Below are 54498 nucleotides of genomic sequence, written 5' to 3' on the forward strand. Positions count from 1 at the left end.
GCGGGATGGAGCAGCCCGGTAGCTCGTCAGGCTCATAACCTGAAGGTCGTAGGTTCAAATCCTACTCCCGCACCCAACTTCGTAGTATTTTCGCCGTCTTGGTTCACCAGGGCGGCGATTTTGCCTTGTACGGTCAAGCCAAACTTTCCGCGCTCTTCCAACGGCGTGACCACGACGGTTCCAATCAACTTGCGCACCAAGTCCCGTGCTTCAGTCGCTGCCTCGCTGTTGCTGCGAGCCAAGGTGCGCTCCAGCGAGCCCACGACGGTCCGGTAATGCTCGGCCACGCGAGGATGCAGGGCGACGACCGACGCCGCCGGTGCTTGGGCCAGTTCTGATTCAATCTGGCTTCGCCGCGCTTCCAGCGCGTCCAGACGATCCTTGACTGCAGCGCCCGTAAGGACGCCATCGGCGATCTGGTCGACCAAGCGTTCGGCGCGGCGCTTCACCTCTGCAAGCTCACTGTCGAGTTTTGATCGAGCTTGGGTGATCCTACGCGCGTCATTCTCTGCTGCGAGCCTCGCCTCTTCCACGGCGAGCGCCACGCGTTCCGGCGCTAGAAGTCTGTTCTTGATCGCGGCGAGAACGCGCGCCTCGATCTCGGCGCTCTTGATCCCGCGGCCGTTCATGCATGCCGATTTTCCTCGTTCTCGTCGCCATGAGCACATAAAGCGTTGGTCGGCGCCGCTTCGGATCATCGGGCCGCCACAAACTCCGCAAGTCAGTTTTCCGCTCAGTAAGTGCCGGGGCCGAACGGCTACGCGCGGGGAGGGCCCCCGTGACGATAAGGTGTTCTCCGCGTAGCGATGCTGAACTTTCGCCCATAGTTCTTCGGAGATGATTCGAAGATGCGGCACCTCGGTCCGAATAATTTCTTCAGGATCCGCCGTTCGCGCCTGGCGCTTTCCTGTGCGCCTGTCCTTCACCCAGGTTTGACGACCAAAAACCAGGACGCCGCGATACAACTCATTATGGATGACCCCATTGCCGCGCTCGGCATTGCCGTTGATCGTCGACGCGTTCCAGCTTCCGCCTCGCGGGCCGGGTATGCTGCGCCGATTCAAGTCGCTTACGATCGCCCGAGGCGATTGGCCGGCGGCGTAGCGCCGAAAGATCTCTCTGACGACTTCTGCTTCACCAGGATCGATATCGCGAAGGCCCCGGATCGGTTCGCCGATGGCGTCGACTTCTCGCCTAATTTTGTAGCCGTAGACACGGCCCCCAGTATGACGACCGGAGCGGACGACACCTTGAAGGCCGCGCCTTGTCTTTCGGCCTGTCTCGCGCAGTTGGAGGGCGTTCATGGTGCCCATCAGCCCAATCTGAAGCTCAGATATGTCGCCTTCGGAGATCGTGCGGATTTTGACGCCGTGAAACCGCAGATCCTCGAAGAGGGCCGCGACATCGGCTTGGGACCGAGAAAGGCGATCTAACGCTTCACAAAGCACGACGTCGAACTCGCCGTTCTTTGCGCCGTGCATCAGGCTGTGCAATCCGGGCCGGTTTGCTGCGGACCCTCCCGAGATGGCTGCGTCCTCAAACGTCGCGACGATCTTGGTCGCGTCCTTCGCTGCAAAGGATCGGCACGTCGCAAACTGATCCGCGATCGAAGCGACGTTTTGAAGGTCGGTCGAGTAACGGGCATATAGGGCTGCACGCATCAGCTCAGGCTCCGGGCGATGGAAGATCGCAACGGTGCATATCGAGCGTCATACGCGCAAGGATGCGGGCCAAGTCGTCGAGAAGGGACTCGGCGACTGCAACACGGCTGCTCGGCGAAATTCCATCGCACACGCTAATCGCGCGAGCGGTGTTGAGTATGACCTCAGTGGATTCGACTGCACAATCCTGCGAAGGGGGTAAGGCCGTAGCCTCGTCGCAGGATTGGCGATGACTTGTTGCTGGAGCGGTCGGGGTAAACCCCTCCAAACGGATACTGTTGGCTTCTGTTGAAACCTCTGGGGAATAACCCATATCCAAACCTTTCGATTAAAGTAAACGATGGTTTTGGATCGGTCTTACGGCTCGGTCAGAGTGCTAAGGCGTCGGTTAAGGGAGAGTTAACGCGGCGACGTGGGCGGGTTGAACAACTCGGACGGTCCACAGCCGAGGCCGACAGCCAAGGCGTAGACAGCTTTAATACCGACGTTACGTTCGCCGCGCTCAATGCCGCCGATATAGTTTCGGTGGAGCCCGGCTCTGTCGGCCAGTTCCTCTTGGCTTAGGCCAAGCGCAATCCGCCGCGACCTGACGGCGCGGCCAAAACTCACCAGTTCAGCGTCAACTTCCACGCAACCGCACTTGCGGCTGCCGCCCGATCTTCACTACACACTATCAGTGTGATTTGTGCGAGGGGTGTGATGGCTGATTTTGTCGATATTTCCGAGATGAGTTCCGAACTGCAGCTCATGATCGGAACAGGGTCGCATCTGGACCCAGCAGAGCTCGACCCGTTGATCATGCTTGCATCGCTTAGGGTTCTGCAGAACGCCGCCCGGGAAGGCTTAAACGACGACGCACTCACGATCCTTTCGCTAGTGCTGATGGTTTGGGTTAGACAGCTACGGGACAATCCCGACAATGGGGGGTTGGTGAAGACGACCGCCGAGGATCTGGCCGACCTTTCAGGCTGGCGGTTCGAAAGGGTGCTAACATCCCTACAGACGCTGGCGCCGCATATCCTGATCGATGACCTCGCCCTGTTTGCTGAAGGGGATCTAGAGATTGGCTTGGCGCCTCTGCTTCATCATGACGACGCTGGCTGCGGCGATCTATTGGTCCGGTATTGGACGGCTCACTATGTGATGAGAATGGCCCCCAAGCTCGAGGCTGCCGAGGAGGTCGTCGCGGAGGGGTTGGCACGAGCGAACGACCTTGTCGGTTCCGGCGAGCGCGTGGCGAAGCTGAAGGCTCGTTGGGATGCCTATCGAGCCCAGCGAGGAGGCCTCGCTCACTACACGGTGTACGGGGCCGGCGCGGACCTGGCCTCTTTCGTGGATGACGTCTCGACGCTAGAGGGATTGCACGACGCCGTGGTTGGTCTGATCGACCCCGCCAATCATGGGCCGCTGACCTTTGCTCAGGAATGCGGCCTTCTTGCGTGTACCAAGCTTCAGGCTCTCGCGATCAGTGCGGCTGAGCTGCAGCTGAACCCCGTCGAGACGAAGGGCGTTCGACACTGAAAAGCAGGCATTCGGACGTGTGCTCTGGTCGCCGTGCCGCCGCACAGCTTCGGTCACACGACATACTGCCGTGTACGAGAGCCACAGACTTTGTTGGGAGACGCCTGATGATGGACGTTCTTATATTCATGGCCGGTGGGTTCACCGCTGTGTTCATAGCCTGGTTGGTCAAGCCCATTTTTGGAGGGCTCATAGAAGGCATGAATGGCGGGACGAGCCGGCGTAAAAACAAGTCAGAGTAGCAGCTGGCTTCGCGTGTCGGTCGATGTATCGGCCGCGCGTTCCTCCGGCCCGGAGGATGTGCACGCCTTGTCGCGGTAGCCCTGCGCCTACTGGACGAGCGCAGCCGGATCAACGCGAGAAATTTAGGTCAAGATTGCGTGCTTGACTCGTCATGATCGCCGGCTCGGGCCTTTCGATCACACAGCGCTCGCGCCATTTTGGAGATCACCGTCTTGATGGCGAGGACCGCCACAATGGTGAACGAGAACACCAAAGCCATCTGCACAAAGTTCATCTGAAAGGCTTGCAGCTCAGCGTCGCTCACCGTCGTTCTCCTAGCTGGTTGTGCAGCCAAATCTTCCATCTCAAGCGCCATCCTAATCACAGCCTAGGGGGCGATAGCCCGTGCTCTAAACGACGGAACCAGACGACAAAAAACGTCTAACCCCAGTTGGGGGCCATTAGGAATATCATCCTGTGGAGGATGATGCACACATTACGCACACCTGCGGTAGTATTAGGTGATTGTAAAACAACAAGAAAACTCGGGCGCAAAATAGGTTACAGGTGACCCAAGAATCTGTAGGGCTGATTTACCTAGATAAAACAGAAGGTTATATGGGTTGCGCGTAACCCATTTGAAGACACACATCTGTACGTCAGCTCAGCTTCACCCTCATCCTCATCATGGGGGCATGGGTCCTGATCATGAAATGGCGATTTCACGATGGGGATTCTGACCCGTCCTGCGGTCGCTCCTGGCGACTATCGGAAATCGCGCGCCTTCGGCTTGATCGTGTCGAGATGTAGATCGGGAATGTAGATGTCCCGGACCTTGATCGCGCGAGGCGGCGAGTCGCGCGCATCCGGCGACCCGCCGCGATGGAATTCGTCGCCGCGCCCGTGGGGCAGGGGGAAGACCTCGCCCCGGTTGCCGACCGAGGCGAGCAGGGCCGATGCGTCATGAAGTCTGGTCGCGACGATGTGGACGACGTCGCCCTCACGCTGGACCTTGCCGTCGACGACGAGCATGGAGGCCGACAGCACGATGCGGCGCTGCCGTTCGTAGAGGCTCGGCCAGATTACCAGATTGGCCACGCCGGTCTCGTCCTCGATGGTGATAAACATGACCCCCTTGGCGCTGCCGGGCTTCTGACGGACCAGCACGAGGCCTGCCACGCGCGTCAGCCGGCCGTCGCGCATGGCGGTCCCGTCGGCGCAGGTCATGACGTGGCGTGACTGCAGATCGCCGCGCAGGAAGCTCAGCGGATGGTCGCGCAGGGTCAGGCCGATGTGGCTGTAGTCCTCGACCACTTCGCGCCCGGGCGTCATCGGTTTGAGGCCCGGATCGGGCTCCGAGATTTCCGGCGTCTGGTCGTGGGCGTCGGCGGCGGCGAACAGGGGGAGGGGATCGTTTCTTAGCCCCTTGATGGCCCACAGCGCGTCGCGGCGGTCCAGATCCAGATCCGGCCTGAAGGCGTCCGCCTCCGCCAGCCGGACGAGGCTGGCGACCTGGGCGCCGGCGCGTCGCCACAGGTCATCGACCGAGCGGAAGGCGCCGTCCGTCCGCGCCGCCAGGAGGCGGGCGGCGTCGCTGTTCACCAGGCCGCGCACCATGCGAAGGCCGAGGCGGACAGAAAGCCGGCCATCCTCGCCCGCAGTCTCCAAGGTGCAGTCCCAGCGGCTGGCGTTGACGCAGACGGGCCGGATCTCGACGCCGTGCTGCTGGGCGTCACGGACGATCTGCGCCGGCGCATAGAAGCCCATGGGCTGGGCGTTTAGCAGCGCGGCGCAGAAGACATCCGGGTGATGGCATTTAAGCCAGGAGGAGGCGTAGGCGATCAGGGCGAAGGAGGCCGCATGGCTTTCCGGAAAGCCGTAGGAGCCGAACCCTTCCAGCTGGCTGAAGGTCTTCTCGGCGAAGGCGGCGTCATAGCCGCGCTCGACCATGCCGCTGATCAGCTTGTCCTTGAAATGGCTGACCCCGCCGGTGAATTTGAACGTCGCCATGGCGCGGCGGAGCTGATCGGCTTCCGAAGCGGTGAAGCCGGCGCATTCAATCGCGACCCGCATGGCCTGTTCCTGGAACAGGGGCACGCCCAGCGTCTTGCCCAGCACCTTTTCCAGCTCGGGCTTGGGATAGACGACGTCCTCCTTGCCCTCTCTGCGGCGCAGATAGGGATGGACCATGTCGCCCTGGATCGGCCCGGGACGGACGATGGCGACCTCGATGACCAGATCGTAGAAGGTGCGCGGCTTGATCCGCGGGAGCATGGCCATCTGCGCCCGGCTCTCGATCTGGAAGACCCCGAGCGTGTCGGCCTTCCGGATCATCGCATAGGTCCGGGGATCCTCGGCCGGGATGCTGGCGAGGTCGAGCGCAATCCCCTTGTGCTCGGCCAAGAGGTCGAAGCCGCGCTTCATGCAGCTGAGCATGCCGAGCGCCAGCACATCGACCTTCATGAACTTGAGGACGTCGATGTCGTCCTTGTCCCATTCGATGACCTGGCGATCCTTCATCGCCGCCGGCTCGATCGGGACCAGGTCGTCCAGTCGATCCCGGGTCAGGACGAAGCCGCCGGGGTGCTGGCTGAGATGGCGCGGGGCGCCGATCAGCTGGCGCGACAGCTCCAGCGCCAGGCGGAGCCGCCGGTCCTCCAGATTGAGGTTCAGGTCCGCGACATGTTTGTCCTCGACGCCCTCGCTGGAATAGCTCCAGACTTGCGACGACAGCGTCTTGATCAGGTCTTCGCTCAGACCCAGCGCCTTGCCGACGTCGCGCAGGGCGCCGCGCGAGCGATAGCGGGTGACGACGGAGCAGAGGGCGGCGTGGTTGCGGCCGTAGGTCTCGAAGATCCACTGCATGACGACCTCGCGCCGCTCGTGCTCGAAATCGACATCGATGTCCGGGGGCTCACGGCGCTCCTGGCTGACGAAGCGCTCGAACAGCAGATCATTGCGGCCCGGGTCGATCGAGGTGATGCCCAGCACATAGCAGACGGCGGAGTTGGCGGCCGAGCCGCGGCCCTGGCACAGGATGTCCTGGCTGCGGGCGAAGCGCACGATCGAATGGACCGTGAGGAAATAGGGCGCATAGTCCAGCGTGCCGATCAGATCGAGCTCGTGACGCAGGGTCTTGCGCACACTGTCCGGCAGACCCTCCGGATACCGATCCGCCGCTCCGGCCCAGGTCAGCTGTTCGAGGGTCTGCTGCGGCGTCATGCCCGGCGTCGAGACCTCGTCGGGATATTGATAGGCCAGTTCGTCGAGTGAGAAGCGGCACCGGCCGGCGATCTCGACCGAGCGGGCCAGGGCCTCGGGATAGCCCTTGAACAGGCGGTGCATCTCGTGGGGCGGCTTCAGATAGCGATCCGCATGGCGTTCGCGCCGGAAGCCCAGTTCGTCGATGGTGCAGCCGTGCCGGACGCAGGTGACGACGTCCTGCAGCAGTCTCTGGTCGGGATGATGGAAGAGGACGTCATTGGTCACGACGGTCGGCACGCCGGCCTGGACGGCGAGGGTCGACAGGTCGTGCAGCCGCAAGGCATCGCGGGGGCGTCGCCGCAGCGTCAGGGCGAGATAGGCGCCCGCGGGAAAGGTCGCCTTCAGCCGTCGCAGATTGGCGGCGCAGCCCTCGTCCGCCTCGTCCGGTACCAGGATGGCGATAAGGCCCTCCGACCAATCTTTCAGATCCGACCAGTCGAGGTGGCATTTGGCCTTGCCGGCGCGGCGCTTGCCCAGGGAGAGCAGGCGCGTGAGTCGGGAATAGGCCGGCCGATCGGTCGGATAGACGAGCACCCCCGTCCCATCGATCAGATCAAGCCGGCAGCCCACGATCAGCCGTACGCCGGAGGCCTTGGCCGCCTCGTGGGCGCGGACGATTCCGGCCAGCGAGTTGCGATCTACGATGGCGAGGGCCTCAAGCCCGCACAGCCGCGCCTGTTCGAACAGCAGCTCGCAACTGCTGGCGCCGCGCAGGAAGGAGAAGTGCGAAGTGGCTTGGAGCTCGACGTAGGACATAGGGATCAGGCGGCTGTTTGATCTCCCCGACAGCACTCCGGCGAACAGAATGGCAAGCGTCGCCTTGGACAAATGTTTTCTTTTTGTTCTCGTCTTGATATGCAGGCTGCATGTCCGGCGTCGCCACCCGCAAGATCGTCCACGTGGACATGGACGCCTTCTTCGCCTCCGTGGAACAGAGGGATGATCCCGCCCTGCGCGGTCGGCCCGTGGCGGTCGGTCATGCGGCGGCGCGCGGCGTGGTCGCCGCCGCCAGCTATGAGGCGCGGCGGTTCGGGGTGCGTTCGGCCATGCCCTCGACAACCGCCCAGCGGAAGTGTCCAAACCTCGTCTTCGTCCCGCCGCGCTTCGAGGTCTATCGCGCGGCGTCGGCGCAGATCCATGCGATCTTTTCGGACTACACCAATCTGATCGAACCTCTGTCTCTAGACGAGGCCTATCTCGATGTGACGGCCGATCGGCGAGGCCTGGGGACCGCCTCGGCGACGGCGCAGGAAATCCGGCGGCGGATCTTTGAAGAGACCGGCCTGACCGCCTCGGCGGGCGTTTCCTACAACAAGTTTCTGGCCAAGCTGGCGTCGGACCAGAACAAGCCGAACGGCCAGTTCGTCGTGGCGCCCGGGCGCGGCGAGGCCTTCGTGGAAGACTTGCCGGTCCGGCGGTTCTACGGCGTGGGGCCGGTGACCGCCGCCAAGATGGAAGGGCTAGGAATCCGCACCGGCGCGGATCTGCGCCGCCAGTCCCTGGCCTTTCTCCAGCATCATTTTGGCAAGTCCGGGCCCTGGTATTACGCCATCGCGCGCGGGCAGGACGACCGGGCGGTCAATCCGGACCGGACGCGCAAATCGAGCGGGTCGGAAACTACCTTCGCCTCCGACCTGACTGATCCGGACGCGATAGAGGCCGGGGTGGGGGCCATGGCCGACGATGTCTGGGCCTGGTGCGAGCAGACCGGCAGTCGCGGACGGACGGTCACCGTCAAGGTCAAATGGGCGGACTTCCAGCAGTCGACGCGAAGCCGGTCCCAGTCCGAGCCCGTGGCCTCCCGCCAGACCCTGCACGAGGTCAGTCGGGTGCTGGTTCGGTCCCTCTACCCGCTAAGCCGGGGCGTGCGCCTGGTTGGTGTGAGCCTGTCCAATCTGGAGACGACCGGCGCCGCGGTGAACCAACTGGTCCTGGCGTGACCGAACTATCGCAAATCGACCTGTTCGACGATGCACCCGCGCGCACGCCCGTGGTGGCGGGCTTTGACTATTGGGCCGGCGTCCTGTCGGCGCCTGAACAGGCCGCGCTTGTCGCCGCGCTCCAGACTCTGGCGTTCAAACCCTATGAACATCTGGGCTACCTGGGTCATCGCCGGATCGCCGCCTTCGACCGCGGGGGTGATGGCGCGGGTTGGCCGGCGTTTCTCTCGACCTTAATGGCGCGCTTGGCGGGCCGCCTCGATCTGAACGGCGCGGCCTTTGTGCAGGTTCTGGTCAATGAATATGCGCCGGGCGCCGGCATCGGCTGGCATCGCGACCGCCCCGTCTATGGGGAAATCCTGGGCGTGTCCTTACTTGCGCCCTGCGTGATGCGGCTGCGCCGTCGCCAGGGGGCGGGCTTTCTGCGTCGAAAGGCGGCGCTGGCGAGCGGCTCGGTCTATCGCCTGTCAGGAGAGGCGCGCGCTGCCTGGGAGCATTCTATCACACCTATGACAGCCTTGCGCTATTCCATCACCTTCCGGACCCTGACGGCTTGACGATTGTTGGGTCGACTGACGTCCAGCGGTCCGGATCGGCTGGGTCAGGCAAGCTCGATCCAGACCGGCGCGTGGTCGCTCGCGCCCTCGGCGCCGCGCACCGCGCGATCAACGCCGGCGTCGGTCAGCCGTTCGGCCGCGAGACCGTTGAGCAGCACATGGTCGATCCGCAGACCGGCGTCGCGGCACCAGGCCTCGCGGAAATAGGACCAGAAGGTCCAGGGCGGCGGATCGTGCGGGAAACGCTCGCGCAGGGCGTCGGTCCAGCCCTGGTCCAGCAGGCGCTTGAAGGCCGCGCGGCTCTCGGGCTGAAGCAGGGCGTCGGCCTTCCACGAACTGGTGTTGTAGATGTCGGCGTTGGTCGGCACGACATTGTAGTCGCCGGCGAGCACGACCGGCGCTGCAGTGGCGTAGAGGGTCCCCGCATGGGCGATCAGCCGGTCGGCCCAGGCAAGCTTGTAGTCGAACTTGGGCCCGGGCCTGGGATTGCCGTTGGGCAAATAGAGGCAGCCGATCAACACGCCATTGACTGCCGCCTCTATATAACGGGCCTGGGGATCAGTGGCGTTGCCGGGCAGCCGGCGTCGGGTCACGACCGGCTCGCCGATGCGGCTTAGGATTGCGACGCCGTTCCAGCGCTGTTCGCCAACCCAGGCCGCATCGTAGCCGGCCGCCTTGATCTCGGCATTCGGAAATTGGCTGTCGGTCGCCTTCAGCTCCTGAAGGCAGACCTCGTCCGGCTGGGCCTGTTCAAGCCAGGCGAGGAGATTGGGCAGGCGACGATTGACGCGGTTGATGTTGAAGGTGGCCAGCCGCATCCCGTCACGGCGTCCGCAGGGCCGCCAGGGCGGATCGCACATGGGGTGCAAGGGTGTCGGCCATCTTGCCCACGCCGGCGGCGTTGGGATGGATCCGGTCCGGCAAGACATAGGCCGGCTGCAACGCTACACCCTCCATCAGGAAGGGCATCAGGGGCACGCTCGCTGCGCGAGCGACCTCGGGGTAGACCGCGTCGAACGTGCAGGCGTAGGCGCCAAACCAGGGCGGCGCCCGCATGCCGCTCAGCAAAACGGGGATGTTGCGCTGTTGGAGTTTGTCGATGATCGACAGAAGATTATCCCTGACGTAATCGGCCGGGACCAACTGCATCATGTCGTTGGCGCCCAAGGCGACGACGCAAAGATTCGTTTGCGCCGGCACGTCCCGATCGAGCCGTCGCAAGCCATCCCTTGTCGTATCGCCGGACACGCCCGCGCCGATGACGCGAACCGGAGGCGTTCCGCTCGCCAATCGCGCCGCCAGTTGGCGCGGCAAGCTTTCGGCCGGCCTGAGGCCATAGCCGGCGGTGAGCGAGTCGCCGAGAAGCGTTACGACCTGCTCAGCGTCGATCACGAAAATGCTCTTCCGTCGCGGGATGATGAGGTGGGCAGGCCGAGACCGGATTCTAAGCGATCGGCGAGCAGCGGGTGTAGCGTCATGGCCTACCCAAAGGCTCGCTGAACCCGTCCTGTTCCTGCCAGGCCTCGTGAAACAATCACGGACTTCGCTATGGTGCGATCGGATGTCTGGCTGTCCATCGTGTCATGGCGGTAGGGCTCGAACGACGGCCGTCGATCAGCCGTGCGGCTTCAGCACCACCTTCGTCCATTCGTTCGGATTGTCGTGGAAGTTCTTGTAAGCCTCTGGCGCCTGCTCAAGCGGCAGGCGATGGCTGATCAGATCCGTCGTGTCGATCTTGCCGTCCATGACCAGCTCAAGGAGCTGCGGCAGGTATTTCTGCACATGGGTCTGGCCGGTCTTGATCGTCAGACCCTTCTGCATGAGGGCGCCGATCGGCAGCTTGTCGCCAATCCCGCCATACACGCCGGGGATTGAAACGCGTCCTCCCTTGCGACACGCCATGATCGTCTCGCGCAGGACATGTTGGCGATCCGTTCCCAGCTTCGTTTCTTGCTTCACCGCATCGATGATGTTGTCGGGCGAAAAGCCATGCGCCTCCATGCCGACGGCGTCGATGCAGGCATCCGGCCCGATGCCGGCGGTCATCTCCATCAGGGCTTCGCGAACCTTGACCTCATGATAGTTGAGGACTTCCGCGCCATTCGCCTTGGCGAGCTCCAGTCGGCGTGGATGATGATCGATGGCGATGATGCGGCCGGCGCCCATCAATCTGGCGCTCTTGATGGCGAACAGACCGACGGGCCCGCAGCCCCAGATCGCCACCGTGTCGCCGGGCTCGATCTCCGCGTTTTCGGCCGCCATCCAACCCGTGGGGAAGATGTCGGACAGGAACAGGACCCGCTCATCCTCGATCCCGTCCGGCACCACGATCGGGCCGACGTCGGAATAGGGGACGCGGACATATTCCGCCTGGCCGCCCGCATAGCCGCCGGTCAGATGCGAATAGCCGAACAGCCCGGCAGCCGGGTAACCGTAGGCGATCTCGGATGCGTCGGACTTGTCGGCGGGATTGGAGTTGTCGCAGGCCGAGAACTGCTGCTTGCCGCAATGGAAGCAGGAGCCGCAGGCGATCACGAAGGGGACGACGACCTTTTGGCCGACCTGAAGGCTCGTGTTGCCACGGCCGATCTCGACGACCTCACCCATGAACTCGTGGCCGAGGATGTCGCCATTGGACATGCCGGGGATCACGCTATCGTAGAGGTGCAGGTCTGATCCGCAGATGGCGGTCGCCGTAATCTTGATGATCGCATCGCGGGGATTGACGATCTGGGGATCGGGGACCGTGTCCACCTGAACGTTGTGTTTGCCGTGCCAAGTCAGGGCGCGCATGGGAATTCCTTCCTGGATCAGAAATGACGGTCGGCGCGCGGCGCCGCGTCGGGAGCCTTGGACGTCGAGATTTCGCCCGTCTCCATCAGCTGTTTGAAACGTCGCAGCTCGCGCCGGGCCTGGACCCGGGGCTCGCGCTGCATCACCTTGGCGACCAGTTTGCCGACGGCGCCCGCCGGCGGATCGTAGCTGATCAGAACACGGACCTCGGTGCCTCGGCCGAAGGCGTTGTCGCGAAACGTGATCCAGCCCTCGTGATCGACATCGCTGTCCTCGGTCGACCGCCAGGCGATGTATTCGCCGGGACGATCTTCAATGATCTCGCTGACAAGTTCGATCTCCGCACCGGCGGGGCCCGCGACGGTCCAGCTGGATCGGACATCGTCCAGAACATCGACGGACTTCACGTTCTCCATGAAGCGGGGCAGGTTTCGAAAGTCGCGCCAATACTCATACAGCGCCTGACGCGGCCGATTGATCATGACGGCGCGGACGCTGGTGGCGTCATAGGCGCCCTCCACATAATCGTCGTCATGGAAGGCTGGGGATTGGACGTCGGCGTCGGTTGAGAGGGGGGCGGACATCGTCGATGCCTCCTTGATGTTAAACAGTCGGGATCAGGCGGCTCGAGACTGGGGCGCGCCAGCGTAGCGTTCGAACTCTTCGGCGTAACGCGAGGCCAGACGGCTCTGGTGGTGACCCTTGGCCTTCAGCGTCAGGAACCAATCGCTCTCTTCCTCGAACATATGGGTGAGAACGGCGCCTTCGATGTGCGCCCACTTGTCCAGCCAGGCGGGCTTCGAGGGCGCGATGTTTTCAAGCTCCGCCATCTGAGCCTTCGTGGTCGTCTGCTCGAGATAGGCGTGGGCCGCGTGCATCTTTTCGCCGGCCTGGCCGAGGGCGGGATAGAGGACCAGCTCCTCGGCCAGCGCATGGCCGTTGAGCACGACCGCGAGCGCATCGCGAGCGGCGTTTCTTTCTGCGGCGGTCCTGGCAGTCCGGCCGCAGGCGAAGGCGGCGCGGATGGCGTCGTGATGATCGAGCACCAGCGAAAGCCAATCTCCCGCCTGGGAGGCGGCGCGGGCCTTTTCCGTCGCCGCCTTGCGCGTCTCGTCGTCAGGCTGCGGGGTGACGGCGGCGAGCGCCTTGTCGATGAGGGACATCAAACCTCCCGTGAAAGAGGGTTCAAGAGCCGTTGGGAGTTGTCCGTTCCGCCTGTCCAATAACGGGCACAACAGGTGTCCAGCTCGACAGTAAAACGATCCAAGGTCCGAAAACCGACCTTTGGAACAGCACTCGGAATGGCCCGGTTAGCTCGGCTTCAACCAAGGAGCCAACCATGTTCATGCATAACAAGCGCCTGATGTATACGGTCAGGGTAGCCGAACCGAACCCGGGTCTCGCCACCCTGATGCTTGAGCAATTCGGAGGGCCGCAGGGCGAGCTCGCCGCCGCCATGCGCTACTTCACACAGGCTTTGGCGGATGAAGATCCGGGCCGCAAAGACATGCTGCTCGACATCGCCACGGAAGAGTTAAGCCACCTCGAAGTCATCGGCTCGATCGTGTCCATGCTGAACCGGGGCGTGAAAGGCCAGATGGCTGAAGCCGCGATGGAGGAGGCGGATCTGTACGCCTCGCTGAACAGCGGCGGTGAAAGTCATACGACGTCCATTCTCTATGGCGGCGCGCCGGCCCTCATCAACTCCGCCGGTGTCCCGTGGACCGCCGCCTACATCGACTCGATCGGCGATCCCGCCTGCGACCTACGCTCCAACATCGCCGCCGAGTCCCGAGCCAAGATCGTCTATGAACGCCTGATCAACTGCACGGACGATCCCGGCGTGAAGGACGCCTTGAACTTCCTGATGACGCGCGAAGTTGCGCATCAGAAGTCCTTCGAAAAGGCCCTCTACGCCATGGAGCCCCACTTCCCGGCGGGGAAGCTGGTCGGCCTGCCCGCCTTCGCTGACAAATACTACGACATGTCTCAAGGAGAGGGCGATGCCCGCGGTCCCTGGAATGAGGGTGAGCAGTGGGAGTTCATCGACGACCGTGAACAGCAGGGCGCCGTGGACGGCGGCGACGGCTCCGCCAGCGTCTCACTGGGCGAACTGGACGCCGCCGCTGTCCAAGCCTTCGCGGCCCGGACAGCCTCTGACCCCCAACGCAATCCTGTGACCGGCGCTGATCTAGGGGCGGGACCTGGGGCAGGGACCACGACCGAGCTGATCGAGGACGAGGGCGTCAGTTAACCCATGTAAGTGCGCGAGGCCCGGAAAGTCGCAGGATGCGGCTATGCTCGATCCTGCGACACCGTCCGGCGAGACCTCGCCATGTCTAGAGCCGCGCGAGGAAATTCTTTCGTTGTGGCGGGCGTTCGATACGCTCTCCTTCGAAAGTCGCAGTCGTGCGCTACGCCTTGGAGAGATCATCCCCGTCGTGTCGGGCGGACCCTATCGTCCGGATGGCGAGATCGCTGTCGTTCTCGAGGGTTGTATTCTTCTCGATGACGGGAAACGAGGAACCCATTGCGGCGTCGCTGCGGCGGGCGATCTGATCGACATCGCAGGGGGAAGCCAAGGGCTTTGGCTGTCGAACGGCTTGGTGTACCGGGCGCCCGTGGCGGCCTTCTGCCGGGAAGCGGGTGAGGAAGGCGTTCATTTTCTGCTTGCAGGCGGCCTCAAGCGACTGAAGTCGATGGAGGCGCGGTTGAGGTGCGCCATGTCGCATGGGGCGGTCTCTCGCGTCGCCAGCTTTCTTCTGGATATTCATCGCGCTACCGGTGGCTTTGAGATCGCGCTGTCACAATCGAATATCGGAGCGTTGCTGAGCCTGCGCCGATCCAGCATCAATCAGGCGTGTCAGAGCCTTCGCGCCGCCGGCGCCCTACGCACCGTGCGGGGACGAATTCTTTTGAAGGATGAGGCCGTTCTCGCGAGCCTGGCCTGCTGTCACTATCGTCCACGGTCTCCAGCGTTCGCCGAAGCCATCGCGGCCGAGGCGGCCTAGATCAGGCCGTCACCGGTCTCGGACCGGTGCGCCGAATACATAGATGCCGGCATGGACGAGCTTTGCGATCAAGTCGGGCGAGAGGAGCGACGGGGCTGAATCGACGTCGGCGATCCACCGACCATCGCACCACAGGGCGACAGCCTGACCCATCGCTTTTGCGCGCTGAGACGCCTGGACCATGGCGTCAGCCATGTCGTTTGAGATGAGGGTCTCAGGCTCTCCGCCATCACGGTAGCGGATCTGATAGCGCAGAACGGGAGGATGGACGGTCATGCCACCCAGGCCTCCAGCACCTCTCGGCATTCGGCAGTTTCGACCTGTAGACTGAAGCGGTCGCTGTAGAGCGCCAAAAGGTGGTCGTGAGGCTGATCAGCCGAACTGCAGACCCCGTCGCTGACCACCACGATACGATAGCCCAGATCGATGGCTCCGAGCACGGTCGAGAGAACGCAAACGTCAGTTTCCGCGCCCGTTACGACGAGCGTATCGACACCCTGATCTTTGAACGCCTTGTGGAGGTGTGTGCCTGACCAGGCGGAATAGACCATTTTGTCAATGATCTGCGCAGGCGGCGCGAACCGCTGAAGCGGAAGCGCCAGATCCAACATCGCCGGATCGAGAGCGTTCTTCGTCATGGTCGACCAACGCCGCCAATAGTCGCGCCAGGCGCCCCCCGCCTCATCGGGCGTTGCGGGGGGGATGAATCGGGTGAACCACAGCCTTTCAGGCCTTGCAGAACATAGCGCCTCGATGGCCGGAAGGGTTTTGGCTGCCCAAGGCGTATGCCATTCGGTCCCTTCCACGAACATGCGTTGCATGTCGATGCAAAGGTGCGCCGTTGTTTCCGGAATGCGCGTCTTCAGGCCGTGTGTCACGGCCTGAGCCCCGGCGTCTCTTCACCGCAGTGGTGTTCGCTCTCGCCCAGCTCGACTTCGGTGCGGGAGAAGACCTCCTCCTGTCCCGCGTCGAGTATTTCGTCCTCGGGGCCGCCTAGACCGCCCTGCGCCAAGCCGCGCGTATCATCAATCTTGTCCCTGTGTGGCGTATGTCGGGTCATGTCGCCTTCTCGCCGGATCAAAAGACAACCAATCCTGGTGTGTCCGCTGAGTTTCATAGGTCCGATTTTGGACAGGCTTCTAGCCTGTCGAGAGTACCCCCCGACGGCGCGTCGGACAGCCCTTTACATGGGTTAGTGCAGGCATGCCGGGTTTGGGGGAACGCGGGGCATGGATGAGGACCTGCCGCCCCCAATCGATTCGCCATCCGATGCGCCGGGCCGGCTGGGAGAATTCGTCGCGCTGTCGTCTCGCGAGCGTTCGGCGCTGGCCGGGCTTCTCGAGCCGGTCCAGCATTGGCCTCGCCACCATGTGTTGCGTCATGAGGCGGCTGAACCTTCGCATCTCTATCTGCTGACTCAGGGCTGGGTCGCATCGTCCATCGCGCTTGCATCGGGCAAGCAACAGATTGTGAAGGTCCATCTTCCTGGCGATCTCCTGGGAGCGCCGAGCTTGTGCCTGACGACAACGGTCGACTGCCTGACCGCCATGACGCCCATCGCTGTGCACGCGATATCGAGGTCCAGGCTGATAGCGACATTTGAGGCCTATCCGCGGATTGCGCTTTCGCTCTTTCTGAGCGCGCAGAAAGAGCGTGTCGCGTTGATGGAAAGTCTGGCCGTGGTTGGTCAGGCACCCGCACACGTTCGCATCGCCGCCACGCTGACCAATCTGTTCGATCGATTGTCCGAACGCGGCGATGCGCCGGGCGGCATGTTCCATATGCCTTTGACCCAGCGCGATCTCGGCGACCTGATCGGGATCACGCCGGTGCATGTGAACAGAACCCTTCGCGAAATGGATCGCCTGAATCTGATCAAACGGTCCGACCAGACGATTTCCCTGCTCGATGTTGATCGGCTTCGCCGTATCGCTGGGCTGCCCGTCAGGCGCTATGTGTCCGGTCCCAACCGGATCGCGAGCGCCTGACGGCGCAGGCGCGGAGATGGAGGCGCAGCGGCCGCGCGCTAATGAGCTTCGGATAGATTTAGGCCGTCCGCCGTCTCGCGATCGGCGCGCCGCTTGAGGACCTCGACAGCTTCAGATCGAGATAGGAGGCGTCGAAGGCGACGCGCTCGGTCAGCGCCGTCCAGTCGTCGATCCACACCTGACCATTCCGCCATCGCACCAGGCCCGTGTCGCGAAGGACCTTGAGCGAGCGGTTCACGTGGACGCTCGACATCCCCAGCATGTCCGCTAGGTCCGATTGGGTCAGAGGGCATTCGAAGGTGTGGTCTTGGGCGAGGGCTACGGCTTCCAGACGGAGGTAGAGTTCACAGATCAACTGGCCCAGTCTTGTCCCTGCGTCTCTGCGTCCCAGCGCCACCAGCCACTGCCGGTGGATGGCCGCATCTATCAGCGTTTCAAGCCAAAGCGCTCGCGCAAGGCGAGGGGCGTGTTCCGTCACGCGCCTCAGATCGGCGTGCTGGACAACCGCAACAGTGACGTCAGACAAGGCTACAAGGCTGTGGTCCATCGTTTTCAGAAGAAAGCCATGCAGATCGATGAAGTCCCCGGGAATGCTAATCGCTGTGATCTGACGACCGCCGTCCGCCAGGGTCGAGACTCGGCCGACAAATCCCGAGAGCAGCAGCGTACTGAACGTGGGTCGATTGCCCTCTTCCACCAAGGCTTCGCCGGCTGCTGCGCGACGGCGCCCACTTAGGAGGTCTCCAAGCCGTCCGCGATCGTCGTTCGAGAGGTCGCCGAGGCGATGAAGCTTGGCATCGATGAGCGATTCCACGGACGTCATCCTTGAGAACAGAGGCGTCGGGACGCTGCGGCCCTTGTCACAGGATCAACGCGACGTAGCCGAGGACCGGCTCGCATGAGGGTCATCCGTCCTTGGCGCCAAATTCGACGAATGCGGCGCGTATCGTCTGTTCCTCGTCATCGGTTTCTGCAGACACGACGACTTTGACACGGCCGGCGATCGGCACGTCCGACCGAGAGTCGACGCTGGGGCTGTCGGCTTCGACGTCTCCGCTCGAAGGCCTGTCTCCAACCGTGTTCGCCTCGCCTCCAGGGGCGACCTGAATGGCGTCTCGTTCCATGCCATGGGTTTGAACGAGCCGTTCGACCACAAGCTCGGCGTCTCGACGTGTTGCGAATGTGGAGGCGAAAAGGTTGGTCATGGTTGGGTCCTTTTAGCTAGTCCAGAGAACGCGCCGAGTAGTTTATCGCTCCGGGGCTGGCCGCTTTCAGCGGCGCTCGCGCGTTTTCATTGGGTCATCCCAAACAAAATACGCCGGTTTCTGCTGGCTCAAAGAAGCCCGAACGCCTCCGATCGGCTTGAGACCGCTATCGCACACAGGAACGAATAGCCGCGGCATAGCTTTGACCTTCAGGCGTTACGCCATGGACCGATCCGAGGGGGATCGGGTTGTCGATCACGGCGGTATGGATGCGCATCGGCGTCATCGCACATCTCAAATATCCGATCGCAGAACCCTTCGCCGGCGGGCTGGAGATGCATACCCATCTGCTCTGTCGCCAACTGCGGCTAAACGGCCACGACGTCACTCTGTTTGCAGCGACCCTGTCGGACCCCGCGCTCGGTCTGGAGGCGATCTGCGAGCAGACGGAAATCGCCAAGGTCGGGACGGCGGAAGCGGGCGACGTCGCCTTCTTCCGAGAGCATCACGCCTATCTGTCGTTGATGAGTCGGCTTCGACGCAGTTCGTTCGACATCATCCACAACAACAGCCTGCACTATCTGCCGGTCTCAATGGCGGAGACCTTGCCCATGCCGATGGTCACCACGCTCCACACGCCGCCATTTTGCTGGCTGGAAAGCGGTATTCGCGAAGCGAGCGCGCCGTTCGCGCGTTTTGTCGGCGTTTCCGAGGCGATGCGTGAACAATGGAGCCCGGTGCGGCCGATCGATCAGGTTATTCTGAACGGGATCGATCTCGAGCACTTTCCGTGGCGTGCGCGTCACGACGAACCTGGGCATTTGATCTGGTATGGGCGGATCGTGCCCGAGAAGGGTCTGCATCTGGCGCTGGATGCGGCGGCATTGGCGAGTATCGCCCTGCGGTTCGCGGGCCCAATCCTGGATCAAGCCTATTTCGATGCCGAGATCGCTCCGAGGTTGACGCGCGAAATCACCTATCTCGGCCACCTCGACCACGAAACGCTATCGAAGGAGATCGGACAGGCGGCAGCCTTCGTCTGCACGCCGCGCTGGGACGAACCCTACGGGTTGGTGGTGGCCGAAGCGCTGGCGTGCGGCACGCCCGTTGCCGCCTTCGCGCGAGGCGCCATTCCCGAGATTCTGACACCCGACTGCGGCGCACTGGCGCGCCCGGACGATGTGCAGGATCTGGCGCGCGCAATCGCCCGGGCGGTCGGCCTGTCTCGATCGGCCTGCCGCGCCCGCGCCGAGGCGGCCTGCGATGTGCGCCGGATGATCACCGCCTATGAGGAACTCTATGACGAGATGATCCAGGCGGCTGCGGCGGGGCAGATGCAGGCCAATGACGCGCTGGAAGATCGGCTGATCGCATGACGGGCGGACCGGCCTTCTGCGTTTGCGTGCCCGTGCGGAATGAGGAACGGCGGCTTCCCGTGCTTCTGGCCGCCCTGGCCGCGCAGGATCTTCCAGGCAGGATTTCGGTCGCGCTCTGCATCAACAACTCCACGGACGGTTCGCTCCCTCAGGCGCAGGCCGCGGCCGATCGGTGGATGGATCGACTGGACATCGTCGTCGATCTGCAGACCTTCCCAGAGCATCGCGCGCATGCCGGCGCGGCGCGCCGTGCGGCCATGTCCGCCGGTCTCGAGCGTCTCGCAGATCAACCCAATGGCGTTCTGATCTCGACGGACGCCGACACGCGGCCGCCGTTGAACTGGCTGTCCGCCAATCTCACCGCCATCGCGGATGGAGCCGATCTGGTGGGCGGACGGCTGGTACTGGATGAAGCGGAATCGATCTCGGCGGATGTCGCGGCTCTGCGTCGACTATGGGACGCCTACTGGCGTGAAGTTCGCGCGATCGAGGACGAGATCGACCCTGCGCGGCATGACCCGGCGCCTCGGCATGGCGATCACACCGGGGCCAGCCTCGCCATCACGACGGCGGCTTATCGATCAGCCGGCGGCGTGCCGGAGCAGCCGACGGGCGAGGATCAGGCGCTTGTGATCGCCGCTCAAGCGCAGGGGGCCAGGCTTGTGCATCCCTTGGCGGTGTGGACCCGCGTCTCCGCACGGACTACGGGCCGCGCCGCCGGGGGAATGGCGGAGGATATGACCCGCTTGTTGGATCAGGCGCGGAACGGTGGTCCGATCATGGCGCCTGATTTTTCGCATTGGCGGCAGCGGGCGAAGTGGCGTCGGGCTCAGCGTCACGACGCGGCGAGCGCTAGGCGGCTGTCCGCACTGGAAACCCAGTTGCCGCCCATGCCGCTCGACATGGATTTACGAGAATGGGCCGACGGCGTTGAGAGAGCCGCAGCGTGAGGGCTTCGATCGGATACTATGTCCATCACCAGGGCGACGGCCACCGCCAGCGCGCACTGGAAATCGCCGCCGCTGCGCCCGAGCGATTTGTCTTGCTTGGAACGGGACTGAAAGGGCGAACCGGAGACATCGCCTGCGTGGATATGGAGGATGACAGGCCCCACGAGGAAGACCGCTTCTCCGGCCGTGACGAGGCGCCTGTCCGGCCCGAGGCGCTGCATTACGCCCCCTATCACCATGCAGGCGTCCGGGCGCGGACCGCCCGGTTCGCCCAGTGGATCAGGGACGCAAGGCCGGCCTTGATGGTGATCGATGTTTCGATCGAGATGGCGATGCTTGCCCGGCTGTGTGCGACGCCCGTGGTTTATGTCCGCCTCGCGGGCGATCGATCGGATCCGGCGCATCTGGACGCCTTCCGCGGCGCAGAAGCCTTGCTTGCGCCGTTTCATGAGCAGCTGGATGGAATGGGGGACAGCGAGGTGCGGGACAAGACGCACTACTTCGCCCCCCGGCGCAATTCAGGATTGAAGCGTGGATCAGGTGTCCTGGTCGTTCATGGGCGGGGTGGCGATCCGCTGGATGGCGCCAAGCTGGCGGCGGCTGCGGAGGCAACGCCCGAGAAAATGTGGAACGGTGTTGGGCCGATCGAGCCTCCGCTGGTTATGCCGCCGAACCTGAAGCTGGCGGGCTGGATCGACGCCATCGGCGACGAGATCGAGAAGGCGGAGATCATCGTCGGAGGCGCGGGAGACGGCCTGCTGAATGCGGTGATTTCGGCCGACAAACCCTTTGTCTGTCTTCCCGAGCCTCGCGCCTATAGCGAGCAGATCGCGAAGGCCGAACGGCTAGCGGTGCTTGGCGCCTCGATCGTCCTGGCGCAGTGGCCGCAGGCGCAGCACTGGCCGGGCATCCTCAGGTCAGCACTCTCACTGTCGCCCGTTGATCGGCAGCAGATCAGCGGACAGGGACTCGGCGCCGCCGGACCCTGGCTTGTCGATCTCGCATCAGAGCTTGGGGCACGCCGATGACAGTTATGGAAACACGGCCTACTGCGTCATCGCCTCTCGAACTTGAGGTTAGATTGGCGGCGCTAGGTGCGCGTTACGACGCTGCGCCGCGATATCCCGCCGACAGTCTGACGCTGCTCGCCTCGGAGGGTTGGGGTCGGCGGTTCGCTCCGGTCCAAAGCGGCGGAACGGCCTATGACGATCCAATCCAGAAGGCCTTGGCCTTGATGGACGCCCTACGCAGTGTGGGACGGTCGGATCTCAGCGTCGGCCGACTGTTCGAAGGGCACGTCAACGCCCTGGCGTTGTTCGACTGGTACGCGGATCCGGCCCAGAAGGCTTGGCTCGGCAAGGTCCTGGCGCAGGGCGGCTGGTTCGGCGTCTGGGCGACGGAGCCGCCGCCCGGCGTTCGTCTGGTCGGCGACCGGCTGCAGGGCGCCAAGATGTTCGCGACCGGCGCAGGCGGTCTGGAATATGCGATCATCACCGCCCAGCCGGAACAGGGCGAACGCGAGTTGATCGTCGTGCCGGCGAACGCGCCCGAGAGGGCCGATCTGAGCGGCTGGCGCGTCCGCGGCATGCGCGCGACGACCAGCGGGCGCTATGAGGTGACCGGGTTGACGGTCGACGCCGATCAGCGGCTCGGAAGACCCGGAGACTATGATCGCGAACCGCGCTTCACGGCGGGGGCCTGGCGGTTCACGGCGGTGCAGTTGGGCGGCGTCGAGGGCCTGGTCATGGCGATGCGCGACGCGCTGTCCGACGCCGCCCGCGCCGATCCCATCCAGCGCGCGCGCTTCGCCGATGCGGTCGTTGCGACGCGGACGGCCTGGCTCTGGGTCCGCGAAGCCGCGATCCGCGCGGCGTCCGAAGCGCCGGACGCCGGGGATTTCGCCCGCGCCACGCGCGGCGTCGTCGAACGCAGCGCCCTTGACGTCATGGAGTTGGCGGCGCGGTCGGTCGGGACGCGTAGCGCCTTCGACGGCGAGCGCATCGACAAGATCACCCGTGATCTCAGTCTCTATCTTCGGCAGGCCGGTCCCGACTATGCGAAGGACCAGGCGGCCAAGACCTGGCTGGATCGCGATCTCTGGGGCGAGGGCGACGCCCTATGGTGAGCGAGAAAACCGGCCGGCTGGCGACCCTGGCGCTGGAGCGTTCGCCCTGGCGATCCGCGCAATGGCTGGTCATTGCTCCGCATGCCGACGACGAGACGCTGGGCGCCGGCGCCTTGATCCATCAGGCGGCCGAGGCTAGGCGGTTGGCGGGCATCGTGATCCTCACCGACGGCGCGGGTTCGCACGATCATTCGGACGCGGCCTCCCGTGCGAGGCTTATCCGGACCCGACGGCTGGAGGCAGGGCGCGCCGTTCGACGGTTGGCGGGGCCCGCAGCGGCGCCGCCGGTGTTTCTGGATTGGCCCGACGCCCAGCCCGCTTCTCCCGGCAGTCTGATGTTCGAAGCGACAGCGCGCTGTGTCGCGGCTTTGTGCCGTGATCGGCGGGTGGATGCGATCGCCGTCACTGGACCAGAAGATCCCCATTGCGATCATCAGGCGGCGGCCCAGCTTGCGCGCCGCGCGGCCGGTATAGCCCGTCGGCCGGTGGCCGTGTTCGATTATGTCGTGTGGGGGGCGCCTCCGTCCGGATCGAAGCTGCGGATCACGACGCGACCTCTAAGGGCCGGCCTTAGGGCCTATGCCTTGTCGGCCCATCAGAGCCAGTTGACGCCGATGTTCGGCCAAGGGTTCCGGCTCCAGAAGGAGAGGGGGCTGCGAGCCGCCTCGGACACCCTGTATCGGCGCGACGCCTATGGCTGAACGATCGCTTCCCGCCGCCTATTTCGAAGGCATCTTCGCCGGGGACGCCGATCCGTGGGATCTGGCCTCCAGCCCCTATGAGGCCGCCAAGTTCGATCGCACCATCGCCGCCCTGTCGACGCGGCGAGCGGCTTTTGCGCTCGAGGTCGGTTGTGCGGGCGGCGTCCTGACCGAGCGGCTGAGCGCAGTCTGCGATCGTCTGTTGGCGATCGACGTCAGCCCGACCGCCCTGGAGCGGGCGCGTCAGCGTCTGTCGGGGCGGCGGAACATCCGGTTCGCGGCCGCGGCCTTCCCTCGGGACTGTCCGGTTCAGGACGGGCTGGATCTCGTCGTCCTGTCCGAAGTCGCCTATTACTGGAGCGACGCCGATCTGGACCTTGCGGCCCAACGCATCGCCGATGGCTTGGTCGAGGGCGGACGCGTTCTTCTGGTGCACTGGACCGGCGAGACCGACTATCCCCAGACCGCCGACGACGCCGTCGAGCGCCTCTGGCTCGGATTATCGGACCTCATGCAAGTAGATCTCGCCGAACGGCATCCGAACTATCGGCTGGATTTGTGGAGCCGGCGATGACCTCACTGTCCGCTCTCACGATGGTTCGCAACCGGCAGGCGCATCTGGACCGATTGGTCGAGGGATTGACCCTCAGCGCCTCGCCGCCCGACGAACTGATCGTCGTCGACATGAGCGATGCGCCCGCGAGGCTGCCGCCGGTGGGTTTTCCGGTCCGCGTCGAACGTCTGGCAGGCGACGCCCTGCCTCTGGCCGCCGCCCGAAATCTGGCGGCCGCCTTGGCGTCGGGCGATATTCTGCTGTTTCTGGATGTGGATTGCATCGTGTCGTCGGCAGTTTGCGACCGGATGCAGGCGGTGCTCGCCGAGCATGACGCCGTCATCTGTCCAGAGGTGCTCTATCTTCCTGCCGGAGCCGTCCGGCCGGGACCCCTGTCGGAAGTTGATCTGAGCGCCGCCGGGCGACCCCATCCCGTGCGCCCCTTTCCACGGGAAGGCGAAAGCCCGGAGGGCAATCCGGGCCTGTTCTGGTCTCTAGCTTTCGCGCTCCGTCGCTCGACCTTCCATCGGCTTGGCGGGTTCGACGAGACCTACGTCGGCTACGGCGCCGAAGACACGGATCTGGGGTTTCGCATTGCGCGAGAGGGCCTGCCGCTGCTCTTCGCCGGCGGTGTGCCCGTCTTCCACCAACATCATGACGGCTATGATCCGCCCCTGCAGCATTTCCGCGCCCTGATCGCCAACGCCAAACGCTTCCACGCCGCCTGGTCGATCTGGCCGATGGACGGTTGGCTGCGAGCGATGGCGGATCTCGGACTGGTCGACTGGTCGTCGGATGAACTGACCATTTGCCGGGACCCAACGCCGGCAGAAATCGCCGCTGCACAAAAAGATCCTGCAAATCCCTTTTAGGACTACGGTCTTTCAGAGCGCAGGCCCGCCGTACGAATGGAACTCAACAAGCCGACGCAGTTCAGTGTCCGTCTTCTCTAGTGAGGAAGCGATCTTGATCAGGCGACCCACGCATCGGACCGTTACTGCGAAGTTGGCTGGGTCGCTGAGCTCGTGGCTTTGACCGAAACGTGCGCTTCAACGCCGTCAGTCTTGCCGCTCAAACCCGGTACCTCATCGAGCTGGCGAAGGCTGGTGAAACGACCTCTTTCCTCCCGATAGCGAACGATTTCGAACCCGTGGCCGCGCAACATCTCAATCCCGTCCAAAGTATCGGCGCTGGCGATGTTCAGGTCGATCATCTCTCGTCTCCCTCAGGTCTGCCCGCCGGCAGGTGTCCGAGGGCGAAGTCGATGGCTTCGATATCGACCTTCAGCTTCACCAGATCACGGATGCGCTCGTGGTCGCCGGACGCCGCGGCGGCTCCGGCGGTTGACCACACTTCGGTTGTCAGCTGCTCGCGGATGGCCAGCAGCTGTGCGGCGACGGCATCATTATCCCGAATCGCCGACACTATTTAAGGTCGGCGATCGCCTCGCCGGCCTCTTCTTCCTCGAGCAGAGCGGCGTTGTCGGCGTTTGCAGATAGGCGCACCTGATTGCCCTCGACCTCGGCGATAAGGCCGCCAGAAAGGTAATGATGGTGATCGCTGTGCGATCCGCTGTCGGCCTTGGTGAGCTTGATGCGATCGCCTTCAACCTTATCGACGGTGCCGAGATGGACGCCGTCGGCGCCAATCACTTCCATATGCTCTTTGATGTTCGAGAGGTCGATCATGGCGGGTCTCCGTTTGCCTATGCCATCAACGAGGCGCGACGCGCGGCGTTCCAGAGACGAAAGCAGCGGGCTGCGTACGTGCGTCTGGGCTGGGCGTTGGCGACAGGCTTACCGATAAGACCGGCGGCTAGCCCGCACCATTTCCTCAACCCAGCTGATCAGCAGAGTGGCGTAAAGCCGCTGATGGGCGGGATCGCGCATCGCGTGGGTCGCTTCGGCGATGATCCTGTGGCTGAACGAGTTCGCGTCCTTGAAGGCTGCCTGATATGAGGCGATGACTTCGGGCGGAATGCGATCGTCCTTGCCCGACTGCACTATGAGGACGTCGCCCTTGAACGCGGCGCAGGCCGAGAGCGCTTTGTCTTCCTGCGGCGTTCGCAGCTGTTGTCGATAGGCGCGCACCGCGTCCTTATCGAGCTTGGCCTTGGGGACCTCCCAGTGCTCGTCCGGATAGAGGGCCGGGACACGCAGCGCCAACCAGCGCACGTCACGGATGCTCGTCAGCAGAGCCGACAAATAGCCTCCGTAGCTCGTGCCGATCACGCCGATCGCACCGGGATCGATCAGCGGCTGGGACGCCAAATAGTCATAAGCCGCGGTCACGTCGTCCAACCCATTCTGCCGAGTGACCTCGTCTCGGCTCGCATCGCTTTCGGCATGGCCTCGAAGGTCGAAGGTGAAACAGACGCAGCCCAGTCGAGCGAGATCCTCTGCCAGGCCCAGGTCTTCTTCCTGATCGCCGCCCCAGCCGTGCACAAACAGAAATCCCGGCACAGGCGCTTCCGGAGTCAGAAGGGTACCGGTCAGCTTCTGTCCGTCGATAGTCAGTCGAACCCGGCCCTCGTCGATCTCTTCAGGCGCGATCACGCTGTCCTCGTGACGTATTTCGTCATCGGCCCGACCTTGGGGTCCTCACCCCGGAAATAGACGACATCCTCCGGTCCGACATCGGCGAGGCCGTACACCTCGACCGTGGCGGTTTCGACGGAAGTCAGCGCCGGCGACGCCGCGAAGGCCTCTAGGGCGGCGATTTCCGCGCCCGTCGCGCCGCCGACCCGCCACGACTGCTCCAGAACGCCTACTCGCCTTCGCCCTCGCGCATCCTTGCCGGCGAGGACATCGTAGTTCCGGCGGGTCAGAACCAAGTCCGGATAGGCGCGCTGGGCGGCGTCGTCGAACACGGCGGCGCAACGTACCGCTTCCACCGCCTCGGGGGTCAGTCCGAGGTGAGTCAATCGATCGAGATCGCCCCTGACGCACCTCAGTCGTGAACCGCCGTACACCTCGCGTCCCTTGTGATCCGTCGTTTCCCGCTGATCGCCGACATAGCTGATGCGTAGTCCGCCGACCGACAGGGTTCCAACGCTGTAGGTTTCCACGCCGAGCAGGTTTTCCTCAAGGACGACGCCGAAGGCGGCGATTTGCGCTTGGTCCTGATAGGCGATGACGGCGACGAGCGCCTCAGGCGTTTCGACGACCGTCTGGCCCAGCCCTGCCTTGGCCAGGACATCCTTTACGCGGACAGGCCCGGTTTCCAGGAGGCGTCGACCGGCTTCGATCGCGTCGGCAACGCAGAAGGCGGTGTAGCCGTCCAGAGCCGCATCGCCCAGACGGTCGGCCATGGTGTTGGACCAGCCGGGCGGGCAGGTCGCGGACCGATCGATCAGGCCGTGGGTGATCGCTTTGGTCGCGATGAAGCGGTGGGGCACGCGGCCGCCTAACAGATTGCCCGCGGTGAAGACCGTGCGCGAGGTCATGTCTTCACCGATCAGGGTGTCGCGAGGCACCAGCAAGACGTCGGGTCCGACGTCTTCCGCATCTTCAACGACATCAATGACCGGGAGGCGCAGAAGGCGCGCCAGGCGAGAAACCAGCATCTCTCTGGACGCCTGATCGTGCAGATTGCCCGGATTGTGCCCGTCCGGATCGAACAGCGCGATGCCGGCAAGGGCGGCCGCATTGGTAAACGAAGGCATCGGGGCGACGCCCAATGGATTGACGATGGTCATGGCGGTCAGCGCTCCCTGCCGAGGGTCAACCCCAAGACGGGTCAACGGTTCAGCAACCCGGTCCTTCTTTTTTGCGAGAGCTGAGACGTCGTCGTTGAGAGGACAGGCCGGCGCCGCGACGGGGGCAGAAATCGGGATTGGAAACGTCCTATCCCCGCGCGGCTTCGCCACTGTAGAGGTGCGTTTTCGCACACAGGAACGGTGACCCAAGGGGCGCCGTTGCCCCTCCATGAGCGACCTGACAGCCAACATTGTGGGTACAGCGGCGGCGGTCTGCTCGATCACGAGCTTTGCGCCCCAAGCCCTCAAAATCTGGAAAGAGCGCGACGCGTCTTCGGTCAGCCTCAAGACCTATTCGCTCACCGTCACCTGTTTCATCCTCTGGGTGGTCTATGGCGTCATGACCCGAGCCTGGCCGGTGGCTGTGTCGAACAGTTTTGCCCTGGTCATGGCGGCCTGCGTCCTGATCATGAAGTGGCGGTTTCGCGATGGCGATCCTGACGGGCATTAGGTTGCATCTACCGGCTACCGCGTATCCCTCGCCTTGCCCGTGCCTGTCAGACGTGGCCCGGTACAACCGGTATTGCTGGGGAGGGCCATGCAGACATGCTATTTGTCCGATCAACAAGCGGCAGCCAAGGCCGACGGTCAGCAATTCCGAGACAGCGCGGACCACTCGAGATTGACATTGACCCCGGTCGAAAGGTGTCAGCCGAAAAGCCCGTGGAGCCACCAGCTGAGATCGCCGGTCTGAGACTGTTCGCCATCGCCGCGTCGAAAGACCCAGAAGCGCGCGCCAGCTTCGTCCTCCAGCTGAAAATAGTCGCGCACCGCATCGCGTTCGCCGTCACGCCGCCACCATTCGCCGAAGATCCGCTCAGGACCGTCAGCGCGCCTGACGCGATGACGAACGCCGCGCCAGCTAAAGGCGACCGGCGGCTGATCGGGCATAAGCGCGACGGCCTCGATGGCTTCGGGTTGGGCGAGCAACCGGGAAGGGCGCGGCCAGCGTCGCGTCCAGGTTTCCGGCACCGGCGGCGCGGTCGGCGGCAGTTTGCGGATCGAGCGTTCCGGCACGTCGCTCTGCGCGGGGGCCAGTCGATACAGGTTCTGCGGGCCGAGACGATTGGCGAGCAGATCGACGAGATCGCCGATGTCCGGCGTCGCCGGGCCGCCCAGATCGCCGGAACTCGGCGACCAGTCCAGCGGTAGGACGACCGGTGCGGCCAGAACCATGGCCTCCACGCCGAGACCAGGATCGACGGTTTCGATCTTGTCGCACAGCAGGCGTGTGAGCCGCGCGACATCGCGCACGGGGCGCGCCAGGCCGACGCGGACGGCCTCGGTCCGGTTGTCGATCCGTTCAAACCGCAGGTCGAGCCGCGACGCGCCAAGCCCCTGAGCCTCGAGCGCCTCGCTCAGGGCTTCGACCAGTTTCAGCGTGTAGCGTGTCAGGGTCTCGGGCGCGCCGATCGGCTCGGCGAAGACCCGCCGGACCTGGATCAGTTCCGGAGCGTCGATCGGGGTGATCGGCTCCTGGGCGCGACCGTAGGCCTGATCCAGTCGGCGGATCAGTTCCGGCCCGAAGCGCAGGGCCAGAGGCGCGCGGGGCTTGGCCTCCAGTTCGCCTATGGCGTCGATCCCCAGACGTCCCAAGCCATCGACCATGTCGGCGGGCAGGCGCAAGGCGCGCAAGGGCAGGCGACGGATGGCAGGCCCCCCGCGCGCGACGACAATGGTTGGTTCGGCGAGGTTGCGGGCCAAGGCATGGGCGGCGCCCCACGTGTCGGCGAGGGCGGCGTGGGCGCCCAGGCCGACAGCGGCGGTCTGGGCGATCAGATCCTCGAGCAGGCCCTCATCGCCGCCATAGCGGTGACCGGCCCCGGTGACGTCGAGCACCAGGCCGTCCGGCGGGTCGGCGGCCACGATCGGCGCATAGCGGCGCAGCGCCCAGAGGGCGAGTTGGTCCAGGGCGGCCGCGTCGCCTGCCGGATCGAAGGGATGGACGACAAGATCGGTGACCAGGGCCCGGGCTTGGGTCGCGGCCATGCCGGGATGCAGGCGATGGGCGCGGGCGGCGGGGTCGGCGGCCAACACCACGCGTCTGCGGCCTTGGCGCCCGACCAGGACCAAGGGCGTCTCAGGCGACGGCGCGTCGGGTCCAAGCCAGCGTCGCAGCCGATCGGTCGGCCAGGTGGGGAGGTAGAGCGAGACGACCCGTCTCATCGCAGGCTTCCAGTTCGAAATCCGCGCAGGCTCCGGCGCGGCAGCGGATCAGTTCGACGAACCAGCGCGGGCGGCCGACGCCGGGCACGGGCAGGGGGGCGGAGGGCAGGGCGGTGACCCGCCAGCGGGTGGCGGCGGCGGTCGGCTGGCCGAAGTCCGCCGCATCGGCCTGACGACGCCATCGTCGCACGGCCAGACCAAGAGAGCCGGTGTCCTCGGCGACCAACTGCAGCCGCCGGGACGCCGTCATGGACAGGCGGGCCACTTCGCCGACGACCGCGCCGAAGCCGCCGTGACGCAGGCCGTCCTCGAAGGCGGCCAGCAATCCGGCCTCGTCCTCGGCCTCCACATAGATGACTCGGTTCGAAGACAGCCCCGCCTGCTCCAGCGCCGGCGCGAACAGGTCCGGGCGGGTCACACACCAGAGCACCGGCCCCTGGGTGCGCGCTGCCACACCGGCCGCAAACAAGGCGGCAACGGCCCCGTCGATGGCCCCGTCGCCGCCGCCAGCCACCTCATGCAGCGCGCCGAGCGCCAAGCCGCCGGCGGGCAGCCGGCGATCGAGCGCGGCCAGTCCAAACGGCAGCACGCCGCCAGGCGGACGTCGACCCGCCTCGATACGGGCGATCTCCGCGCGGAGCGCCTGGAAGGATGGGGAGGCGGCGGACATGTTCTCCTGAAACCGGATGCGAGCTGAACGTTCCTTATTTGTTCTTATTCGAGCGTGTGAGAGTCAAGGCGGATCGCAACGGCGTTGTGGATCGCCCTGTGGGCGGCGCCATCCCGGGCGCGGCGCGTTAGCCCCACGATGACGCAGCCCCTCCGATACCCCACCACCCCCGACGGCCGCTATTTCGTGGTTCGAGGCCGGCTGTGGCGGTGCTCCAATCCTGCTCTGTCGGCGGAGGCGAGGGACGAACTGGTGCATGATCTGATGTCGGCGCGCCGGGCGGTGCGGACGGCCTTGGCGGCTGAGGATACGGACGCTTTGGCCGCAGCGCGGCGCAGCGTCGACAAGGCCAAGGTGGGGTTGGGTGAGCGGGGCCCTGTGTGGTGGACCGACGGCTCGCCGGATCTCAATCGACACATGGCGCGAAACACTACCTATGCAGACTGGTTCGCCAGTCTGGGCGAGACGGCCGAATGACCACAGCACTCGACCGTTTCGTCCTAGCTCAAGACCCCGTGATCGAAACGGCGATGGCCGAGCTCGCGGCGGGTCGCAAGACAAGCCACTGGATGTGGTTTGTCTTCCCCCAGGCCCGGTCGCTGGGACAGTCTTCGACAGCCGCCTTCTATGGCATGGGATCGCTCGCGGAGGCGCAGGCCTATCTGCTGCATCCCGTTCTAGGGGCGCGTCTCATCCGCGCAGCCCAAACCGCGACCACGGCGCCGGCGGCGTCGGTGCTTCAGCTGTTCGGATCGCCCGACGATCTCAAATTCCGATCATCGATGACGCTATTCGCCGCCGTGGCGGCCGATCCGAGCGTGTTCGACGCGGCGCTCGCACGCTGGGGCCTTTCGCCTGATCCGTTGACCGCAGAACTTGTGTTGACCGCCAGGACGGGACCGGATCGTCTTTAAACAACTATCAGAGGCTTTACGTGGCCTAGGCGTCGATAACTGACAAAGCGCCGTCGGGCAGCGGGCGCTGCAGCGCCTTGGCCGTCTCCCACGGCGCCGTCATCCAGGCCTCGATCTCGTCGGACTGCGTCAGGATCATCGCCTCACCGCCTGTAACCCAATCGGATGGGTCCTTCTCCGTGTTGCCGTTGGGATGGGGCTCGAGTTTGGGGTTGTGACTGTCCGTCATCATCATCTCCTGTGTTCCCGTAATGTTCTGGGTTTGCGGTGGTTCCTTGAGCAGGCGCGTCGAAAGTCTGATCGAGCCATCAAGCCGAGCGCCGCAGCGGCTGACGATCTCAGGGGGGGGGGACTCTCATCGTCACCCAATCGACACAGCCGGCGATTGGCAGGCCGGGTGTCGAAAGCCGGTTCTGCGACTGGGCGACCGACCAGTTAGACCTTCGACATGGACCTGCTCGCCGAGCGAGCGCTGGCGCAAATAAGGGAGATCTCGGACGGCCAGCTCTATCCGGGCGGCTGACACGCTAGTATCCGGGCCTGTGGCCATGTTGCGGCGTATCGCTCGGCGTCGTTCCTACTCGAACATGTCTGCTGATCATCCACGAGGGCAAGGCGGCCGCGAGCTGCGCGCGCATAAAGCCCGCGCGGCGCAGGCCTCGTTGACGCCGACGGACGGTTGACCGGAGGCTGCGTCGAGGCCCCGTGACCGTGCTCCGTTTCGACAGACGCCTAGACCGGAATGATCACCTAGCTGGCCGAGCGAGGGGACTGTTGGTGCTGCACCACCCGCCAGACGTCGTGCTCCAGACGGCGATAGGTCGTCGTGCAGACCGCGGCGTAGCGGTCTTGGGCGTTCGAGACCGAAACACCATAGGCGATGACGATCCATCCCTCCTGAGGACGTGAGACCTGTTGGTCCTCGAAGGCGACCTCCGTCCATTGCGGCGTCCGACTGACGGCGGCGACTGCGGCCTCGCCCGAGAAGACGTATGGCGCGTCCGGAAGAACCATCAGCGCTTCGGGTGCGATGATCTCGCGATAATGGTCAGGGCTCGCGGTCCACAAACCCTGTTCCGACCCCCATAGGCGTGCATCATCCATGACCGTTCTCCGTGGATGCCATGGGCTGTTGCGCTGCAGCGTGACCGGGTGTGACCGGGGCGAACTCGGCGGCCTGGCTCTTCGGGGGAGCGGCGTCGAGGGTGAGGGCGTCGGACACCGCCTCGTCCTCAAGCTGCGCGACGCTGAGGATGACCTCGTTCTCGCGCATCAGCGGCCGGGCGGCGTCCGCCGCCTGTACGTCGGTGGGGGACGGGACGGTTACGGTGCGTTCGACGCCTGAGGGGGCGCCCAGTTTTACGGCATAGGTCTTGAGGGTCATCGCGGCTCCTTTCCAGAACAACCGCACGGGCCCGCCGGCCGTTCCCGCCAAAAACGTGGTCATCGCCCGGTCGGCCTTCGACGTCGGCCGGTGTCGAGTGTGAAGCGCTCGCCAGCCTCCCACGGGGCGGTTCACGAGCGGCGAAGCGGCAGCCCCTCGCACTGGAGGGCAACTGATGACAGTCGGGTCGTCAGCCGCAGCCGCGCTTTCGCCTGAACCGGGGCGAACGGTTTTTGTCGAGCTTGGCTTTCGAACGCACAGCAGCCGCTTCGACCGGTTCGACGCCGGCGGATCACCGTCTCCGCCGCAGCCGCGATGCAGGAATCTTGGCTTTGGTCGCCGCCCTTTCGCCGGAGGTCATCGGAGTCGCCGGCGTCATACACGCCCCGAAGGGGCAGCACCGGTCCCGTCGTCGCGCCGGAACCGTGAGGTCACCCCGACGCTCTCATTTGGAAGCAAGAACCCGATGAAAACAGGAGAGGGTCATGGCAGGCGGTTGGACGCGGGATGGCGCCGTTCTCGATCAGATCGAGGACACGGTGCTCGACGGCGTTCTGAACGCCAGGGCCCGTTTGCCGAATGGCGAGGGAACCCCGGATTGCGTCGAATGCGGGGACGAGATCCCTGCGGCCCGGCGTACCGCCATGCCCGGGGCGACCACTTGTGTGCACTGTCAGTCGGGTCGCGACAGTCGCATCGCCCACTCAACGATCAATCGTCGGGGGAGCAAGGACAGCCAATTGAGATAGACCGCACACCCGTCTTGGAGCGACACGACCGGCGGCCTGTCTCCGATACCGATCGGCCGGACCCGTGTCGGGTTTGAGCGGCGCCGCCTGTGACACAACACGGCTCCCGGTCGTGCCCAGGTGTTGACAGGGCGTCAGCCGATCAACGGATTTGCAAATCCGCCTTCAAGTTGACGGTTGAAGACGCTGTTGCGGCTCGTGCTGCGGGAGTGACGCGTGGCGGTTGACCCGCTCGGGATGATTGACCTCATGATGATATTGAGCGGCGCCCGAGGCTGGCGTCTGTTCGCCCGCAGGATCGGAAATTCGGGCCCAACCGGCTTGAATCTGCTCCGCGGCGTCATTCGCCGCACCGACGTAGATGCCGCGGGTCATCGTGATATTGGCCTGTTCGAAGGCGCCGGCGCCGGCAAGGAGGATGGTTCGCGTCGGGGCGTCCTCGGCGGCCAGGGCGACGACTCCCGGACTGACAAGATCCGACGATAAGCCCTTGAGATCCTCGGGCGAATATAGGTCCTGCGTCATCTGGGTCGCGGCGCTGGGCGCCAGACAGTTGACGCGGATGCCGTGACGTTCGCCTTCCAGGGCCAGGGTCTGCATCAGGCCGACCAGCGCCATCTTGGCGGCGCCGTAGTTGGACTGGCCGAAGTTCCCGTAAAGGCCGGAATAGGAGGTCGTGAAGATCACGCGACCGTAGTTCCGCTCGCGCATGGCGGACCATACAGCCTTGGTGACATTGACCGATCCCATCAGGTGGACGTCGATGACGGCGGCGAAGTCGTTCAGGTCCATCTTGGCGAAGGTCTTGTCGCGCAGGATGCCGGCATTGTTGACCAGGATGTCGACGGCGCCCCAACGGTCCAGGACGTCGGCCGCCATGGTGTCGACGGCCGCTCGGTCCGTAACGCTGCAGACATGGGCGATCGCCTCGCCGCCGGCGGCCGCGATCTCGTTCACCACGGCTTCGGCGCCTTGAGCCGACATGTCGTTGACGACAACCCGGGCGCCGTAGCGGGCGAGGGTGAGGGCGTGACTGCGACCCAGGCCGCCGCCGGCTCCGGTGACGATGGCGACGCGGCCGGTGAGAGCGATGGTCATGATGTCCTCCAAGGATGTTCGCCGGACGATCGCCTGCGTTGCGCCCATCTGACCCGACACTGGTCGAACGGTCAATATTCACCCGCCGACTAGTGAAGTTGACAGGGCGCGGAATCGGTGGGAACGTCCGGGCATGGCGACGAAGAGCGCCGAGGAAACATTGAGGAAGGGAACGACCATGGGCCGCAAGCTCTGGATAACGACGTCCGCCGTCGTGCTGTTGTGGGCCGGCGTCGCCCAGGCCCAGCAGGCTGACGACGCCGAGACCAAGGCCCAGGCCGATCAGGCGGAGGTCCTTGGCGATGTGGTCGTCACCGCCGAACGGCGCACCAGCAATCTTCAGACGACCGCCGTCGCCGCGACCGTCCTCAGCGGGGAAGACCTGACCAACAAGGCCGTGACCTCGCTCGACCAGCTGCAGTTCGCCGCGCCGTCGACGACGATCCAGAACTTCGGCCAAGGCAACTTCTTCAACGTGCGCGGCATCGGCAAGTCGGAGGCGACGACGGCGGTGGGCGTGGGCGTCATCACCTATCGCGACGGCGTGGCCGCCTTCCCCGCCTATTTCCAGACCGAACCCTATTATGACATCGGCAGCCTGGAGCTATTGCGCGGGCCGCAGGGCACTTTTGCCGGCGCGAACGCCACCGGCGGGGCGGTGTTCATCACCGCCCGCAACCCCGACTTCTCGGGCATCAACGGCTATGTCTTCGGCCAGGTCGGCAACTACAGCGACGTCAAGCTGCAAGGGGCGATCAACCTGCCGCTGACGCAGACCCTGGCCGCGCGGCTGGCGTTCAATCACGAGACCCGAGACAGCTTCTACACCATCACCGGGCCCTACCGCGGCCGTCCCGGGGTCGTGGACTCCAACAGCGTTCGCGCCAGCCTGCTGTGGCAGCCGACCGACGCGCTGAAGGTGCTGTGGAAGACGGATTACAACAACATCGACCTGGGCGGCTATCCGGCCGATCCCGCGCTGGCGACCAACGACCCGTTCAAGATCACCTCGAACGGACCCAACGAGGCGCATGACGAGTTCGTCCGCTCCTCGGTCAACGTCAGCTATGTGTTCGACAGCGGCATGACCCTGAAATCGATCACCGGCTATCAGGCCGGCCGGTCGCGTTTCGCCACAGATCTGGACGGCACCGCCGCCCTGAGCAACACCTTCGCCGATCAGCTGGACGAAGAGGTCTGGTCGCAGGAGTTCAACCTGATCTCGCCGGACCAACAACGGGTGAAGTGGCTGCTGGGTCTCTACTATCAATACGATATGGCGCGTTTCCCCGCCAAGGCCTTCCCGACTGCCGAATACCGGATCGGCTTCCCGGAGAACGTCCTCGACATCTACCTGTGGGGCGATACGCCCAAGGAGACGGCGGCCGTCTTCGGCCAGGTCAGCTACGACATTTCGGACCGGCTTCAGCTGCAGCTGGGCGCGCGCTACGCCCATTCGGTCTCGACCAATGACGACGTCTATACGACCTATCCGCAGTTCGGGATCGTCCTTTTCCAGGACGACGAGGTCAAGGATGACAAGGTGACCGGCAAGGTCACGCTGAACTGGAAGGTGGACGAATCGAACTTCGTCTACGGCTTCGTGGCGACCGGTCATAAGGGCGGCGGGTTGAATGCGCCCAATCTCTATCGCCCGGCCCTGACATTCGGCCCCGAAGATCTCGTAGATTACGAACTGGGCTGGAAATCGACCCTGCTGGGCGGACGTCTGCGCAGTCAGGTCGGGGCCTATTACACCGTCTATCAGGACTTCCAGGTCAATATCGGCGACCCTCAGTTCCCGCAGGTGAGCCGCATCCAGAACATCCAGGGCGACACCACGCTCATGGGTTTGGAGGCCTCGCTTCAGGGACGGTTTGGACCCCTGTCCTTCGATGTCGCGGGCTCCCTGTCCAGCTCCGAGATGGGCGACTTCTTCGGCGCGGACCCGCGGCTGGGACGGACGGGCGTCTGCAATCCGTCGACGGGTCCGGCGAGCGCCAACTGCGTCAACATCTCGGGCAACACCAAGAGCTACGCCCCCGAGGCCACCTTCAACGCCGGGATCGAATACGCCTTCCCTCTCGGCACGAACATGACGCTGACGCCGCGGGTGGACTACGCCCATATCGGCGAGAGCTGGACGACAATCTTCAACAACGCCGCCCTGGGCGATCGTCTGGGCGCGCGCGACATCGTCAACGCTTCCCTCCGCCTGAACACCGGGCCCTGGACCTGGGCGGCCTATGCGCTGAATGCGACGGACGAGACCTATATCGCCGCGATCAACTCGGGCCTGCGCTACGCCGGACCGCCGCGCCAGTACGGGCTGAACCTGACCCGCACCTTCTGACCTCAAGGCGGGGCGGCTTGCGCTGCCCCGCCGCCCTATCGCCCGCCCGGACCTCCTATCGAATGTCGCTTGCCTCCGCCCCGCTCATGCAGGACTACGCCCTGACCGTGGATCGTTTCCTCGATCACGGCGCGAAATGGCACGGTCATCGCGCGGTAATCACGGGCGGCGGGGAGAGAGACAAATCCATCGGCTACGGCGATCTGCGCGACCGGGCCAACCGGTTGTCGGGCGCCTTGATCGATCTGGGTCTGCGGCCCGGCGACCGGATCGCGACCCTGGCCTGGAACACCCAGCACCATCTCGAAGTCTGGTACGGCGCCATGGGCGTGGGCCTGGTCTGCCACACGCTGAATCCCCGCCTGACCGTAGCGCACCTGTCCGCCATGATCCTCCAGGCGGACGACCGGGTGCTGGCGGTCGGCGCCGGCCTGTCGGCTCTGGCGCGAGAGCTCGCCGCGGCCTGTCCCTGCCTCGAACGTCTGATCCTGCTGGACAGCGATGCGGCGGACGGCGACCTCGGTCTGCCGGCGCACGCGTTCGAACCCCTGCTGACGGCGCACGGCCGTCCCGCCGTCTGGGGCGACGTGGACGAGCGCAGCCTGGCCGGCCTATGCTTCACGTCCGGAACGACGGGCGCCCCGAAGGGCGTCGGCTATACGCATCGGTCGAACTATCTGCACACGATCCGCGCGCTGCAGGCCGACGCCATGGCCCTGACCGCCGAGGACCGCGTGCTGGTGGCCGTGCCCATGTTCCACGCCAACGCCTGGGGCCTGCCCTTCGCCGCGCCAGCGGTAGGCGCGGGCCTGATCCTGCCGGGCCGGTCGACGGACGGCGCCTCCCTGGCGCGGTTGATTCAGCAACATCAGGCGACGGTCGCCGTCGGCGTCCCCACCGTCTGGCTGGGACTGCTGGATCATCTCGACGCGGTCGGCGGCGAGACGCCCAGCCTGAAGCGGATCATCATCGGCGGCTCTAGCTGTCCCGACGCCTTGATCCGGCGGATGCAGGACCGGCTGGGCGTCGTCGTGCAGTCTAGCTGGGGCATGACCGAGCTGTCGCCCCTCGGCGCCATTTCGCCGCCAACCGGTGAGCGCGGCGGCCCGCACGGTTCAGGTCGGCCCGTCATGGGGCTGGATGTCCTCCTGACCGATGAGAGCGGCGCGCCGCTTGCCCCACAGCGCAATGTCGTCGGCCGGTTGAAGGTGCGCGGCCACAGCGTGACCCGGGCTTATTTCGGAGCCTCGGAGGACGCGGTGGATACCGACGGCTGGTTCGAGACCGGCGATCTGGCCAGCCTGGATGACCGCGGCAATCTGACGCTCGCGGGTCGCTCCAAGGACCTGATCAAGTCCGGCGGCGAGTGGATCAATCCCGTCGAGATCGAGGACATCGTCGGCGCCTTGCCCGCCGTTGGTCTGGTCGCCGTCATCGGGCAGGTCGACGGCAAATGGGGCGAGCGGCCCCTGATGGTGGTCGAGCCCGCCCAGGGCGAGGCGATCGACGACGTCGCGCTCAAGGCCAGCCTGAAGGGGCGGGTCGCGGACTGGTGGATACCGGACCGGATCGTGCGGGTCGAAACCATGCCCCTGGCCGCGACCGGAAAGATCAACAAGACGCAGCTTCGCGCCCTCTACGGAGGCGCTTAGGATGACCGCTGTTTCCGTCAGGGAGTCGGCGCGTCGCTCACCGACCGCGCCGAACCATATCGAGGTTCCGGTCATGTCAAAGTCGCCCCGAAAGCCGCGCAGCAAGGCCGAGCAGCGCGCCGAAACCCTGGAACAGCTGTTGGACGCCGCCGAGGCCCTCTTCTCCCAGCACGGCTTTTCGGCCGTCACCATCAAGGACATCGCCGAAAAGGTCGGAGTCCATAAATCCCTGGTCCACTACTATTTCACCGACAAGCAGGAGGTGTTCGACAAGGTGATGGCCCGCAGGGCGCCGGTCACCAGCGGACGACGGATGGAGGCGCTGGACGCCTATGAGCGGGCCGTCGACGGCAAGCCGACGGTCGAGGGCGCGCTGCGGGCCTTCCTCGACACCGACTTGGACACCTATTCGACCGGCGGGGCGGGGTGGCGGAACTTCGGCGCGCTCAGCGCCCAGATCAACAACACCCCGGCCTGGGGCGCCGAGATCATGGATCGGCTCTATGATCCGGTCGTGCTTCGGTTGATCGACCTGCTGAAGAAGGCCATGCCCGACAGCGCCGAGGAGGACATCTTCTGGGGCTATCACTTCGTCTCCGGCGCCCTGACCCTGACCCTGGCCCGGACCGGACGGATCGACCGGCTGTCCGACGGCCTGTGCCGCTCTGACGACTTCGAGGCCGTGAAGGCGCGGATGGCCGAGTTCATGGCCCACGGCTTCATCGGCATCTGCCGCAGCCGCGCGGAAGCGCGGGCAGGGCCGTCCCATGGCTGACCCCGCTGACCTGCCCGTCGCCCCCAGTCCCGAGGCGGTCGGTTTCGATTCCGGTCGCTTGGCGCGGCTCGACGCCTATATGGCCGAGATGGTCCAGACGGGCCAGGTCGCCGGGACCTCGACGCTGCTGATGCGGCATGGTCAGGTCGTCGCCTTCACCACCCAGGGCAAGGCCGACCTGGCCTCCGACGCCCCGCTCGGGCGCGACGCCCTGTTTCGCATCTATTCCATGACCAAGCCGATCACCGGCGTCGCCCTTATGATCCTGTTCGAGGAAGGGCGATGGAGCATGGATGATCCGATCACGCGCTTCCTGCCGGAACTGCAGGGCCTGAAGGTCTTCGCCGGGCTGGATGCGGACGGAAACCTGCTGACGACAGACGCCGTTCGGTCGCCCACGATGCGCGAACTGCTCAGCCACACGGCGGGGTTCGGCTATGGTCTCTTCGACGTCCATCCTGTCGAGCGCGCCTATCGCGACGCGGGCGTGCTTCAGGCGGACAGTCTGGACGATCTGGCGTCTCGGATCGCGACCCTGCCGCTGCACTTCCAGCCCGGCGGCGAATGGTTCTATTCCGTCGCCACCGATCTGCAGGGGCTGATCGTCGAGCGGATTTCCGGTCAGAGCTTCGGCGACTTCCTACAGACCCGGATCTTCGACCCCTTGGGGATGGTCGATACGGGCTTCCAGACCCGTTCCGACAACGTCGATCGCCTGGCCGCCATCTATTGCGACGACGGCGCCGGCGGGCTGAAGCCGGCGACCGAGGCGTTCGACATGCCGATCAACGACTTCACCCGCCCTCCGCGGTTCGACAGCGGCGGGGGCGGTCTGGTCTCGACGGCGACGGACTATGCGCGGTTCTGCCAGATGATCCTCAACCGCGGCGCGCTGAACGGGGTGCGGATCCTGTCTCCCGTGGCCGTCGCGCTGATGGGAACCAATGTCGTTCCGGACGCCGTGCTGGCGGTGGCCAATCCAATGCGCCTTCTGCCCTTCAATCCGGCCTTCGGCTTCGGCCTGGATTTCGCGGTCGCCCTGGATCCGCGCCGGCTCGGCATGGTCGAGGGACGGGGCACGCTGAGCTGGGGCGGCGGGGGCGGGACCTGGTTCTGGATCGACCCGGAAAACGAAATCGTCTTCGTCGGCCTGATTCAGCGCATGGCGGACCCGGTCAGTAGCGCCTTCCGAAATCGCGCCCGGACCTTCGTCTACCAGGCGCTGACCCAACCCGAAAAATAGACGGGCCGCCAGGTCCGCATCACGAGGAAACGACCATGAGCCAGTCTGAAGCCAGCGTTCCCGATGCGGCGGGCGGGGCGCCGCCGGGGCAGGGCGTCGGGACGCGCGCCTGGATCGCGCTGGGGTCGTTGTGGTTCATCTATGTGCTGAACTTCCTGGACCGGCAGCTGCTGTCGATCCTGGCCAAGCCGATCCAGGACAGTCTGAAGATTACGGACAGTCAGCTGGGCCTGCTCGGCGGCCTGTATTTCGCGATGTTCTACTGCTTCATCGCCATCCCTGTCGGTTGGCTGGCGGATCGGACGAACCGGGTGCGCGTCCTGGCGATCGCCTGCGGTATCTGGAGCGCGGCGACCATCGCCTGCGGCCTGTCTCGAAACTATACACAGCTGGCTGTCGCGCGCATGACGGTCGGGTTTGGCGAGGCCGGGGGCGTGCCGCCGTCCTACGCCATCATCGCCGACTATTTCCCGCCGCATCGGCGCGGCATGGCTCTGGGCCTCTATAATCTCGGCCCGCCGATCGGGGCCGCCCTGGGCATCGCCTTCGGGGCCTCGATCGCGGCGGCCTTCAGCTGGCGCGACGCCTTCCTGGTGGTCGGGGCGGTCGGCATCGTGGCGGCCATTGCGGTGGTCTTCGTGGTGCGCGAGCCGCGTCGGGGCGGCCTGGACGGTCTCGCCGTGGGGACCGTGCAGCCCAAGGCCGGTTTCGGCGAGACCCTGAAGATGTTCTTCACCAGCCCCGTCCTGCTGCTGGCGTCCTTCGGCAGCGGCGCGACCCAATTCATCACCTATGGATTGGGCAATTTCGCCACCCTGTTCCTGATGCGCGAGAAGGGGATGGCCCTCGCCGACGTGGCCGTCTGGTACGCTCTGGTCGTCGGCGTCGGCATGAGCGCGGGCATTTTTTGTTCGGGCTGGGCGATTGACCGGTTCACGCGCCGATCCAAGCGCGCCTATGGCCTGGTGCCGGCGATCTCGCTGATCCTCGCCATTCCCTTCTATTGCGCCTTTGTCTGGGCGCCGTCCTGGCCCCTGGCGCTCGTCTTCCTGACCGCTCCAACCTTCCTCAACTATTTCTACCTGTCCTCATCCGTCGCCCTCGTCCAGGCGGAGGTGCGTCCGAATCAGCGGGTGATGTCGGGGGCCCTGCTGTTGCTGGTGATGAACTTCATCGGTCTGGGGTTGGGACCGACCTATGTCGGCGCCGCCAGCGACGTTTTCCGGGCGAGCCATCCCGATCATTCGCTGCAGATGGCCCTGTACACCCTGGTGCCCTTCTACGTCCTCGCCATCGGCCTCTTCTTCTGGCTGGCGCGGGTCCTCGGCCGCCGCGCGAAAACGGAGATCGTCCAATGATGCGTCTGAACAGACTGCCTTTGCGAGGCGCGGTTTTCGCCCTCGCGGCTTGCCTGGCTGCTCTTGTCGCGGGAGCCGTCCAGCCGGCGGTCGCCGCGGCGGCCGGTCGGGAAGGCGAACGGGTCATCCTCCAAACGCTCGCTGGCGGTCTGTCCGGCGTGACGCTCGACGGCGTTCGCGCCTTCAAGGGGGTACCCTACGCGGCGCCGCCAGTGGGGCCGGGCCGCTGGCGGCCGCCGGCGCCGGCGCCGCAGTGGACCGGTCTTCGCGACGCCCGCGCCTTCGGCCCCGCCTGCGTCCAGCCGACGCCGCGCGTGCAGACCATTTATTCCGCGGACCTTGGACGCACCAGCGAGGACTGCCTGACGCTGAACATCTGGACGCCTGCTCACGCGGAGACGGCGCCGGTCATCGTCTGGATCCACGGCGGGGCCCTGGTTGCGGGATCCAGCCGCGAGACCCTCTATGACGGTTCGCGTCTCGCCGCCGAAGGCGTGGTGGTGGTGTCGATCAACTATCGGCTCGGCGTGCTCGGCTATCTCGCCCACCCCGCGCTCAGCGCGGAATCTCCGGACGGCGTGTCCGGCAACTACGGCCTGATGGATCAGATCCAGGCCCTCAAATGGGTCCAGCGCAATATCGTGGCCTTCGGCGGCGATCCGCAGAATGTCACAATCGCCGGCGAATCCGCCGGCGGGCTCAGCGTAATGTATCTGATGGCGTCGCCTCCGGCGCGCGGGCTGTTCGCCAAGGCGATCGCCCAGAGCGCCTATATGATCTCCACGCCCGAGCTCAAGACGGGGCGCTACGGCATGTCTTCGGCGGAAGACGCCGGCTCGCGGCTGGCGCGGACCCTTCAGGCGCCGAGCCCCCGCGCCCTGCGATCGCTTGACGCCCAGACTCTGACGGATGCGGCGGCGCTCGCCGGCTTCTCGCCCTTTGGCGCGGTGGACGGAAAGCTGCTGCCCGGCCAGCTGGTGGACGTCTTCGATCATGGCAACCAGGCGGCGGTCCCAATCCTGGCCGGCTTTAACAGCGGTGAAGTGCGCTCGTTGAAGATGCTGGTTCCGCCGACGCCGTCCTCGCCAGCGGACTACGAGCGCACGATCCGGGAGCGGTATGGCGACCTGGCCGACGCCTTCCTCGCCCTCTATCCGTCATCGGATATGGGGGAGAGCATTCTGGCGACCACGCGCGACGCGCTCTACGGCTGGACGTCGGAGCGGCTGGTCCGGTCGCAGACCGGGCTTGGGCGCCCGTCTTTCCTCTACTTTTTCGATCACGGCTATCCCGCCGCCGATGCGGCCGGCCTGCATGGTTTTCACGCCAGTGAGCTGCCTTACATGTTCGGCATGCTAACGCGCACGCCGCCGCTGTGGCCAAAGGTCCCGGACACGGCGCAGGAACGGGCCTTGTCCGACGCCATGGTCGCCTACTGGACGGCCTTCGCCCGGGACGGCGCGCCGGGACAGGTCGCCGGAATCTCGTGGCCGGCCTATGGCGAGGCGCGACGGTTCATGAGCTTCGATACGACCCCGCATCCAGCCGAGCGGCTGCTGCCTGGCATGTTCGAACTGCACGAGCGGACCATGTGCCGGCGCCGCGCCAGCGGCGCCCAGCCCTGGAACTGGAACGTCGGATTGGCGTCGCCGGCGTTGGCTGCAGGCGCTGGCGCGACAGCGGGAGATTGCGGCTAGCCCAGGGTCGTTAGCCGGACTGCCCGCACGGGCGATAGAGCCGCTTCTGACTCGAAGAAGACATTGGAAAGGTCCGCTTCTTGGGCGTCAAAACCTTAAGGACGCCTGTTAACGACGGTGGTGACGCCTGCTTTGTGCTGAGAAAAACTGATCTCCTCGTTGCGATCACCATGCCGGCCGATTGAAGTCACAAGCGTCGACCAACTTTCGACTCTCAATCAATCGACGGTCGCAGCCTGGCAAGAACGATTGCGTCGAAGGCTTACACATTAGACGATGGTGGTAGACGCAGTTACACGCAGAAGTAAGCATGCATGGACGCAGTCGTTGGAGTGGGATGATGAGCAACAGTGTTCTGAAGCGATTGGGTCTCGCGCTGGCGGTGGGTGCTTTGGTCCTAGTTCTTGCCTTCGTCGGCTTGGAAATGCGACGCGATTTTGAGCGCGTGCGCGCTTTGCGCCAGGAGACCGCCCATTCCTACCGGGCCCGGGAAGAACTTCAGACCGTCTTCTCCCTGATGCAGGACGCCGAGACGGGTCAGCGCGGTTACATCATAAGCGGCAATCCAGACTTTCTGACGCCGTATCAGACGGCGATCAGACGCCTGGATCGCGAGCTTCCCAGGTTGAGGACCGCTTACGCTAGCGACGCTGCGCAGAGCGCCAATATCAAGGACCTCGAAGACCGGATCGCCGACAAGTTGGCTGCGATCCGGGAAGCCCTGGACGCCCATGATCAGCGCGGTAGCGAAGCCGGCCTTGCCGTCGTCTCCAAGGGGGAAGGCAAGGCGGCGATGGATCGCATACGGGTCACTATCGATCGGATGACTGAGATCGACGCCCGGGCGCTGGCTGCCTTGACCCAACGGGTCGAGGCGCGTTCCCGCGCGACCGAGATGATGGTGACGAGCCTGTTCCTGTCGCTGATCGTAGTGGTGGCCGGGGCGACGCTATTGCTTGTGCGGTACGTCGCCACAAGACGGAAGTTGCTGGCGGAGGTTCGGGCCACGGCGGCGCGGCAAGAAGCGATTTTCGACAGCGCCATCGATGCGATACTCACACTGAACCCCAGCGGCACCATCGAGACGATGAATGCGGCCGCGGCGCGGATGTTCGGTTGGTCGGCTGAGATGCTGGGGCGGCGAGATGTGTCGGTTTTGTTGGAAACGGCCGACCGAGACGACGCTGGTCTGATGGCGCGGATTCGGGCCGGCGGGGCGGACGCGACCGGTGGGCTGGTACAGGAAATGATCGGGCGTCGGCGAAGCGGCGAGGGCTTTCCGGTCGATGTCGCGTTCAGCCCCCTTGCGCTGCCGGCCGGCGTACATCTGGTCGCGGTGGTGCGGGACATCACGGATCGACGGCGGGTGGAGGAGTTGAAGAAGCAGTTCGTCTCGACCGTCAGCCACGAGTTAAGGACGCCTTTGACCTCCATCGCGGGTTCCCTCGGCCTTTTAGCGGGCGGGGCAGCCGGCGTTCTGTCTGAGCGCGCCAGTCGTTTGATCGGCATCGCCCATTCCAACAGTCTGAGGCTCGTGCGCTTGATTAACGACATTCTGGACGTGGAGAAGCTGGAGTCGGGTCAAATCAATCTGCAGCTTCAGCCGCTGGATCTGCGCGATGTCGCCGTACGGTCGCTAGACGCGGTACGCGGTTATGCTGACGAACTGGGCGTGTCGCTGGAGTTGGCCGACGGCCCATCGGCTCCGGTCTTGGGGGACGGGGATCGCCTGGTTCAGGTGGTGGTCAATCTCCTGTCAAATGCCGCGAAATTCTCGCCATCCAATGGCACGGTCGAGGTTGTTGTGATCCCAGAGGCGCGCATCGTGCGTCTGAGCGTGCGGGATTATGGTCCTGGCGTACCCGAGGCATTCCGCGCGCGGATCTTTACCAAATTCGCCCAGGCGGACGGGTCGGATACGCGCCAGAAGGGAGGAACAGGCCTCGGCCTGGCGATCGCCAAGGAAATTGCCGAACGGCATGGTGGGCGGTTGTGGTTCGAGTCGGCACCTGGGGACGGAGCTACCTTCCATCTCGACCTGCCGATGACGCTCGATAACAGCATGGCGCAGACGAGCGACGGACCTCGCCTCCTTATCGTGGAGGACGATCCCGACGCGGCGGAGGTGTTGCGCATCATGTTGGCGCAGGATGGATTCGATGCGGTGATCGCAACCAGCGCGACAGCAGCATTGGAAGCCGTTGAAAGCGAAACCTTCGCCGCCATCCTGGTGGATCTTCAGCTTCCGGACACGGACGGCATCGGCCTTATCCGAGCGTTGCGGGAACGGCCCGAGACTCTGGAAACTCCCGTGGTCGTCGTCTCGGCCGATGTGGCGCGAGGACGGGCCCGGGGAAGATCGCTTGAGGTCATCGACTGGCTGGAGAAACCTTTCGATCAAGGTCGACTGCGCGCCGCTATCTCGGCGGTGCTCGAACGATTGGGTCGCCGGGCGCCGATCATCCTGCACGTCGACGACGACCCCGACATTCTGCAGGTCACCGCCGAGACCTTGAGCGGCATCGCTGCGATCACCAGCGCTGTCAGCCTGTCGCAGGCGCGGCAAGTTCTGACGCAGATGAAGCCAGATTTGGTAATCCTCGACCTCGGTTTGCCGGATGGGTCCGGGCTGGAGTTGTTGCCCGAACTCGGGTCAGGGAGGTCGGGCGTCCCGGTCGTTGTCTATTCCGCTCAGGACATGGATGGCGCGTTGAGCGAACGGGTCGAGGCCGTTCTGGTCAAGTCATCAGCGTCGCTGGCCGATCTGGCGCACACGGTCCGGCGGCTGACGTTTACGCCGCAAGATCACTGAGAGGAGAGCCCATGACCCTGACCGTGATGCACGTGGACGACGAGCCGGACATCCGCGAGGTGGCGGCAATCGCCTTGGAGCTCGATGCCGATCTGACCCTTACGAGCGTGGCGTCGGGGGCCGAGGCGCTGACACGGCTCTCGGAGGGCGCACGCCCGGACTTGATCCTGCTGGACGTGATGATGCCGGGCATGGATGGCCCTCGTGTTCTTGCACGACTTCGTGAGATGGAGGGCCTGGCGACGACGCCCGTCATCTTCATGACCGCGAGGGCGCAAAGTGATGAAGTCGAGCGTCTCAAGGCACTGGGTGCCATCGGAGTGCTAGTCAAGCCGTTCGATCCCATGACGCTGGCCCGTCAGTTGCGCGACATCCTTTCGGCTGATGCGGCATGACGAGCGATCCCCTTGCCAACTTGCGTATCGAGTTTCGGCAGAGGGCGGCGCGGGATCGGGCAGCCTTGATTCAAAGCCTTGCAGCGGGCGACATCGGCCAGGTCGAGTGGATCGCGCATGGTCTGGCAGGATCGGCCGGAATGTTCGGCTTCTCTGATTTGGCCGAGGCGGCGCTAGCGATCGATGAGGCCTTTGCCGCAGGGCGGAGACTGGACGCTGAAGAGGCGGATCGGTTGGTCGCGAGGCTTGAGGCCTTGGACTGATCTATTCGTAATCAACGCTGAGCGGCAGGGCGGCGATCGGCTCTGTTGCGCCCGCTGCGGGACGCAGACGGCCCGAGACGCGCAGCAGGTCGCGACCCTCGAAATCCATGCGAGAAGTGCGGCTGGAAGAGATGTCGCCCGTATTTTCGCTCCAGATCCGCAGGCCTTCGACCAAGGCGACGCCTTCGACGGACGTCAGAGTGTCGGGCACGCGGATGCGATAGACCCGCCCCGGATCGCCCGTCACGCTGATCACGGCGGGGGCGTTGGGCTGGATGTCGGCGCGCATGGACAAGGTGGCGACAGGATCGTCCGGCGACAGCTGGATCGGTCGAACGGAGGCGATGCTGAGGCTTCGCTCGACGCTGAGCGTCGCGCGGGCCGGCTCCTGGGCGAGGACTGGAAAAGCGCAGGCAAGAAGCAGGGCGGTGAGCGACAGCGCGCGCGGGATCATCATGTCACCAGTTGAACCGTGACGATGTAATCGAAGGCGTACGATCCGCTTGCAGGGTTGGCGGCCAGCACCACGTCCATGCCGAGACGCAGGGTCGCCGTGCTCAGCAGCCCGATCGGATTCAGGTCGAACGTCAGGCTGGCTGCGTCCGCTGGCGGCGATCCGGTTCTGTAGGTCGCTCCGCTCAGCGAGCCGACGCGCAGACGAGAAATGGAGGCAGGGCCGCTGCCCGTCACGGGCGTGATGGTGACGCGAATGTAGCGAACGGCGCACAGGCCTGACAGGTTCAGCAGGCCGCAATTGATCGACAGGGTTGGCGTCGTCACCGAGCTGGACGACAGTCGAATGGCGTTTCCGCTGGTCCGGGTCACGACGCCGGCTGTGGAAATGCTGAAGGTGGTCGCCGACGTGCCGCGAATAGTGGTGCCCAAGGTCGGCGCGGTCGCGGGAGAGCGCGTCACCGAAGCGTCGGCGATGGCTTGCCGAGGCGCGGCGAACACCAGACTGGTCGCGATCAAGATAGAAAGAGCGAACCGGTTCATTGCTGCGCCTCGCCAGTGATGCGGACCACCACGCGTCCGGCGTCAACGAAACCGCCGTGCGGCGGAACGATCACCCGAACACCCTCGATCAGCGACACGCCTAAGGCCTGCGCCTGGGCGGCGTCGAGACGAAGATCGTAGGCGCCGGGACGCAGGCTTTCGACGAACAATACTCCGGCATGATCGCTGCGGCCTGGAACGGGGGCGCCGCCGGCCTGCGGAACGAGCTCGATGGCCAAGGCGGCAAGAGGGCGGGGTGCGGCGGACCCGCGCGCCAGCAGGGCAAGCAACTGCACCTCGGCGCTGCGCTGCATCGGATAGTCGATCTGCGCCGTCTGGCCGGGGCGCGGAACGATCTGGATGTCGGTCGGGCCGCCCAACAGGAACGGATCGTCGACGCCCTCGGTCGTCAGCCGCACACGCGCCGTCGGCACGTCGCCCAGGCCGGTGGCGTAGACACGCCCATCGGCGTCGGTCGTCACGCCCCCAGCATTCGTATCGGCGACCACGCCGGGCACGCCGGCTTCGTCGATCTGACGCCTGCCGTCGCCGTTCTCGTCCACCCAGGCGTTGATGACGACCGACCCGCCGCCTGCCACGCCCGGTCGGGTGATCCGGTAGCGTTCGCGGCCGGGGTCGTAGCCGAAGCCGAAGCCTAGCTGCAGACCGATGCGCCAGTCCTGATGCCGCGTCTCATAGGCGACGTTCAGGGCCAGATCGAACCTGGGCGCCCGCCACAGGTGAGAGGCCTGGACGGCGGTCGAGGCCTGGGGCCCGAGGGCGCGAATGGCGCCAAAACGCAAGGCGGCGGTCGGGCTCAACTGCCAATCGGCGGTGACGTAGGCGGTCTCGAGGCTGGGGTTCGGCGATACCTCATAGGTCAGGCCCGCGCGCGTTTGCAGCCGCGCCGAGATCAGGGTGTTCACATCGAATCCGCCCAGCCAGCGGCGCCGCTCGAGCACGCTGACATTTTCGGCTTCGTAGGCGACGTTGGCCGAGGCGTAGTAGCGACCGAAGGGGGCGGAGGCGCGCAGTTCGGCGGTGGTCAGGTTGACACCGTCGACGCGGCTGAGACGGCGCGCATTCAACGAGATCGGCACGATCAGGCCGCCGGGCGCCGTCCACTGTCCATCGGCGCGAAAGTCGGTGGCGCGCGAGAGGGGCGCCTGGTCCAGCACGCCGAGCTGGCGCGTCTCGTCGATGAAGCCGGCGCCGTACTCGGAATGCCGACCTAACAAGGACACGCCATGGGCGCGGGTCGCCATGCCGACGGAAACGCCCCGGCCGCCTTGGTCGTCCAGGGCGGCGTCGATCTGGGCGGCGATGGGGCCGAGCGAGCTGCGAACGCCGGCGGTCGTCAGGGTGCGGCTGTCGCGGCCGGTCGGATCGTAGCGACCGGCGCCGGCGCTGAGCGTGAGACCGGACGTCAAACCGTAGTCGAGCGTGGCGACCAGACGCAGCGATCCGACCTCGGGCCCGCCCAAGCGCTCGCCGACGTCAAAGACGGTCATCCCTTGTTCGATGGCGCTGAAGCGCATGACGAATCGACCCGGCTCGATCTGGCCCGAGCCGAAGTTGATGCGGCGCACGACCTCGCGAATCTGACCCTGGGATCCATAGAAGACCAGGCGAATGGTGTTGAGGCCAAAGGCCAGCGGGACGTCCAGAAACTCGTAGCGTCCCTGAACCGCCGAGGTCTGCGAGCGCTGCAGCACCTCGTTGACGTACAGTTCGACCTCTTCGCCCAAGGCCAGTTCGCCTCGAAGGTTCAAAGGGGTGGCGAGGTCGAGATTTTCCAACGGCGCCGACGAATAATAGACGCCGCGTCCAGCGACGCCCGATGCGCCGATGGGCATGGAAGGCGAGAACACATCCCCCAGGCTGGCGCGAGTGCCGCCCAATGGTCCGAGGGCGCGGCCATACGGATCCTTGCGGGTCAGGGCAACGCGAATATTGCTGATCGCGCCGTCGTCGTCGGAGCCGACATAGCCCTCGAACCCGGCGTAGAGGAGGTCCCCGGCCACCCGCACGTCGTAGCGTCCGGCGTTGTCCTGACCGTCGCGCGTGATCTGACCGCCGATGTTGACATCGAAGGCCGGAGGGCTCGCGATCCGATAGGGGGTCGGCTGGCGCACGACGCCGTCGTCAGTGTCCATAGCGCCGGAGGCGGCTTGACGCCGGGCGCGTTCGGCGCGCTGCTCGAACGGCAGGGCGCGCGTCGTGGTGACCGTCAGTTTCTGGGCGCTGGGGTCGGCCTTCAGTTTCACAGGCAACAGCTGTTCGATCAGATCGACGCGCACATAGAGATCGTCGTCGTAGATCGCCGACTGATCGACGGCGAACCGGATCGTGCGCCCGGCGACGACCGCCTCGCGCGTCGTCAAATCGACCGTGATGCGATTTGTAGGGTCCAGCACCCAGCCTTCGGCCCGGCGCTGCGCCGGAAAGACGCCGACGGCGAGATCGAGTACGCGCGCGAACTCGCCCAACGGCAAGAACACGCCGGAACGGGACGCATAGACGTTCATGGAGTCGGTCAGGGCCACGCCGCCGGCGTCCACCTGCATCCACAGCAGATCGTCGGCGCTGAACGGCTGAGGATCGGCCGCAATGACCAGATTGCGGACCAGATTGTCCTGCGCCGCGGCGCTCCAGGCGATGCCCGAGGTGGCCAGGGCCATCAGAGCCGCGCCTGTGGAGCGCGCCGCCATCACGGGGCGATCAGCGTCGTCGTCGCCAGCACCTCGCCCTTTGCCGCATCGTCGTCGCGATAGACAATGGCCAGGCTCTGGCCGGCCGTGATGCCATCGGGCAGGGCGACGACGACAGTGCGACGCGCGACCTCGGGATAGACGGCCACGCCGCGAACGGCGGTCAGAGGACGGCGGCCCGCGGCGTCCTCCACGAAGACCTCCACGTCGCCATAGACGGAACTAGCGCCGTTACGGACCAGATCGAGCGAGAGCAGGGTCTGATCGCCGTCCTTCTTGACCGCCACGCGATCGATAGCCGCGCGCGCATCGACCGGGCCGTCGCGGACGATGACCGGTATGCTGACGCTGAACAAAGCCACGACCTGCAGGGTCACGTCGCCGCCGCCGGCCGCCGCCTGATCGACGGTGAAGCCGGCGTTCTCGGGCGGCAGGGCGGTGACGGTCAGATGGCTGCGGTGTTCGCCTTCGGCACCGGGACGGGCGCGTACCCGGATGGCCTGGCTTTCACGCGGTTGAAGCGTGATGCGGCGGGGCGTGTACTGGACGAGATCAAGCGCGGAATCGACCGTCGCATCGGGCCGATCTGCGGCGGCGACGATCTGGCCGTCCGCCGTCATCACCCGGTCGACCATTTCGACGGAATAGGTCGCAGGTTGGTCGCCCTGATTGAACACATAGACTGTGGCGCTGCGCTCGCCGGGCCCGAACACCACGCGCTTGGGCGAGATGTTCAGGTCGGCCCCAACCTGGGCGATGACCGGATCGGCGATGGCCAGGAAGGCGATGACCGGCAAAAGGTATCGAACCATCTTCACTCCGATCCCGCGCAACTGCGGCACGAAAGGACCATGGTCCTTCAAGCCTTCCGCTTCGTTAAGCGTCGACGGCGTTTCGTGGTCGACCTGGAGCGGATACATGGCCCTAGTTGTACGCCGCCGAGACGGTGAAGGTGCCGGTGTAGGCGCCCGTTGCCGTGGTGGAGGCGACGGGGACCGAGCCGCCGACGCTGAAGGCGAGCGAACCGGCCGATCCCAGAGCATTGGACAGGGTCTGGCTGGCGGCCGAACCCGTCAGGCTGTTCGAGGTCGTCACCGTCAGGGTGTCCGTGCCATTGGCCATCGAGAAGGTCGCGGGGATGGTTACCGACACCGACTGTCCGCCTTCACCGGCGACCGAGAAGGCCGCGGCGGCGGGCGTATCGCCCGAGTTCAGGCCGACAACGCCGCCCGTGACCGACCGGGCGCCGGCGGAGCTGACCACGACCGTGCCCGAACCCGTGCCGGGACGAACGACAGTGCCGAACTTCAGGTCGGCGGTCTTAGTGATGGTCAGGGGGCGGATCACGGTGATCGATCCCGACCCTGTGGTCGATGCGGATTGGGCCAGCGCGGGCGAGGCGATGGCGGTCAGGACGAGGGCGGCGGCGGCGATCAGCGACTTGTTCATCATCAGCTCCAACTGCGAGGCGGCGCCGGACAGGCGTCGTTGTTGGAGCGCCAAATCAGCCCGATCTGCAGCGGAGTCCACAAGCCCGACGTGCAAAACGGCTCAAACATAACCAAAGTTATAGCGCTGATGCGATTTTCCTTAGCAAGCTTTGCATACTGGCCTGAGTTGTATGGGAAACGCCTCATTAAGGTGTCCTAGGCAATCCTTACATGAGGCGAGACAACTTAAGGCTTAGCTTTGGAGGCGCTGGAGCGATGCGCTGGACTGTTCTTATCGTCGATGATCACCCCCTGGTGGGCCAAGCGTTGGAGCTGTCCATCCGATCGGCCTATGCGCACCTGGATGTCGCCCGCGTCTTGTCCGCTGCGGAGGCCGAGGCCTGCGCCAGACAGTTGGGCAGCCGGATCAAACTGGTAATGCTGGATCTGATCCTGCCCGACGCGACCGGGTTTGACGCCTTGCTTCGGCTACAACAGCTCCTGCCGGACGCCGATTTCGCTATGGTGTCGGCGCGCATCGACGCCCACTCGGTCGCCATGGCTCGCGCTTTCGGCGTCAAGGCCTATTTGTCCAAGGCCGCCCCAGTCGAGACCCTGGTCAATGCCGTTGGCGACATCATGCGCGGCGAGGAACGATTTCCCCACGCAACGCCGCCCGATCCAGTCGCCGTTGATTTCCATCGCCGCGTCGCGCGTCTCTCGGCAGCTCAGTTACGCGTGCTTCGCGCCCTCGCCGAGGGCAAGCTCAACAAGGAAATCGCAGGGGACATGAATCTGACTGAAGGCACTGTGAAGCAGCATGTCTCCGCCATTTTCAAAAAGCTTGAGGTCAACAATCGGAGCCAGGCCGTTCTCGCGTCCGCACCTTTTCTCCGGAATACTGGTTGAGGATACTGACAGCGACGGTGCGACAATCGCCTACACGCGCTTTGAAGATCACGGCGCCCCACTCAAAACACTGGACTAGCCGAAGGTCTTATTCTGGCCGCGAGGGCAATGCCCGCTCATGGCGCGTTTGAGCCTCTGAGCGGCTAGCCTGCCGTGACGTGCGTCAGCTTATCTGGATTGCGGACGATGTAGATCGCGCGGATCCGTCCTTCCACAAGATCCAACGCGGTCGTCTGGAGGCGCCCGTCCGGGTTGTAGCTGATGTAGCCGGGCAGGCCGTCGATGCTGGCGGTGCGGACCATGGTCGGTCGCTGTTCCGGATTGCTTGAAACATGGCTGAACAGCCGGAGGACGTTGTCGATGCCGCGCACGATGTTGCGGAACGCCGACACCTTGCCGCCGCCGTCAGCGTGGATCTCGACATCCCGAGCGAGGAGCCCCGCCAAGCTCGCCGTGTCGCCGCCGTGCGCGGCCTCGAAGAAGGCGCGCGCGATCCGGTCAGCTTCCGCGGCGCCGAGCGAATAGCGGCTGCGCTCGGTCTTCACGTTTCTGCGGGCGCGGGACGCCAGCTGCCGGACCGCGGCCGGCTCGCGATCAAGCGTGGTGGCGACGTCCTTGAGCGGCACCTCGAAGATGTCGTGCAGGAGGAAGGCCGCGCGTTCGAGCGGTGACAGACGCTCCATGGCCAGCATAAGGGTCACCGTGACGTCGTCAGCGATCGTCTCTATCGGATCGAGCGCCGCCACCAAGGGGTCGGGGAGCCAGGGTCCGACGTAGGTCTCTCGCCGCGCCCGGGCTGATTTCAGGCGGTCGAGGCAAAGGCGGGAGATGATGCGCGTGAGATAGGCAGCGGGCGCGTCGACACTCAGGCTGACGCCTGTCCACCGGAGCCAGCCATCCTGGACGACATCTTCGCCCTCGCTGAGCGAGCCGAGCATCCGGTACGCGAGACGAAGCAGACGCGGGCGTTCCGCTTCGAAGATTTCGGTTTTCGAGTCCGTCGGCGTCATCGCGCAGCGTTCCTGGTGGTTGTCGAACGATGACGATCGAACGGCCGGCGGTGTGACATGTCCGCCGTGAGGACGTCCGGATGTCACATGCCGCCGGGCTGCCTCGTCAAGTCGTCACCGCGCCGATGGACGGCGCAGACAATGGAGACCTTCCCATGACGACGTTGACCCGCCTGACCTGGCACTCTGTGGCCCCGGAGGGCGCGAAGGCGCTCTACGGCGTCCATCACTACCTTATGACTGGGACCAACCTTCCGGAAGAGTTGATCCACCTCGTGGTCCTGCGGGT

59 protein-coding genes (1 of these 59 only partly in view) are annotated in these 54498 nt (G+C 65.0%); 28 read left to right on the top strand and 31 right to left on the bottom strand.

What is annotated here, in order from left to right; translation table 11 throughout:
• Positions 1–32: 32 nt before the first annotated feature.
• Both AC3WRC_RS10370 and AC3WRC_RS10375 read right to left on the bottom strand, forming a co-directional pair.
• A complete protein-coding gene (locus tag AC3WRC_RS10370) occupies positions 33–1661 on the bottom strand; it encodes a recombinase family protein (RefSeq protein WP_492303800.1) in 1629 nt (542 codons plus the stop codon).
• Between the two features lie 399 nt (positions 1662–2060).
• A complete protein-coding gene (locus tag AC3WRC_RS10375; RefSeq protein ID WP_091752261.1) occupies positions 2061–2291 on the bottom strand; it encodes a helix-turn-helix domain-containing protein in 231 nt (76 codons plus the stop codon).
• Positions 2292–2360: 69 nt separating this feature from the next.
• Here AC3WRC_RS10375 and AC3WRC_RS10380 point away from each other — a divergent pair, with 69 nt between their 5' ends.
• Positions 2361–3182 (top strand): hypothetical protein, encoded by an 822-nt coding sequence (locus AC3WRC_RS10380; RefSeq protein ID WP_492303801.1) that lies wholly within the window; start codon positions 2361–2363, stop codon positions 3180–3182.
• Between the two features lie 370 nt (positions 3183–3552).
• Here AC3WRC_RS10380 and AC3WRC_RS10385 read toward each other — a convergent pair whose 3' ends face one another.
• Complete coding sequence (locus tag AC3WRC_RS10385) at positions 3553–3729, bottom strand: hypothetical protein (RefSeq protein ID WP_271041601.1); 177 nt, start codon at positions 3727–3729, stop codon at positions 3553–3555.
• 440 nt (positions 3730–4169) lie between these two features.
• Positions 4170–7424: an error-prone DNA polymerase gene (locus AC3WRC_RS10390; protein ID WP_492303802.1), complete on the bottom strand. Its 3255-nt coding sequence runs from the start codon at positions 7422–7424 to the stop codon at positions 4170–4172.
• 110 nt (positions 7425–7534) lie between these two features.
• Here AC3WRC_RS10390 and dinB point away from each other — a divergent pair, with 110 nt between their 5' ends.
• Entirely contained in the window at positions 7535–8608 is a 1074-nt protein-coding gene (gene dinB / locus AC3WRC_RS10395) for a DNA polymerase IV (protein WP_091752250.1), read from the top strand.
• The gene (locus AC3WRC_RS10400) at positions 8605–9165 is read left to right on the top strand and encodes an alpha-ketoglutarate-dependent dioxygenase AlkB (protein WP_492303803.1); all 561 of its coding nucleotides are present in this window, start codon (positions 8605–8607) and stop codon (positions 9163–9165) included. Before dinB ends, AC3WRC_RS10400 begins: the two co-directional genes overlap by 4 nt.
• Before the next feature lie 44 nt (positions 9166–9209).
• Here the strand turns inward: AC3WRC_RS10400 and AC3WRC_RS10405 are convergent, their stop codons facing one another.
• The 5 genes from AC3WRC_RS10405 to AC3WRC_RS10425 all read right to left on the bottom strand — a co-directional run bounded on the left by AC3WRC_RS10405 (position 9210) and on the right by AC3WRC_RS10425 (position 13121).
• Positions 9210–9983, bottom strand: coding sequence for an exodeoxyribonuclease III (locus tag AC3WRC_RS10405; protein ID WP_492303804.1), 774 nt, complete (start codon positions 9981–9983; stop codon positions 9210–9212).
• A 4-nt stretch (positions 9984–9987) separates the two neighbouring features.
• Positions 9988–10557 (bottom strand): arylesterase, encoded by a 570-nt coding sequence (locus AC3WRC_RS10410; RefSeq protein ID WP_492303805.1) that lies wholly within the window; start codon positions 10555–10557, stop codon positions 9988–9990.
• Between the two features lie 222 nt (positions 10558–10779).
• Positions 10780–11958 (bottom strand): zinc-dependent alcohol dehydrogenase, encoded by a 1179-nt coding sequence (locus tag AC3WRC_RS10415; protein ID WP_137722467.1) that lies wholly within the window; start codon positions 11956–11958, stop codon positions 10780–10782.
• A 17-nt stretch (positions 11959–11975) separates the two neighbouring features.
• The gene (locus AC3WRC_RS10420) at positions 11976–12542 is read right to left on the bottom strand and encodes an SRPBCC family protein (protein WP_091752243.1); all 567 of its coding nucleotides are present in this window, start codon (positions 12540–12542) and stop codon (positions 11976–11978) included.
• A 33-nt stretch (positions 12543–12575) separates the two neighbouring features.
• Positions 12576–13121 carry a hemerythrin domain-containing protein gene (locus AC3WRC_RS10425; protein ID WP_492303806.1) on the bottom strand — a complete coding sequence of 182 codons (546 nt, stop codon included), beginning with the start codon at positions 13119–13121 and terminating at the stop codon, positions 12576–12578.
• Positions 13122–13297: 176 nt separating this feature from the next.
• On the opposite strand from AC3WRC_RS10425, the gene AC3WRC_RS10430 reads away from it, so the two are divergent.
• Both AC3WRC_RS10430 and AC3WRC_RS10435 read left to right on the top strand, forming a co-directional pair.
• On the top strand, positions 13298–14212 hold the full coding sequence (locus AC3WRC_RS10430) for a manganese catalase family protein (protein ID WP_307509610.1): 915 nt from the start codon (positions 13298–13300) through the stop codon (positions 14210–14212).
• Positions 14213–14255: 43 nt separating this feature from the next.
• Positions 14256–14969 carry a Crp/Fnr family transcriptional regulator gene (locus AC3WRC_RS10435; protein ID WP_492303807.1) on the top strand — a complete coding sequence of 238 codons (714 nt, stop codon included), beginning with the start codon at positions 14256–14258 and terminating at the stop codon, positions 14967–14969.
• Between the two features lie 9 nt (positions 14970–14978).
• On the opposite strand, the gene AC3WRC_RS10440 is transcribed toward AC3WRC_RS10435, so the two are convergent.
• From AC3WRC_RS10440 to AC3WRC_RS10450, 3 genes are read right to left on the bottom strand one after another with little or no spacing between them, the layout of a single operon-like run.
• On the bottom strand, positions 14979–15245 hold the full coding sequence (locus AC3WRC_RS10440; RefSeq protein ID WP_492303808.1) for a hypothetical protein: 267 nt from the start codon (positions 15243–15245) through the stop codon (positions 14979–14981).
• A complete protein-coding gene (locus tag AC3WRC_RS10445) occupies positions 15242–15847 on the bottom strand; it encodes a cysteine hydrolase family protein (protein WP_492303809.1) in 606 nt (201 codons plus the stop codon). Before AC3WRC_RS10445 ends, AC3WRC_RS10440 begins: the two co-directional genes overlap by 4 nt.
• Positions 15844–16029 carry a hypothetical protein gene (locus AC3WRC_RS10450; RefSeq protein WP_055753674.1) on the bottom strand — a complete coding sequence of 62 codons (186 nt, stop codon included), beginning with the start codon at positions 16027–16029 and terminating at the stop codon, positions 15844–15846. The genes AC3WRC_RS10445 and AC3WRC_RS10450 overlap by 4 nt, the downstream gene beginning before the upstream one ends.
• A gap of 169 nt (positions 16030–16198) precedes the next feature.
• Between AC3WRC_RS10450 and AC3WRC_RS10455 the strand changes: the two genes are divergently transcribed.
• Positions 16199–16957 (top strand): Crp/Fnr family transcriptional regulator, encoded by a 759-nt coding sequence (locus tag AC3WRC_RS10455; RefSeq protein ID WP_492303810.1) that lies wholly within the window; start codon positions 16199–16201, stop codon positions 16955–16957.
• 58 nt (positions 16958–17015) lie between these two features.
• Here the strand turns inward: AC3WRC_RS10455 and AC3WRC_RS10460 are convergent, their stop codons facing one another.
• Both AC3WRC_RS10460 and AC3WRC_RS10465 read right to left on the bottom strand, forming a co-directional pair.
• Positions 17016–17780 carry a Crp/Fnr family transcriptional regulator gene (locus AC3WRC_RS10460; protein ID WP_091752226.1) on the bottom strand — a complete coding sequence of 255 codons (765 nt, stop codon included), beginning with the start codon at positions 17778–17780 and terminating at the stop codon, positions 17016–17018.
• Between the two features lie 82 nt (positions 17781–17862).
• Positions 17863–18162, bottom strand: a complete 300-nt coding sequence (locus AC3WRC_RS10465; RefSeq protein ID WP_492303811.1) for a hypothetical protein — start codon at positions 18160–18162, stop codon at positions 17863–17865.
• Between the two features lie 248 nt (positions 18163–18410).
• On the opposite strand from AC3WRC_RS10465, the gene AC3WRC_RS10470 reads away from it, so the two are divergent.
• Genes AC3WRC_RS10470 through AC3WRC_RS10500 form a run of 7 tightly spaced genes read left to right on the top strand, consistent with a single transcriptional unit; the run spans position 18411 to position 24739 of the window.
• The gene (locus AC3WRC_RS10470) at positions 18411–19538 is read left to right on the top strand and encodes a glycosyltransferase (RefSeq protein ID WP_492303812.1); all 1128 of its coding nucleotides are present in this window, start codon (positions 18411–18413) and stop codon (positions 19536–19538) included.
• Positions 19535–20488 carry a glycosyltransferase gene (locus AC3WRC_RS10475; protein WP_492303813.1) on the top strand — a complete coding sequence of 318 codons (954 nt, stop codon included), beginning with the start codon at positions 19535–19537 and terminating at the stop codon, positions 20486–20488. The genes AC3WRC_RS10470 and AC3WRC_RS10475 overlap by 4 nt, the downstream gene beginning before the upstream one ends.
• A complete protein-coding gene (locus AC3WRC_RS10480) occupies positions 20485–21516 on the top strand; it encodes a glycosyltransferase (protein ID WP_492303814.1) in 1032 nt (343 codons plus the stop codon). The genes AC3WRC_RS10475 and AC3WRC_RS10480 overlap by 4 nt, the downstream gene beginning before the upstream one ends.
• Before the next feature lie 53 nt (positions 21517–21569).
• Positions 21570–22613 carry an acyl-CoA dehydrogenase family protein gene (locus AC3WRC_RS10485; RefSeq protein WP_492303815.1) on the top strand — a complete coding sequence of 348 codons (1044 nt, stop codon included), beginning with the start codon at positions 21570–21572 and terminating at the stop codon, positions 22611–22613.
• Positions 22607–23314, top strand: coding sequence for a PIG-L deacetylase family protein (locus AC3WRC_RS10490; protein WP_492303816.1), 708 nt, complete (start codon positions 22607–22609; stop codon positions 23312–23314). Before AC3WRC_RS10485 ends, AC3WRC_RS10490 begins: the two co-directional genes overlap by 7 nt.
• Positions 23307–23888, top strand: a complete 582-nt coding sequence (locus AC3WRC_RS10495; RefSeq protein WP_492303817.1) for a class I SAM-dependent DNA methyltransferase — start codon at positions 23307–23309, stop codon at positions 23886–23888. The genes AC3WRC_RS10490 and AC3WRC_RS10495 overlap by 8 nt, the downstream gene beginning before the upstream one ends.
• The gene (locus tag AC3WRC_RS10500) at positions 23885–24739 is read left to right on the top strand and encodes a glycosyltransferase family 2 protein (RefSeq protein ID WP_492303818.1); all 855 of its coding nucleotides are present in this window, start codon (positions 23885–23887) and stop codon (positions 24737–24739) included. Before AC3WRC_RS10495 ends, AC3WRC_RS10500 begins: the two co-directional genes overlap by 4 nt.
• 122 nt (positions 24740–24861) lie before the next feature.
• Here AC3WRC_RS10500 and AC3WRC_RS10505 read toward each other — a convergent pair whose 3' ends face one another.
• The 5 genes from AC3WRC_RS10505 to AC3WRC_RS10525 form a co-directional block, all read right to left on the bottom strand.
• Entirely contained in the window at positions 24862–25080 is a 219-nt protein-coding gene (locus tag AC3WRC_RS10505; protein WP_174086731.1) for a helix-hairpin-helix domain-containing protein, read from the bottom strand.
• Positions 25077–25292, bottom strand: coding sequence for a hypothetical protein (locus AC3WRC_RS10510; protein ID WP_174086732.1), 216 nt, complete (start codon positions 25290–25292; stop codon positions 25077–25079). Before AC3WRC_RS10510 ends, AC3WRC_RS10505 begins: the two co-directional genes overlap by 4 nt.
• Positions 25292–25555 carry a DUF2171 domain-containing protein gene (locus tag AC3WRC_RS10515; protein ID WP_295192244.1) on the bottom strand — a complete coding sequence of 88 codons (264 nt, stop codon included), beginning with the start codon at positions 25553–25555 and terminating at the stop codon, positions 25292–25294. The genes AC3WRC_RS10510 and AC3WRC_RS10515 overlap by 1 nt, the downstream gene beginning before the upstream one ends.
• A 108-nt stretch (positions 25556–25663) precedes the next feature.
• Positions 25664–26422, bottom strand: a complete 759-nt coding sequence (locus AC3WRC_RS10520; protein ID WP_492303819.1) for an alpha/beta hydrolase family protein — start codon at positions 26420–26422, stop codon at positions 25664–25666.
• The gene (locus AC3WRC_RS10525; RefSeq protein ID WP_492303820.1) at positions 26419–27564 is read right to left on the bottom strand and encodes a DUF3182 family protein; all 1146 of its coding nucleotides are present in this window, start codon (positions 27562–27564) and stop codon (positions 26419–26421) included. Before AC3WRC_RS10525 ends, AC3WRC_RS10520 begins: the two co-directional genes overlap by 4 nt.
• Positions 27565–27793: 229 nt before the next feature.
• On the opposite strand from AC3WRC_RS10525, the gene AC3WRC_RS10530 reads away from it, so the two are divergent.
• The gene (locus tag AC3WRC_RS10530; RefSeq protein ID WP_039248702.1) at positions 27794–28075 is read left to right on the top strand and encodes a SemiSWEET family sugar transporter; all 282 of its coding nucleotides are present in this window, start codon (positions 27794–27796) and stop codon (positions 28073–28075) included.
• A 197-nt stretch (positions 28076–28272) separates the two neighbouring features.
• On the opposite strand, the gene AC3WRC_RS10535 is transcribed toward AC3WRC_RS10530, so the two are convergent.
• Positions 28273–29790, bottom strand: coding sequence for a Y-family DNA polymerase (locus AC3WRC_RS10535; protein WP_492303821.1), 1518 nt, complete (start codon positions 29788–29790; stop codon positions 28273–28275).
• Positions 29705–30460, bottom strand: a complete 756-nt coding sequence (locus AC3WRC_RS10540) for an ImuA family protein (RefSeq protein ID WP_492303822.1) — start codon at positions 30458–30460, stop codon at positions 29705–29707. The genes AC3WRC_RS10535 and AC3WRC_RS10540 overlap by 86 nt, the downstream gene beginning before the upstream one ends.
• Positions 30461–30598: 138 nt before the next feature.
• On the opposite strand from AC3WRC_RS10540, the gene AC3WRC_RS10545 reads away from it, so the two are divergent.
• Together AC3WRC_RS10545 and AC3WRC_RS10550 are read left to right on the top strand one after the other, a co-directional pair.
• A complete protein-coding gene (locus tag AC3WRC_RS10545; RefSeq protein WP_039247186.1) occupies positions 30599–30937 on the top strand; it encodes a hypothetical protein in 339 nt (112 codons plus the stop codon).
• Positions 30934–31374, top strand: a complete 441-nt coding sequence (locus tag AC3WRC_RS10550; RefSeq protein WP_492303823.1) for a DUF1810 domain-containing protein — start codon at positions 30934–30936, stop codon at positions 31372–31374. Before AC3WRC_RS10545 ends, AC3WRC_RS10550 begins: the two co-directional genes overlap by 4 nt.
• A gap of 25 nt (positions 31375–31399) precedes the next feature.
• On the opposite strand, the gene AC3WRC_RS10555 is transcribed toward AC3WRC_RS10550, so the two are convergent.
• The 3 genes from AC3WRC_RS10555 to AC3WRC_RS10565 form a co-directional block, all read right to left on the bottom strand.
• A complete protein-coding gene (locus AC3WRC_RS10555; RefSeq protein ID WP_492303824.1) occupies positions 31400–31603 on the bottom strand; it encodes a hypothetical protein in 204 nt (67 codons plus the stop codon).
• Between the two features lie 521 nt (positions 31604–32124).
• Positions 32125–32478 carry a nuclear transport factor 2 family protein gene (locus AC3WRC_RS10560; RefSeq protein ID WP_091752155.1) on the bottom strand — a complete coding sequence of 118 codons (354 nt, stop codon included), beginning with the start codon at positions 32476–32478 and terminating at the stop codon, positions 32125–32127.
• Positions 32471–32758, bottom strand: a complete 288-nt coding sequence (locus AC3WRC_RS10565) for a hypothetical protein (protein WP_174086738.1) — start codon at positions 32756–32758, stop codon at positions 32471–32473. The genes AC3WRC_RS10560 and AC3WRC_RS10565 overlap by 8 nt, the downstream gene beginning before the upstream one ends.
• A gap of 485 nt (positions 32759–33243) precedes the next feature.
• Here AC3WRC_RS10565 and AC3WRC_RS10570 point away from each other — a divergent pair, with 485 nt between their 5' ends.
• Positions 33244–33507, top strand: coding sequence for a DksA/TraR family C4-type zinc finger protein (locus AC3WRC_RS10570; protein WP_316407874.1), 264 nt, complete (start codon positions 33244–33246; stop codon positions 33505–33507).
• Positions 33508–33672: 165 nt separating this feature from the next.
• Here AC3WRC_RS10570 and AC3WRC_RS10575 read toward each other — a convergent pair whose 3' ends face one another.
• The gene (locus tag AC3WRC_RS10575) at positions 33673–34605 is read right to left on the bottom strand and encodes an SDR family NAD(P)-dependent oxidoreductase (RefSeq protein ID WP_492303825.1); all 933 of its coding nucleotides are present in this window, start codon (positions 34603–34605) and stop codon (positions 33673–33675) included.
• 178 nt (positions 34606–34783) lie between these two features.
• Between AC3WRC_RS10575 and AC3WRC_RS10580 the strand changes: the two genes are divergently transcribed.
• From AC3WRC_RS10580 to AC3WRC_RS10620, 9 genes are all read left to right on the top strand, one after another.
• Complete coding sequence (locus AC3WRC_RS10580) at positions 34784–36958, top strand: TonB-dependent receptor (RefSeq protein WP_492303826.1); 2175 nt, start codon at positions 34784–34786, stop codon at positions 36956–36958.
• A 62-nt stretch (positions 36959–37020) separates the two neighbouring features.
• Complete coding sequence (locus AC3WRC_RS10585; protein WP_254607462.1) at positions 37021–38610, top strand: AMP-binding protein; 1590 nt, start codon at positions 37021–37023, stop codon at positions 38608–38610.
• Positions 38611–38683: 73 nt separating this feature from the next.
• A complete protein-coding gene (locus AC3WRC_RS10590) occupies positions 38684–39385 on the top strand; it encodes a TetR/AcrR family transcriptional regulator (RefSeq protein WP_091752268.1) in 702 nt (233 codons plus the stop codon).
• A complete protein-coding gene (locus AC3WRC_RS10595; RefSeq protein WP_174086741.1) occupies positions 39378–40628 on the top strand; it encodes a serine hydrolase domain-containing protein in 1251 nt (416 codons plus the stop codon). The genes AC3WRC_RS10590 and AC3WRC_RS10595 overlap by 8 nt, the downstream gene beginning before the upstream one ends.
• 35 nt (positions 40629–40663) lie before the next feature.
• Entirely contained in the window at positions 40664–41986 is a 1323-nt protein-coding gene (locus tag AC3WRC_RS10600; protein ID WP_091752141.1) for a spinster family MFS transporter, read from the top strand.
• Positions 41983–43683: a carboxylesterase/lipase family protein gene (locus tag AC3WRC_RS10605; protein ID WP_368034656.1), complete on the top strand. Its 1701-nt coding sequence runs from the start codon at positions 41983–41985 to the stop codon at positions 43681–43683. The genes AC3WRC_RS10600 and AC3WRC_RS10605 overlap by 4 nt, the downstream gene beginning before the upstream one ends.
• 337 nt (positions 43684–44020) lie before the next feature.
• Positions 44021–46495 carry a response regulator gene (locus AC3WRC_RS10610; RefSeq protein WP_492303827.1) on the top strand — a complete coding sequence of 825 codons (2475 nt, stop codon included), beginning with the start codon at positions 44021–44023 and terminating at the stop codon, positions 46493–46495.
• 11 nt (positions 46496–46506) lie between these two features.
• The gene (locus tag AC3WRC_RS10615; protein WP_091752138.1) at positions 46507–46890 is read left to right on the top strand and encodes a response regulator; all 384 of its coding nucleotides are present in this window, start codon (positions 46507–46509) and stop codon (positions 46888–46890) included.
• Positions 46887–47153: an Hpt domain-containing protein gene (locus AC3WRC_RS10620; protein WP_492303828.1), complete on the top strand. Its 267-nt coding sequence runs from the start codon at positions 46887–46889 to the stop codon at positions 47151–47153. Before AC3WRC_RS10615 ends, AC3WRC_RS10620 begins: the two co-directional genes overlap by 4 nt.
• Before the next feature lies 1 nt (position 47154).
• Here the strand turns inward: AC3WRC_RS10620 and AC3WRC_RS10625 are convergent, their stop codons facing one another.
• The 5 genes from AC3WRC_RS10625 to AC3WRC_RS10645 form a co-directional block, all read right to left on the bottom strand.
• Positions 47155–47610: a DUF4402 domain-containing protein gene (locus tag AC3WRC_RS10625; protein ID WP_091752135.1), complete on the bottom strand. Its 456-nt coding sequence runs from the start codon at positions 47608–47610 to the stop codon at positions 47155–47157.
• Positions 47607–48149: a hypothetical protein gene (locus AC3WRC_RS10630; RefSeq protein ID WP_055753705.1), complete on the bottom strand. Its 543-nt coding sequence runs from the start codon at positions 48147–48149 to the stop codon at positions 47607–47609. Before AC3WRC_RS10630 ends, AC3WRC_RS10625 begins: the two co-directional genes overlap by 4 nt.
• Positions 48146–50830, bottom strand: a complete 2685-nt coding sequence (locus AC3WRC_RS10635; RefSeq protein ID WP_492303829.1) for a hypothetical protein — start codon at positions 50828–50830, stop codon at positions 48146–48148. Before AC3WRC_RS10635 ends, AC3WRC_RS10630 begins: the two co-directional genes overlap by 4 nt.
• Before the next feature lie 29 nt (positions 50831–50859).
• The gene (locus AC3WRC_RS10640) at positions 50860–51672 is read right to left on the bottom strand and encodes a fimbrial biogenesis chaperone (protein WP_082465054.1); all 813 of its coding nucleotides are present in this window, start codon (positions 51670–51672) and stop codon (positions 50860–50862) included.
• Between the two features lie 112 nt (positions 51673–51784).
• Entirely contained in the window at positions 51785–52363 is a 579-nt protein-coding gene (locus AC3WRC_RS10645) for a DUF4402 domain-containing protein (RefSeq protein ID WP_255366675.1), read from the bottom strand.
• Between the two features lie 203 nt (positions 52364–52566).
• Between AC3WRC_RS10645 and AC3WRC_RS10650 the strand changes: the two genes are divergently transcribed.
• A complete protein-coding gene (locus AC3WRC_RS10650) occupies positions 52567–53199 on the top strand; it encodes a response regulator transcription factor (protein WP_055753702.1) in 633 nt (210 codons plus the stop codon).
• Between the two features lie 143 nt (positions 53200–53342).
• Here the strand turns inward: AC3WRC_RS10650 and AC3WRC_RS10655 are convergent, their stop codons facing one another.
• Positions 53343–54209: a sigma-70 family RNA polymerase sigma factor gene (locus tag AC3WRC_RS10655; protein WP_284876688.1), complete on the bottom strand. Its 867-nt coding sequence runs from the start codon at positions 54207–54209 to the stop codon at positions 53343–53345.
• 80 nt (positions 54210–54289) lie between these two features.
• Here AC3WRC_RS10655 and AC3WRC_RS10660 point away from each other — a divergent pair, with 80 nt between their 5' ends.
• On the top strand, positions 54290–54498 hold the beginning of the coding sequence (locus AC3WRC_RS10660; protein WP_492303830.1) for a carboxymuconolactone decarboxylase family protein. Its footprint extends 322 nt past the window's final position; 209 of the gene's 531 nt are visible here — the first part of the coding sequence; it begins with the start codon at positions 54290–54292; the stop codon falls past the right edge of the window.

It is taken from the genome of Brevundimonas sp. EU05-FHT14B07 (assembly GCF_058790795.1).

What these genes read in the sequence shown, in the direction of transcription:
- AC3WRC_RS10370 (WP_492303800.1), bottom strand. Translation starts at nt 1,661, where the DNA reads ATGCGTGCAGCCCTATATGCCCGTTACTCGACCGACCTTCAAAACGTC.
- AC3WRC_RS10380 (WP_492303801.1), top strand. Translation starts at nt 2,361, where the DNA reads ATGGCTGATTTTGTCGATATTTCCGAGATGAGTTCCGAACTGCAGCTC.
- AC3WRC_RS10390 (WP_492303802.1), bottom strand. Translation starts at nt 7,424, where the DNA reads ATGTCCTACGTCGAGCTCCAAGCCACTTCGCACTTCTCCTTCCTGCGC.
- dinB (WP_091752250.1), top strand. Translation starts at nt 7,535, where the DNA reads ATGTCCGGCGTCGCCACCCGCAAGATCGTCCACGTGGACATGGACGCC.
- AC3WRC_RS10405 (WP_492303804.1), bottom strand. Translation starts at nt 9,983, where the DNA reads ATGCGGCTGGCCACCTTCAACATCAACCGCGTCAATCGTCGCCTGCCC.
- AC3WRC_RS10415 (WP_137722467.1), bottom strand. Translation starts at nt 11,958, where the DNA reads ATGCGCGCCCTGACTTGGCACGGCAAACACAACGTTCAGGTGGACACG.
- AC3WRC_RS10420 (WP_091752243.1), bottom strand. Translation starts at nt 12,542, where the DNA reads ATGTCCGCCCCCCTCTCAACCGACGCCGACGTCCAATCCCCAGCCTTC.
- AC3WRC_RS10425 (WP_492303806.1), bottom strand. Translation starts at nt 13,121, where the DNA reads ATGTCCCTCATCGACAAGGCGCTCGCCGCCGTCACCCCGCAGCCTGAC.
- AC3WRC_RS10430 (WP_307509610.1), top strand. Translation starts at nt 13,298, where the DNA reads ATGTTCATGCATAACAAGCGCCTGATGTATACGGTCAGGGTAGCCGAA.
- AC3WRC_RS10435 (WP_492303807.1), top strand. Translation starts at nt 14,256, where the DNA reads ATGCTCGATCCTGCGACACCGTCCGGCGAGACCTCGCCATGTCTAGAG.
- AC3WRC_RS10440 (WP_492303808.1), bottom strand. Translation starts at nt 15,245, where the DNA reads ATGACCGTCCATCCTCCCGTTCTGCGCTATCAGATCCGCTACCGTGAT.
- AC3WRC_RS10450 (WP_055753674.1), bottom strand. Translation starts at nt 16,029, where the DNA reads ATGACCCGACATACGCCACACAGGGACAAGATTGATGATACGCGCGGC.
- AC3WRC_RS10455 (WP_492303810.1), top strand. Translation starts at nt 16,199, where the DNA reads ATGGATGAGGACCTGCCGCCCCCAATCGATTCGCCATCCGATGCGCCG.
- AC3WRC_RS10460 (WP_091752226.1), bottom strand. Translation starts at nt 17,780, where the DNA reads ATGACGTCCGTGGAATCGCTCATCGATGCCAAGCTTCATCGCCTCGGC.
- AC3WRC_RS10465 (WP_492303811.1), bottom strand. Translation starts at nt 18,162, where the DNA reads ATGACCAACCTTTTCGCCTCCACATTCGCAACACGTCGAGACGCCGAG.
- AC3WRC_RS10475 (WP_492303813.1), top strand. Translation starts at nt 19,535, where the DNA reads ATGACGGGCGGACCGGCCTTCTGCGTTTGCGTGCCCGTGCGGAATGAG.
- AC3WRC_RS10490 (WP_492303816.1), top strand. Translation starts at nt 22,607, where the DNA reads ATGGTGAGCGAGAAAACCGGCCGGCTGGCGACCCTGGCGCTGGAGCGT.
- AC3WRC_RS10495 (WP_492303817.1), top strand. Translation starts at nt 23,307, where the DNA reads ATGGCTGAACGATCGCTTCCCGCCGCCTATTTCGAAGGCATCTTCGCC.
- AC3WRC_RS10500 (WP_492303818.1), top strand. Translation starts at nt 23,885, where the DNA reads ATGACCTCACTGTCCGCTCTCACGATGGTTCGCAACCGGCAGGCGCAT.
- AC3WRC_RS10505 (WP_174086731.1), bottom strand. Translation starts at nt 25,080, where the DNA reads ATGATCGACCTGAACATCGCCAGCGCCGATACTTTGGACGGGATTGAG.
- AC3WRC_RS10515 (WP_295192244.1), bottom strand. Translation starts at nt 25,555, where the DNA reads ATGATCGACCTCTCGAACATCAAAGAGCATATGGAAGTGATTGGCGCC.
- AC3WRC_RS10525 (WP_492303820.1), bottom strand. Translation starts at nt 27,564, where the DNA reads ATGACCATCGTCAATCCATTGGGCGTCGCCCCGATGCCTTCGTTTACC.
- AC3WRC_RS10530 (WP_039248702.1), top strand. Translation starts at nt 27,794, where the DNA reads ATGAGCGACCTGACAGCCAACATTGTGGGTACAGCGGCGGCGGTCTGC.
- AC3WRC_RS10535 (WP_492303821.1), bottom strand. Translation starts at nt 29,790, where the DNA reads ATGAGACGGGTCGTCTCGCTCTACCTCCCCACCTGGCCGACCGATCGG.
- AC3WRC_RS10540 (WP_492303822.1), bottom strand. Translation starts at nt 30,460, where the DNA reads ATGTCCGCCGCCTCCCCATCCTTCCAGGCGCTCCGCGCGGAGATCGCC.
- AC3WRC_RS10545 (WP_039247186.1), top strand. Translation starts at nt 30,599, where the DNA reads ATGACGCAGCCCCTCCGATACCCCACCACCCCCGACGGCCGCTATTTC.
- AC3WRC_RS10550 (WP_492303823.1), top strand. Translation starts at nt 30,934, where the DNA reads ATGACCACAGCACTCGACCGTTTCGTCCTAGCTCAAGACCCCGTGATC.
- AC3WRC_RS10555 (WP_492303824.1), bottom strand. Translation starts at nt 31,603, where the DNA reads ATGACGGACAGTCACAACCCCAAACTCGAGCCCCATCCCAACGGCAAC.
- AC3WRC_RS10560 (WP_091752155.1), bottom strand. Translation starts at nt 32,478, where the DNA reads ATGGATGATGCACGCCTATGGGGGTCGGAACAGGGTTTGTGGACCGCG.
- AC3WRC_RS10565 (WP_174086738.1), bottom strand. Translation starts at nt 32,758, where the DNA reads ATGACCCTCAAGACCTATGCCGTAAAACTGGGCGCCCCCTCAGGCGTC.
- AC3WRC_RS10570 (WP_316407874.1), top strand. Translation starts at nt 33,244, where the DNA reads ATGGCAGGCGGTTGGACGCGGGATGGCGCCGTTCTCGATCAGATCGAG.
- AC3WRC_RS10575 (WP_492303825.1), bottom strand. Translation starts at nt 34,605, where the DNA reads ATGACCATCGCTCTCACCGGCCGCGTCGCCATCGTCACCGGAGCCGGC.
- AC3WRC_RS10580 (WP_492303826.1), top strand. Translation starts at nt 34,784, where the DNA reads ATGGGCCGCAAGCTCTGGATAACGACGTCCGCCGTCGTGCTGTTGTGG.
- AC3WRC_RS10585 (WP_254607462.1), top strand. Translation starts at nt 37,021, where the DNA reads ATGTCGCTTGCCTCCGCCCCGCTCATGCAGGACTACGCCCTGACCGTG.
- AC3WRC_RS10590 (WP_091752268.1), top strand. Translation starts at nt 38,684, where the DNA reads ATGTCAAAGTCGCCCCGAAAGCCGCGCAGCAAGGCCGAGCAGCGCGCC.
- AC3WRC_RS10595 (WP_174086741.1), top strand. Translation starts at nt 39,378, where the DNA reads ATGGCTGACCCCGCTGACCTGCCCGTCGCCCCCAGTCCCGAGGCGGTC.
- AC3WRC_RS10600 (WP_091752141.1), top strand. Translation starts at nt 40,664, where the DNA reads ATGAGCCAGTCTGAAGCCAGCGTTCCCGATGCGGCGGGCGGGGCGCCG.
- AC3WRC_RS10605 (WP_368034656.1), top strand. Translation starts at nt 41,983, where the DNA reads ATGATGCGTCTGAACAGACTGCCTTTGCGAGGCGCGGTTTTCGCCCTC.
- AC3WRC_RS10610 (WP_492303827.1), top strand. Translation starts at nt 44,021, where the DNA reads ATGATGAGCAACAGTGTTCTGAAGCGATTGGGTCTCGCGCTGGCGGTG.
- AC3WRC_RS10615 (WP_091752138.1), top strand. Translation starts at nt 46,507, where the DNA reads ATGACCCTGACCGTGATGCACGTGGACGACGAGCCGGACATCCGCGAG.
- AC3WRC_RS10620 (WP_492303828.1), top strand. Translation starts at nt 46,887, where the DNA reads ATGACGAGCGATCCCCTTGCCAACTTGCGTATCGAGTTTCGGCAGAGG.
- AC3WRC_RS10625 (WP_091752135.1), bottom strand. Translation starts at nt 47,610, where the DNA reads ATGATGATCCCGCGCGCGCTGTCGCTCACCGCCCTGCTTCTTGCCTGC.
- AC3WRC_RS10630 (WP_055753705.1), bottom strand. Translation starts at nt 48,149, where the DNA reads ATGAACCGGTTCGCTCTTTCTATCTTGATCGCGACCAGTCTGGTGTTC.
- AC3WRC_RS10635 (WP_492303829.1), bottom strand. Translation starts at nt 50,830, where the DNA reads ATGGCCCTGGCCACCTCGGGCATCGCCTGGAGCGCCGCGGCGCAGGAC.
- AC3WRC_RS10640 (WP_082465054.1), bottom strand. Translation starts at nt 51,672, where the DNA reads ATGGTTCGATACCTTTTGCCGGTCATCGCCTTCCTGGCCATCGCCGAT.
- AC3WRC_RS10650 (WP_055753702.1), top strand. Translation starts at nt 52,567, where the DNA reads ATGCGCTGGACTGTTCTTATCGTCGATGATCACCCCCTGGTGGGCCAA.
- AC3WRC_RS10655 (WP_284876688.1), bottom strand. Translation starts at nt 54,209, where the DNA reads ATGACGCCGACGGACTCGAAAACCGAAATCTTCGAAGCGGAACGCCCG.